Origin of the sequence: Paenibacillus tianmuensis, assembly GCF_900100345.1 — a bacterium.
In the GTDB taxonomy this organism is placed as follows: Bacteria; Bacillota; Bacilli; order Paenibacillales; family NBRC-103111; genus Paenibacillus_G; species Paenibacillus_G tianmuensis.
This window is the reverse complement of sequence record NZ_FMTT01000003.1, coordinates 112821-170491: the sequence shown is the minus strand read 5'-3', so window position 1 is coordinate 170491 and position 57671 is coordinate 112821. Positions and strand designations below refer to the sequence as shown.

Here is a 57671-nt window from a genome sequence, read left to right as displayed (position 1 = left end):
GAACGTGTCGACTGCCGTTTTTCCTTCGTCAAACGGACTTTGATCCAAGATGCTTAGCTTCAACCCCATCGTCCATCCCTCCTGTAATCCGGCTATTAAATTAAGTAAAATCCAATAGGTTTTGTCGGTTTTATTTGGTTAAAAAAAGTCTATCACCGCCCCTGTAGTCCGTCAACCGGGTTCGTAATAGAGGATTTCTATTCTTAAATCGAACAATTCGATTAAGCCTTTCGTTTCCAGTCGATCTCCCGGCTGAGCTCCAGCACCATTTTGCCGAGGGCCGAGCCTTCCCCTTTGAGCGAAACGAGATTGGTGCGCAGGGTGATGCCGGTGAGGGAAGGAATGTCGACCGGCCAGAGCAGCCCTTCCTTCACTTCTTTGCGCACGCACAGCTCCGGCAGGAAGCTGATCCCCATTTCTTTCAGCACCAGCTTCTTGGCCGTCTCCAGGTTGTCGAGGTGCAGCTCGATATTCGGCGGGCGGTCGAGCGTATCGAACAGCCGATGAATTTTCATCCAATCGAGGGCTCCGCATTCGAAAAACACGATCGGCTCGCTTCCGATATCCTCCAGCGCCATGCGGTCCTGGCTCACAAACGGATGACCCCGGTATACGAAGAGGCGGATCGGGTCCTCGTAGAACCGGACGGAGTCCACATGCGGATGCGTAATGTTACGCACAAGCCCGACGTCCACTTCCTTGTTCAGCAGCTTTTCCAAGATGATGTCGCTCGAAGCCGTCACTAATTTTAGCTGGAGATCGGGGTATTTTTGCTTAAAGAGCGGCGCCAGCTCCGGGACCATATAATTGGCTGCCGACACGGTGCAGCCGATCCGAAGCTCGTGAGGCGCGGCGTTCATTTGCTGCAGCTGCTGCTTGCCTTTCTTGTAGGTCTGCAGCACTTGCTGGGCGTAGGGCAAAAACTGCTTGCCCTTGTCCGTCAGCGAGAAATGTCGGCCCTCCCGATTGAAAAGCTTGACGTCCAATTCGCGCTCCAGCGACTGGATTCTGGCGGTAATGGACGGCTGGGACAAGAACAGCGCGTCGGCCGCTTTGTTAAAGCTGTTGAAATGAATGACATAGACGAACGCCTCAAGATTCTCAATATTCACGAGCGCTCCCTCCTCCTTCCAGCTCTTGGCGAACTTGCTAAAAATCAATATATCACAAGTATTCCATTAGGAATAGTGTAATTTATGCGCAGACAAAACGATGATCTGGCACGGCGAGGGCGGCGATACGTACCCGTAATCCGAACGAACTAAGGCCAGCCCGGAGGCTGACCTTCAGTGTTGAGAAAGCAGTTAGACAAAATTAGATAAGCTCAGCCTGCCGCCTTCAGCTTGCCTTGGAGCTTCCCCTTCCTTCCGAAGCCCTGCTGACCCAAGAAAAGCATGGACAGCAAGGACGATTTGGACATGATCCAAGCCACCCCCAACGGAAGCAGCACGCCGGCGAGCGTAAAGACAAACGAGCCGTACTCCAAGCCTAAACCGTACTTTAGCACGATATTGACCGGAATGTGCAGGTACATGATCGAGATGGTCACGGTTCCCAAAAATGCCAGAACGGAAGACACCCGCCAACGCGTAATCCAGTAGCACATTTGAAGCACGATGAGGACGCACGCCAGTGGAACGATGAGATCCAACACCGGCTGGGTGTAAACCTTCATTTTCATATCCATACGGAAAATCCAGATTTGTTCTTTATTAAGAACAATTGCAGCTGCCGAAATCAGCAGCGCCGGAATGAACCAGGTCCCCCGCTCCAGCCATGAAGCCAATTGTGATTTAACAGTATAGCCCAGAAAAAAGAACGCAACCGCCAGAAGCGCCACATCCGCATTCCAAGGGATGTCCTTTTCGGCCAAAGACGTCATGCTGACGAAATGAGCGGTCGTATAGGACACAAGCACCGCCGCTGCTTGTACCTTAACCGGATATCGGGTAAGAAACCCCATCAAAAGATGCACCAGCAGCAAACAGGTGATGAACCAGAAGACGCCGTACCACCCACCTAACACCGTTCCCCCGTAAATGAGATTCCAAATATCGCGGGAAACGGATAACGGATCTCTCAGCTTGGCTGCAACCAGTACGGCAATGCAAATCCCGTAGGCGAAATAGGGAATCATAAACGTTCGAATACGTTTCAGCGCCCACGATATGTACTTGTCCGGCATAACGCTTTTGAACAAAAGCCCGCTGACCAGAAAAAACAACGGCATACGGAACCAACCGAAATAATGGTCGATCACTTCATTCCCCGAATGCCCCAATACGACCAGAATGATACTAACCCCCCTGGCTACGTCAATCCATTTTCTGCGCTCCTGCATGACCGCTCCTCCTCCCAGTTTCGTAACCCAGCTAAAACGATACTAGATTTGGGAAGCGGATAAAATGGGTTCTTTTGTCGAAAACTGTAGGTCTTCCGGATGGAATATAGACAGCCCCCGGCAGCAGTTCCCCAGTCAGACGCAGAAAGCTAATCCTAATGGCTCATTCATTTTATCCTTCATGCAGCCGATAATCCGTTACCCGGAACTGGCGATCATGACGATCCCTGCGACGACGATGACCGATGCGGCGAGCCTTCTTGCCCCCTGCCGTTCTTTGAGTACGATCAGGCCCAGCAGCGTGCCGAAGACGATGCCGATTTCCCGCAGCGGGGCAATATAGGACACTTGAGCGTGCCTCATCGCCAGCAAAAACAACAAATACGAACCGGGAGACAAAAGCGATCCGAGCAGCACGATCTTCCAGCGCCCGCGCACCGCCCGCTTCAATCTTCCGGAGGCCAGAGCGGCCGGGGTCAGACCGAGCACGAATCCGATATTGGAGACGGCAAGCAGCGACAACGGCGACAAATACTGCAAATTTTGCTTGTCAATCAGCGTGTAGCAGGTAATGCAGAGTCCGACCGACAACGCGAAGAGGAGAGGCTTCCGGACCGCAGGCGCGCGTTCCGCTCCCTGCTTCCGTCCGCTCATGACGGCAAAGCCCAAGAGCATGCACCCGATCCCCAGCCACCCCCAGAGCGGAAGCGATTCCCCCAAGAAGAGGACTCCCGTCGCCGGAATGAGCAGCGTGGACGTTCCCCGCATCATCGGGTACACCTGCGACAAGTCTCCCAGCGTGTAGGTATGGGACAGCAGCAGGGCGTAAACGCTTTGCGCCAGCAAGGATGCGATGATGAAAATGTAGGCTTCGGCCGGAATTCCCGTCTGGATAAGCTCAAGAACAAGGTACGGGATGAGCGCGATCGTCGTAGGCATGAAGATCGCCCACAGAAACGCGCTTTTGTCTTCGCTTTGCTTGGCGAACAAATTCCACACCGCATGCGTCATGCCCGATCCGATCACAAGCAGCAATGAAAGTACAATGTTCATGCACCTCCTAAGATTTCAATTTTTCCAACATAATAACACATATACACACATATATACAACAACTTATTATTCTTTGCATAAACGAAGACCGCCGTATCCAAAGCAAAAAGTCCCGGACAAGCTCCGGGACTCCAGACTTACTGCGTATGTTTTGTAGCCGGCGGGACGGTTCCCGCTATTTATAAACGATCTCGATGCCATGCTTGTTATATTTGTCCACGATGGCCGGATCGATGTTCGAATCGGTCACGAACCGTTCGATCTCCGCGCAGCCGCACACTTTGATCAGCGAAACCGCCTCGAACTTGCTGCTGTCGGCCAGCGCGATCGTCCGTTTGGCGTTCTTCAGCATAATTTTCTTCATCTGCACTTCGCCGAGACCATAGTCTGTAACGCCTTCGGTCAGCGTGACGCCGCTCATGCTCATAAAAAACAAATCGGCATGGAACCGGGAAGCGAACTCCTCGGCCAAATCCCCGATCATGCCCTGCTCCTCGTTGCGGATCACGCCCCCGATCAAAATGATCGTGTACCCCGGCATATGAACCAGCTCGTTTGCAATGGGCAGCGAATTTGTAATGACCGTCAACCGTTCGATCTTTTTTTTCAGCGTTTTGACAAATTGGGTATTGGTCGTGCTTACGTCCAGAGCGATGGACTGCCCTTCTGTCACATACCGCGCGGCAATTTCGGACAGCTCGTTTTTCCCGTTCAAATGGACCTTTTCCCGGACCGTCATCGGAATCTCTTCGCGGTAATCCCACTCCTTCAGGATCGCGCCGCCATGGACACGCTTCAAGTACCCCGCCTTCTCCAGATGCTCCAGATCGCGCCGGACCGTTTCGAACGATACGCCGAACAGTTCCATCAGGTCCGACGCTTTGATCGACTTCTCGCGGTTTATTTTTTGAATAATCGCTTGATGTCTTTGCTCTGCGAACAATCCCGCCCCCTCCTCTCCGTGAAATGCCGGACACCGCCGCATTTCCATGCAAGTAGTCTACCACAAATAAAAGCAAACACAAGCATTTGCACAGCGACCGGCGAGCTGCTTACGGACGGGAGCGACTATCTCCGGGCCGCTTGTATGACGGTATCCGCTTCTGGAGACAATACTTCTATCATTTCCGCTTAAAGCAAGAAAACCCTTGATTTCTCAAGGATTTTCCTGTAGAAGCTTATTCGACAGTCGCTTGCATACTACCGGCAAGCCGTCCCTGTCTTAGCGGATAACGCGACGAGCGGTAACGAAAGTTTTGTCCCATGCGCTGCCTTTAAAGTTGGAAATGGTAACGCCGACGCCGACCCGATACGTATGGAGCAGCTTGCCGTTCCCAATATAAATGCTCACATGGTTGATTTTTCCATCTCGATTCGTGTCCGAGAATACCAGATCGCCCGGCTTCAGTTGACTCTTGGCAACCTTAGTGCCAACCGTAGCTTGTTGTCTGGAGGAACGGGGAAGATTGATTCCGTTCTTCTTGAACACATATTGAGTAAATGAAGAGCAATCAAATACATTCGTTCTTCCCGCAGGCGCCCCGAACTTATAGGGGACTCCTAAATAACGCTTCCCAGTAGCTATGATTTTATCTGCAACCGATGCTTTAGATACGGTAGCCGCTTGAGCCGATTGCGGCGCTGCAAGCATATTTCCTGTGACGGCGACCGACAGGCTCATCGTTATTCCAAGTATAGCTTTCGCGATCCGGCTTTTCTTCGTGTTTATCATGACTTCCTCCTTGGTTTGGCGAATTGGGTAAGTACCTCAAAACCACCATAACACAAATAAAAAGTACATGATTTTCCAGCAAATCTTTTTTTCCGCGCCCCGCCTGCTGTAAGAAGCTATTATTAGAAATCAATGAGAAAATTTTTAACTTTAACTAGTTGACAAGAAAAAGCCGCACTCCAAGAGCACGACTTCCTGCGTTCACTGCATTAATAAAGTTCAATCCATAAAATCTTTCAGCCGCTTGCTGCGGCTCGGATGTCTGAGCTTCCGCAGCGCCTTGGCTTCGATCTGCCGAATGCGCTCCCGGGTCACACCGAATACCTTGCCCACTTCTTCCAGCGTTCGCGTTCGCCCGTCATCAAGACCGAAACGAAGACGCAGCACGTTCTCCTCACGCTCCGTAAGCGTGTCGAGCACATCTTCAAGCTGCTCCTTCAACAGCTCGTAAGCTGCCGCGTCCGCCGGCGCAAGCGCCTCCTGGTCTTCGATAAAGTCGCCCAAGTTCGAATCGTTTTCCTCGCCAATCGGCGTTTCGAGCGACACAGGCTCCTGTGCGATCTTCATAATTTCCCGCACCTTATCGGGCGTCAAGTCCATTTCCTTCGCGATTTCTTCCGGGGAAGCTTCCCGGCCAAGCTCCTGCAGCAGCTGTCTGGACACGCGTACGAGCTTGTTGATCGTTTCCACCATATGTACCGGTATCCGGATCGTTCTCGCCTGATCGGCAATCGCACGCGTAATTGCCTGACGAATCCACCATGTGGCATACGTACTGAATTTGAAGCCCTTGGTATGGTCGAACTTTTCTACCGCTTTGATTAAACCCATATTGCCTTCCTGTATCAAATCAAGGAACAGCATGCCTCGGCCGACATAGCGTCTCGCGATACTGACCACCAGACGGAGGTTCGCCTCGGCCAGTCTGCGCTTCGCTTCTTCGTCCCCCTGCTGAATCCGTTCCGCCAGCTCGATTTCATCTTCCCCCGAAAGCAGCGGCACCCGTCCGATCTCCTTCAGATACATACGCACCGGGTCATTGATCTTGATCCCCGGCGGGAGCGACAGATCGTCATGCAGCAAGTCGTGTTCCTCATGATCCGGTCCGAACACAGGCTCCCCGTCCGATTCGCCGCCCACCTCGATGCCAAGCTCGCTAAGCTGCTCGACGAACTCGGTGATTTGTTCCGGATCGGGATCGAATGGAGCGAGTTTCTCCGTAATTTCTTTGTAAGCGAGCGAAGCTTGCTCTTTGCCCTGCGCGATGAGTTGCTGTTTCACCCGATCAATCGTAAGCTCTGTCTCCGCTTCCTTATGCTGATCGTTCGCCATATGCTGCCCCCTCTTCTCCGAACCCACTCTTTATTAATTCTTGACAAAGCCGTAAAGATATGATAGTATAAAAATGGATATTAGTGATAAATATCACATTGCTTCGACCGCTACCCGTCATTTTAACACAAAAACGATTAACATTCAACTGTTTCTATAAAACCGGTATCCGCCTTGGCGGACGCCGGTTTTTTTGCTTCTGCCGCCAAGATGAGCAAGGCCTGTCCGGGCTAAACGATTTCCCAACGAACGCCAATTCATCAAGCCGCCTTATGTCCGGCTGCGATTTTGCCGGATTCCCGATAAGGTGGCACTTTGGGTCTGGAGCCGAAAAGCATCCATGAGCTTTTCACATACTTTTGCGCCAACCCGACAATGCCCCACGAGAATAGAAGCGTGACGGCATAGCCTGATGCGATGTGCAAATAATAGGTAACAGGCGCATAGTTTACCGGGAGACGGAAATAGTAGAAGAGAACGGCGGCATGGATGATGTATACGCCAAAAGAAGCGACGCCAAGATGAATGATCGTATTGATAATTTTCGTATTCAAGGTACGGTACAAAAAATAAGATAGTTGCAGCAGGATCAATGGCGATGTGAACGTATGGAAAAACCAGTAGCACTCGTATAGCAAAGAATTGGCACTGAAATCATTCACTCGGGTCTGGTACCATAAATTCACATCCCCGAAGCTGGAAGCGATCCATACGGTCCAGAGTGGAATCCAGAGCAGTGCTTTGGCAGAGAACAGCTTGCTCCACGTCACGATAATCCAGTCTTTGAACACAGGATAGTAAATCCCACAGAAGGCTCCCATAAAGTAATACGAAATATAGCTGATGGCAAGCTGGCCTTTATCTTCGTAATGTAGGCTGAAATGGTTGTAAAGGACGAAGGACCACTGCAGAACAAAGCCGATCCAGATCAAATGCTTGGTTAGCCGAGGCTTGCGCTGCAGAACCCACAGAAGAACCGGGAACAAAGTGTATAGCTGCGCGCTGATAAATACAAAATACAGATGGTAAAACGCTTTGCCGTAAAGAGCCATCGTAATAAAGTCGGCGAAGGAAGCGTGCTCGTAAAATTGTTCCCACGTTTCTCCGAACGAGTAATAAATTTGGATGACATAATACAAAGCCGAGAAAATAAGATAAGGCGTCAAAATGTATAAGAACCGTCGTTGATAAAATCGTGCGATTAATTTCCCGTTTAAAGGCCGATCGAAATAGCTGTAAAAAAGCACAAGGGCGCTAAGAAAAATAAAAGTTGGTGTACCAAACTTGTTAAAGACGTTCAAAAAATTAAAGTAAAAAAACATACGAGAGCTTTTATCTACTATTTCTCCGATTGGAATCGATGTGACATGAACAAAAATGACGCCAAGAATGGCTAATGCCCTAACGATATAAATGATGTTCAACTGTTCTTTTTTGTTTTGCTCCGCTACCCCATGGACCATTCCTCCTCTTCAACTTGCTTACAAGAACCAAGTATGGGAGGTTAATATGAAATAATTATGACCCTGGCCTTAATATTAGCTGAAAATGAAATGGCAAAAGATTGTAAGGTTACGACCCGAATAAGGATAGGAAAAAACCGTCTGGAAATTTCCAGACGGTTTTGCTTTGCCAACCGAAATCATCTATCCAAGAAGACCGGAATCCCGCACTTGAGCATAAAAATTCCCGAACTCCTCGATATTGAGCTGCTGGGCAGCATCGGACAATGCCGTGGACGGGTCCGGATGCACTTCGACCATGACTCCGTCGGCACCGGCGGCTAAAGCCGCTTTAGCGCATGGGACAAGAATGTCTTTGCGTCCTGTCGAGTGCGTGACGTCGACAAGCACCGGCAGATGGCTTTCTTGCTTCAGAATCGGCACGGCGGAAATATCGAGCGTATTGCGGGTCGCCTTTTCGTACGTGCGAATACCGCGTTCGATGAGCATGACCTGCGTGTTGCCGCGGGCCAATATATACTCGGCCGCATGAAGGAATTCGTCGATCGTCGCCGCAAGACCGCGCTTCAACAGAATCGGCTTACGCACCTCGCCCGCCGCTTTCAACAGCTCGAAGTTTTGCATATTGCGGGCGCCGATCTGAATGACATCGATATACTCGCATGCCAATTCCACATGAGCGGGATCTACGATCTCGCTGATCGTTTTCAGACCGAATTCATCGCCGACTTCCTTCAAAATTTTTAGCCCCTCGATGCCCAGCCCCTGAAAATCGTAAGGGGAAGTTCTCGGCTTAAACGCTCCTCCGCGGAGCACGGTAATCCCCGCCTGCTTCAGCGCCGCGGCTACCGTCCGCGTCTGATCATAGCTTTCTACCGAGCAGGGTCCTGCAATCAGAACGGGACTTCCTCCGCCGACCTTCACATCGTCTCCCAACGTAACGACGGTATCTTCCTTTTGCTTCTTCCGGCTGACCAGAAGCTGCTTTTTGTGATCGGTTACCTGAAGATCCAGCGAAGCCTGGAAAATTTGCTTGAACAGGTGACGAATCGTATCGTCGGTGAAAGGCCCTTTATTGCTGGCCACCAGCTCCGTCAGCATCTGCTTCTCCCGTACAGGGTCGAATTTCGGAATGCCCTGCTTCTCCTTGATGTTCCCAATTTCCTGGGCAATCTTGGCGCGTTCCGACAACAGCTCCAGAAGCTGGCGGTTCGTTTCGTCCAATTTTTGGCGTAAAGGTTCTAAACTTGGTTGGTTCATTTTTCATCCGCTCCTTGAATTGTTTTTTGTTGGAACATAAAAAAGACCCTCCGTCGCAAGGGACGAGGAGCCGTGGTACCACCCTTATTAGAAGCGCGCTCCCTTCGCAAAACGAACCGGAGTGCTCTTCTCACTTTCCATCCTTTAACGCAGGACCTTACGGGTAACCCTACCAAGAAGCCTTATCGATTCAGGCCGCTCATCAGGCACCAGCTCCGGAGTGAACTTCAGCGCAGTGCTTCTTCGGGTGCTCTCAGTCGCCGGCACACCGTCCCTGGTAAGAAGCATTCTTCGCTTACTCTCTCCTTCATTGCTTGTCAGAATTTAGTTGATTTAATTAAGATGCATTTTATAACGAAACAAGCATGAAATACAAGCGCATGATTTAAAGCAGCTTTGCTTTATAGCAGCAAAGCGTTTTAATTTATCCAAGGCGGATTGATTAACAGAGCCGTCACAGCTTCAACTGTGCGGCTCCGTTTTCATGGATATAGCTTTCGAGAGCGGCCCTCATCTTCGCATGTACGAGAGCGATAATTTGTGCAATATCTTGCTTCGTCGCGTGATCGATATGGATTCCCATAATCACGGCGGCACGATGGCGCAGCTTCGATGCTGCGTTTTCGGCCAGTTCCTTGACCAGCTCCCCTTCCCGGTGCCCGGGTACCGATATCGTCTCCGATCGGACTCCTCCTTCGTGCCAGTAAGCGCAAGCAACCGCGCCCACATGCGCTTCTCCCCCGGTTATCAGAAACACATAGTCGTCCCCCGCCCGATACGAATCGATTCGAATTCCGTAGTCGTTACCGTTATTTTCCACTGCTATGTCCCCCCTCGGATACGTTTACCCTACTCCGTTTCATCTCGGGAAGCTATGAGCCGGATCACGAAGGATTGCTATCCGTTCAGGAACAGGGCAGATTATTGTAATATCATTGTATCTCATCCATTAATATGGTATTTTGTTTCATAAAGGGGGCTATGTACTAACGACGGCTCTTACGAATCGCTTGCAGCAAAGCCATATTTCTTATCATATGGATAAATTAGGTAACGTCTTTGTCCTGGAATCCCATCTGGAAAAAGCCGTAATCTGCTGTTCATAGCATGTTTTAGTTGATTAAACAGACCTTAACAATGGTTGTCGGAACTAAGACTTTTACCCGTAACCAGCTTAACAATTTCCAAATAATAGGCGGTATGTCGCCTTGCCTTGGTAGGGAGGGGTTTGGTGCGATTGAAAAAACGTTATTACATCAGTCTTGCTGCGCTTTTGGTTCTCGCGGGACTTATCTTCTACAAGTATTACTATGTGAATCCTTACGCAGATCATAACATCGTACAAAAGGATCTCTTAAATTCTTTTTACAGTGCTTTCAGAACGAAAGATTACGGGTCGATAGCGGATCTTATGTCAAATCACAATCCACAAATGGTGATTAGCGTAAGGCATTGGTACGGCGAGGTAACCAGCTTTCAGATAAAAGAAATTCGGAGAACTTCTGCTACGGAGAAAAAAGCAGTGGTATCTGTGACAAGCCGTCGGAATAACGAACAGCATGTCAACACTGATTACCTAATACTCACAAAAGGTATAGACGGTTGGAAAATTAGCTCATATGAGTCCGACCTTGATTACAAATTACCTGGTTAGCATCCAAACAAAAACAAAAGAAACCGTGGCTCAACCTCAAAATCAGTGCTTGACTGCTAGCCCAACATCCGATGGCGGTTACAATCGATGAGAATGCCAGCTTTATAGCGACTGCGATTTCGTGTGAAGTAATGGCGGCGCTGAAAAGCTTTTATACGATTGTGTCGACCTTCTACCGTTGCGTTTGTCCAGCGGCAATGATGGTAGTTCACGATCTCCTCTTTCCAATTGCGCATCGTCTTGAGGGCGCTTCGAACCGCGGCGTGGTCGATTCGATCACCTTGCTCACACCAACGTTCAAATCCCAGTCTGGCAATGGCCAAGTCCGGCGAGCAGTCATACCAGGTCGTGAATGCTTCTTTCCACTCCCACACGCTTCGAAGCAGAGGAGAGTAGTTCTGCAGCGTTTCCAACCGTTTTTTACTTTCTTCGCCTAGCGACTCGGCTGGTGGGTTCAACAAGCGATGATTGGCTTTCAGATGCGCCTTAGCCCGTGATGACAGGGTGTGTTGGACCGTTTTACGAACTTCCTGTACACTTTCAATCACATAACCGTGAACGTGAAAACGGTCCGCGATGCGAATTGCATTCGGAAAACACTCGCTGATCCAAGTATGGTAAGCTCGGGCCAAATCCAAGACCACGGCTTTCGGGTTAAGCAAAAGGAAATCGGGGTGCTTTTGGGCATACGACCGTAGTTCTTCCAGCTTTCGACCCGGCAGCAGGTCCAGCATCGTCTCGCCTTTGAGGTTGTGAATACCGGTGTTATACGCATGACCTTTCTTGATTGCAAAGTCATCGACACCTAAAACCAGATCAGTCGTTTCTTTGGCTTCTTCCCACACTTGCTCACAGATCCGCTCGTACTCAACCGGAACCACCTCGTTATGAATGCGTTGCACGGTGCTGACTGGCGCTTGCTGCATGCGGGCGCTATGCACTGCTGTAGAACCGAATGTTTGTTCGGCGGTATGGGACCGGAAAAGTCTGCTGTAGCGCTGCTTCGGTCCGACAAATTCGTACATCCATACAAACCCAGCTTTGCAGCGCGTACATAACAGGCGAGTGGACGGTACGTGCAAATAGGTTTTCTTCTCAAACACGGACAGATGCCGGACGGTCCGCATGTTATTGCTTCCCTTGCGAATGACAGCTTGATCCGATCCGCAGCAGGGGCAGCATTGTTTGTCGCCCAGTGGTACAGCTTCTATGTGAAGTTCATCGGCATTGATGGATAGAATTTGGTTTATCTTTAGCTCTGGCAAGTTGAGCATTTCATTGATATACTGGGTTTGCATCTGTTTATTCCTTTTTGTTGTTTGGTCGGACTTACAACATTACAGGATTAGCAGATGTTTTTCCATTTTTTAGCCTCAGCTTAATTCGTCAAGAACTGATTTCGGTTTTGAGCCGAAACCGTTCCTTTGTAAAATGGAAGAGTGACCAACCATTATAAAAGGAGACGGTTTCTTTGTACATTCAATATAGCGTGGATCAACTTTGATTCCCACAAATCACCTCGTTCGCATGGTAGCTCCTTGGTTTCTTCCGAATGTCATCTTATTTTGTTGCTGAGGGTGTGCCAATGTTACTTTTGAAACACCCTCCAGCAACTCTCGTTTACAGAAAAACAAAATAAATAACAGCCGCGAGCACCAGGCGGTAGATCGCAAACGGCGCGAGCTTGATGCGGTTGATCAGCTTCAGGAAGAAACGGATCGACAGAAGCGCGAAGACGAAGGCGCTGATAAATCCGACTACGAAAAACGGAATGGCGTCGGCCGTGATCGAGTCCCAGCTCTTCAAAAGCGACAGGAAGCTTGCCCCGGCCATAATCGGCACCGCCATAATGAAGGTGAAATCCGCAGCCGCGCGATGGCTCATCCCAAGCAGGACCCCGCCGGAGATGGTCGATCCGGAGCGGGAAAAGCCCGGCCACAGCGCCAAGCATTGAAACAATCCCATGAAAAACGCCTGCTTGTATGTAATCTGGTCGGCCGTCTCCGTCTTCGGGCGGCGGGGCCGGAACCAATCGGCCGCGAGCATGAGCACAGCTCCGAGCACCAGACCAACGATGACTGTCTTGGTAGAGAACAAATATTCATCGATTTTTTTATTGAACAGTACCCCGAGAATGCCGGCGGGAACTAAACCGACGAAAACCTGCAGTAGATTCAAGCGCGGGCCGGAAGGCGTTTGCCCCGGCAATTTTTTAAGTCCGAGCAAATTCATGAACCGGTCCCACATCAGAACGACGACGGCCAGAATCGAACCCAATTGGATCACGACCTTGAACGTATTCGCTACGCTCGGGGAAAAGATGTTCTTGGACTGGAACAAGAAATCGTCAACGATAATCATGTGACCGGTCGAAGAAACCGGCGCGAACTCGGTAAGGCCCTCCACGAGTCCCAGAATAAATGCAACAAACAATTCCCACAAATTCAACAGCTCCACACTCCTATTTTCTCGTCTGTGTTTCTATATCAATGAATATCTACCTTCTTGAAGTAGATAATCGTTGCCGCAAGTCCGATGATCGAGGCTGCTATAATCGCGGCGTAAGAAAAAGCCGGTGGATATTCGGGAACGAAAGCTTCGTTTGCGATCACGTACGAGGCGGACCAAGGAAATAAAGCCTTGTATTCCGATTCGGAAAGCACCACGTTGGCCATCGTGACCGAAGCCGTAAAGATGATGGTGGGAACGAAATTTTTGAACAAAAAGGTGATCAACATCGTCGGCATGCACAGGAGAAACAGAAGCACGCCTCCCACGACGAATTGTTTCAAGGATTGGAGCACCAGAGTCGCAATCAAGCCTTCAAACTGTCCGATAAGCCCCAGGATCAGCGTCAACGACCACATGATGAGCGTCAGCACCATAATCCACAGGAACAGCAAAATCAGCTTGCTTACGATCAGACTAACTCGGGATACCGGGATGGTCAACAAGTTTTTCAAGGTGTCTTCCGCATATTCCCGATGAAACAGATACGCCGTAATGACTCCGTAGAGCAGAGTTCCCACGAGCAGAATCACGTACATATTCGTGTTCGTAAAAGCAACGTCGAACTCAATCGGAGTCCCGGGCTTCTTGCTTTTCATATTCAGCAAAGCGAGAAAGATCATGACAGGGGCCGACACGGCTCCGAGCACGCTGACCATAAACATCTTGGCCCGCTTCAGTTTGATCAGTTCCGTATAGAGCAAGTTAACCAATCGTCCCGCCCCCTATCAATTTTATAAAGTAATCTTCCAATCTGTCTACACTCATTGTCATTTTTGTGACTTCTATCCCATGCTCCACCAGCATCCGGTTGAGCTTGCCCTGCTCGCCGATATGACTGTATACCCGGATCACCCGTTCGCCATGAACCTCATAATCCGTAATGCCGAAGTGCTTCTCCAGCAGCATCGCCGCTTTATTGTCGTCGGAAACTTGAAACTCAAGGTATTTGCGGTTCCGCTTGCGAAGCTCTTCGAAGGATATCTCCTCCAGCAGCTTCCCTTGATGCACGACCCCGATCTGATCGGCCAACTGCTCGACTTCGGACAAAATATGGCTGGAAACGAGAATCGTTATTTTCCGTTCCTCGGCGAGAGACTTGATCAGTCTGCGGATTTCCTTAATCCCCACCGGGTCCAGACCATTGGTAGGCTCGTCCAAAATTAACAGCTCGGGATGGTGGAGAATGGCTCTGGCGATTCCAAGCCGCTGCTTCATCCCCAAGGAATAGCTGCCGACCAGCTTTTTCGTTTCCTGGTGCAGACCGACGATTTCCAAAGCTTCGTCCATAGTGTTTCTTTTATGCACGCCCATCAGCTTGGCGTTGATCAGCAAATTCTCGCGGGCCGTCAAATTCTCGTAAAATCCGGAAAACTCGACAATCGACCCGATTCTTCTTAATATCTCTTTCTGGTGCTTGAACAAAGTTTCACCGAAAATCTCGATTTCTCCATGCGTCGGCTTGATTAAACCGAGCAGCATGCGGATGGTAGTCGTTTTGCCCGCGCCGTTCTGGCCGAGAAAACCGTAAATCTGCCCTTGACGCACATTCATGTCAAGGTTATCCACCGCTTTTTGCGTCCCGTATATCTTGGTTAACTGCGTCGTTTTGATAACCGCACTCAAATCGTGATCCCTCCTGCTTTCATCAGATCGTAATTTCATGATAAGCAGGCGATTTTAAATGCCTCTTAACCAGTTCTTAATTGTTTCTTAATCTCGGCTCGCAGCGCCTCGCTTCGGGATCGAGAAGCCGAAGGTCGTTTTCACGCCGGGCTCGCTTTCGGCCCACAAGGTTCCCGAATGCTTCTCGGCGAGCACCTTCGCGATGGCCAGACCTAACCCGCTCCCTTGAGCGGAAGGATTCCTGGCCCGGTCCGTGCGGTACATTCGTTCGAACACGCGGGGCAAATCGTCCGGCGAAATCCCGCTCCCCCGATCCCACACCAGCAGCCGGTACTTGCCTGTGGCTTCCATCAGCTCGATGCCCAATACTTTACCGTCTTTTCCATGCTCGACGGCATTTTTGATCAGATTGCTGACGATCCGAAGCAGGCTTACCCGATCGGCCTCAATGAAGCAGGCTTCTTCCGGAATGTTGACTTTTAACTCGATTGCATATTTTTTCAGCTCGGGCAAGAATCCGATCACCGATTCCCGGACAATTTCTGCAAAATCCAGCGTTTCCGGCTTCAATAGTATTTCGTCCGCATCCAGCTTGGCCAGCTCGAAGATTTCGTCGATCAGCTCTTTCAAGGCGACGGCCTTCCCGGACAAAATATCCAGATACCGCTCCTTCTCCTCGGTGGAAGCCGCGATGTCATCCTTCAACGCATCCGCATAGCCGATGATCGACGTGAGAGGAGTCCGAATATCGTGGGAGATGTTGGACAGCAGACTTTTTCTCGCGGCCTCCGAGCGGATCGTGCGGACGTGAACCTTAGCCAACTGCTCGATCAATTCGTTGATCGAAAAGATCGCCTCGTCCAAGTGACGGTCGTCATTGGCAAGCAGGCGGGTATTCGTATTCCCTTGCGTGGTGCGCCTCAGCGCAGCTACCATAGCCTTCAGCCTCGCCATGAAACGATACCGGACGAACAGATGGATGACCGTCACGGCAAACAGCCCAGCGAATAAAGCCCCTCGGACGATGCCTTGGGGCTGGTAATTCCAATCCAGGATGAACAGCGCGGACAAGACGATGAACTGCACAATCAGGAGAAAGGCGCCTTTGTCATGCTTCATCTTTGTCACCTGCAAATTTGTACCCGATTCCCCATACGGTCTGAATCCATTTCGGATCGGACGGGTCCTCCTCGATTTTCATCCGGAGCTTGCGGATATGGACCATCACGGTATTGTCGTCTTCCAAATAATCGCTGTCCCATACTTGCCGGAACAGCTGCGTCTTCGTAAATACCTGCTCGGGGTGCGAAGCCAAAAACTTCAGCAGCTCGAACTCTTTGCCCGTTAGAGTGATCTCTTCCCCAGCTCTTGTGACCGTATACTTTTGCAAATGAATCGTCATGTTCTTGAAGCTCAGCACCGTCTCCCGCTGTGAGCCGCTTTCGCTGCCTAAGACCAGGAAACGCCGCAGATGAGCTTTAATCCGGGCAACCAGCTCATGGATGCTGAAAGGCTTCGTAATATAGTCGTCCGCCCCGATGCTCAGCCCCAATACTTTATCGATTTCCTGATCCTTGGCCGTGAGCATGAGAATCGGGACATTCGTCTTCATGCGAAGTCTCCGGCATACCTCGATGCCGTCGACCTTGGGCATCATCAAATCGAGCAAGATCAGGTTATAGCGGTGCGCTTCGAACAGTCGGAGAGCTTCTTCCCCGTCTGCCGCCGCATCAATCCGATAAGTTTCTCTTTCCAAATACGTTTTCACCAGCTCGCGAATTTCCCGATCGTCATCGGCAATCAGAATTTGAATATCGTGCTGCATCGTTCCACCTGCTTTTTTCTCTGAAGCAATTGCTTATCGTTTAAAGGCGCCAATGATTATTCATTCCTTTGCCTGAAAATCTCACGGCCATTCATGGGTAGAAAATACGTCGCCTTTGAGTATACCATTTCTCATGATCCAATGGCTATCGCCCGCCAAAAGCTGCGTTCTTCCTTTAAAACAAAAAAAGCTTGATTTCTCAAGCTTTATCATTCAAACGGAGGTACTTCGATAAGTAACTCCGACTCGTCATGCACAAACGAGCGCTCCCGCCGCTGTTGCTAGGTCATGCAGGTTTTTTTACGCGCCGATTTCGTCAGACCTGCGGCAGTCAAGCGGCGGACAACCTCGCTTTTATCCGCTCAGCGCGTTCCTCAAAAAGGCTGCGGTGTAAGATCCGTTCGCTTGCGCGACATGCTCCGGCGTGCCCTGCGCGACAAGATAACCGCCCGCCTCTCCCCCGTCCGGTCCCAGATCGACGATCCAATCCGCCTCGCGGATCAGGTCGAGATGATGCTCGATAACAATGACCGTATTTCCTGCATCTACCAGTTTATTCAGCAAGATCAGAAGCTGTCGCACATCGGAAGGATGCAGTCCCGTCGTCGGCTCGTCCAGCAGGTACAGGGTATGCCCTTTTGTTTTTTTGCTTAATTCCTTGGCCAGCTTGAGGCGCTGGGCCTCACCTCCGGACAGCGTAGTCGCCGGTTGGCCCAGCTGCAAATAACCGAGCCCCACTTCGCACAGCAGCGCCAGCTTTTCTGCCAGCTCGCGATGCCCGCCGAAGAAATGCAAGCTTTCCTGCACCGTCATATCCAGAAGCTCGGAGATGTTCTTGCCCTCGTATGTGACGCTCAAAATGTCGTCCTTAAACCGTCTTCCGCCGCAGTCCGGGCACACGGCCTCCACATCCGGCAAAAAATGCATATCCAGCAGCAGCACGCCCAGCCCCTGGCATTTCTCGCATCTCCCCCCGGGAACGTTGAACGAAAAATGCTTCGACGACAGCTTTCTCCGTTTGGCCTCCGGCAGCCCGGAGAACAGATTGCGGATCAGCGTAAATACGTCGGTATAGGTGGCGATGTTGGAGCGCTGGATACGTCCGATGGGCGCTTGATCGACCGTAATCCATTTGTCGATATGCCCGAACCCGTCGATGCTTCCGCATTCCAAACCGCTTTCCACGCGCCCCTGAACATACTGTCGGCCGGCCGGGTCGATCAGATCGAATAACAACGTCGATTTTCCGGAACCAGAGACGCCGGTAATGGCAATTAGCGTGCCTAAAGGAAGCTCGACCGTGATGTTTTTCAAGTTTCGCGTATACGCGTCCCGGACGGTCAAGAAAGCTCCGTTACCGGGTCTTCGCCCGGAGGATAAGGGCCGTTCATGAACGTTTTTCAGGAATTGTCCCGTCACCGAGCCCGGATTCGACATTAACGCTTCCAGCGTTCCGGTGCCGACGACCATTCCCCCTTGACGGCCTGCACCCGGCCCCATATCAATGATATAATCGGCTGCTTCCATCACATCGACGTCATGCTCAATCACAAGCACGGTATTTCCCAAGTCACGCAGCTGTTGCAACACGCCGATGAGCGAAGCCGTATTCCTCGGATGCAGCCCTGCCGTGGGCTCGTCCAGGACGTACAAGACCCCGGTAAGACCCGAGCCTAACAGCGAGGCCAGCCGGAGACGCTGCGCTTCGCCGCCGGACAGCGTATTGGCCTGCCTGTCGAGCGACAGATACCCCAAACCGACCTTTGCAACCCGCCTCATGCGCTCCGCGATATCGTGGATGATCGGGTCCAGCACCTGTTGTCCCGCTTCGGAGAGGGCAGGCCGCATCTCTTCCAGCCACGCCATCAAGCGGTGAAGCGGCCATGACGAAATTTCGGCAATCGATTGTCCGCTTATCGTGACCAGGCGGCTCTCGCTTCTCAGGCGCGTTCCTTCGCAAGCGGGACAAGGGCGGCGGGTGAAATAGCTCGCCAGCTTCCTCGACTGTGCGGTATCTCCGGGCTGCTCCCGGTGCCGCCGGTTCAGATAGGTCAGTGCACCCTCGAACCGGCCTTTTCCGACCGACTTGGGCGCCTTGATTCCGGGAAAACGTCCGGCAAACGGCTCGCTCTCGACGCCGTGAAGCAGCAAATCCCGCTGAACCGGACTGTAGTCCTTCATAGGAGCGTCCGGGTCAAACGTGAACCCGTAATGCTTCGCCGCAGTCTGAAGCACGTCCGAATAATAGTCGATGAACATTCCGTCCCAAAAGGTGACGCAGCCGCCGCGAAAACTCCGTTCTTCATCGAAAACCAAGCCTGTCTCCAAGCTTGTAACGATTCCCATCCCGGCGCACGCTTCACAGGCGCCTTCCGGCTTGTTGAAGGAGAAGTGGGCCATTTTCAGCTTGGGGACCGCGCACCGGCATTGGGGGCAGCGGTCCGTTCCCGAACCATGGTTCTCCTCCAGTAGCCTCGCTCCGGGGACCGCTTCTTCCCCGGCCGGTTCGAATGAGGGTCTTATCGTGGCGCCGCATGACGGACAAGGGCGCTCCCCGAGCCGGGCGTACAAAACCCGTAAATACGTATAAATCTCCGTTATCGTCCCCAGTGTGGACCTTGGGTTCCGGTTGGCGATCTGCTGGCCGACCCCAATCGACGGGGAAAGACCGGTGATCGATTCCACCTTCGGCTTGTCGATCGCATCCGTGACCATGCCCATCGATTCCATGTATTGCCTCTGGCATTCCTTCTGCAAAATGTCCATCGCCAGCGTCGATTTTCCCGAGCCGGACAATCCGGTCAAGACGACGAGCTTGTTCTTCGGAATACTCAGCGAGACGTGCTTCAGATTATTTTCATAGGCGCCTTGAATGACAATGGTTCCTTCCATCCTGTATCCTCCTCGTTCCAATCTACCTTGGGTACCGCACCTTCCTAGATCAAGTATACGTGCCGTACATGACATCTATTGTCATATTGAACCAAAGGCCTGTACTTATACTGCAATTGAAATGGGAGGTTTGGAAGATACTATTCCTGTTCCAAGACGCCGGCCGTTTCCTGCGATGCCATTTGCTTCTGCGCGGAGGCAACCGGATTCCGGTTATGCTCGAATTCGTTTATTTCGCTAAATGATTCCATGCCGCTTTCTTTCGTCTGCTTTTCTTTGTCGGAGGCTTTGAATTCCGCCATCGGGTTCCCTCGCTTGTCGGTCGTTTTGTTTTCAACATGTATAGAATATCCAGTCCGGCCGGAATCGTATGCACGGCCTCCCGCGCTTCACGCCCCAAGCTCCAGCTTGACGCCATATTCCTTGAGCCAGCAGTTCACCTTCACCAAATAATCCAGAATCGCGCGAGCCTCCGTTTCGCTCCCTACAGCGCTCTTGCCTTCCCATGTCCACCAGATGCGGTCGAAGGCTTTCACCGAGCTCCAACAAGAAAGCGATATTTGGGTGCGTCTGCGAAACATTCTTCGCTATTTAAGCGCGGAGGTGCATCAGGACCCTTTCGTTTCCACCTTGTTTGAGGAGTACAAGGAATTTCGGCTCGCGGAGATTGAAAGGTGCTTCGCCCAATCGGAAGAAGCCGCCGTTCAATTGATCGGCAGCTTGATCCGGGAAGGGCAGCGGCAAGGGTACTATGCCCAGGTTCCGCTGCCGCTTACCGCGTTTATGTTGGTCAAAATGATATTTTCCTACGAGCTTGATTATCCGAAGACGGAGCAAAGCGATCAGGACTTGAAGCAGCTCCTTCGTCATATGCTGCGCAAACGGACCGACGATTGAACCGAAGCGGCAGCCTCATATTGGTGAAGCTGCCGCTCGACCGGAACCGCCAGCCTATCGAGTTCTAATCCAGCACAGTGCTTTCCCCCGCGGGAGCATTGGTTGGCTTTACGCGGACCAGGTAATAAAGCACGGCTACCGCAAAAATGACGACAACGACGCCCCAGAGGGGAACACTCATGCCGAACAGCGGAAGCGAGGTCGTCATGAGGCTGTAGCGGATCACGCAATAAAGGAACAGCAGCCCCAGAATCAGCGCGATGGCCGGAATGACAGGAAAGGCCACTTTAAAAGGCCGCTCCATATTCGGTTCCTTCACGCGCAGAATGAACAAGGAAATCATGCTAAGACAATACATAACGACGGCGCCGAAAACCGCAAGCAGGATCAAGGCGTTGGCAAAAGCCGCCGAGCCGGCGCAGATCACGCCGATCACGCCCGGTACGATGAGCCCCCATACCGGTACGCTTTTGGAATTGAGCCGGGCCAGGAACTTCGGGAAGTAACCGGCGCGAGCCAGCGCGTACGTCTGCCGGGAATAGCCGATAATAATGCCGTGCAGGCTGGCAATCAGGCCGAACAATCCGATAATCGCCACACTCATGGCAAGCAGGCTGCCTTCGCCGTAAACGCTTCCAAGGGCCTGAGGAAGCGGATAATCTGCCGGTTTTCCGATACCTCCTCCAAGACCGGCTGTCACGAACAACGTCAACAGCGTAGCTGTAGTCAGCGTTAAAATACCGGAGATAAAGCCGCGCGGAATGTCCCGCTTCGGATTCTTGACTTCTTCAGCCGCCATCGCGCCGCCTTCGATCGCGAGGAAGAACCAGATCGCAAACGGGATGGCTGCCATGACGCCGCCGCCTCCACCGATAAACGAATTCGCGTTCACCAAATTCTCCATCTTCACATGTGGCAGTCCCGCTGCGTAAAAAATCGCAAGTCCGATCAGCGCGGCGATCGTCGCGCCCAGCTCGATCAACGCGGCTCCTTTCATGCCCACCAGGTTAATCAAAATAAAAAATACGAACACGCCGATGGTCACATAGACCGGTTGAACCGCCGGAATCAGGAAGTGAACGTACGCCCCCGTCGAAACCGCAATGGCCGGCGGCGCAAACACAAACTCCAACAGACACGCAATTCCGGCAATAAAGCCGCCGAACGGCCCCATCGCCCTTGCCGCATAAGCCGAAGGCCCGCCGGCGTTAGGAATGGACGTGGACAGCTCGGAATAGCTGAATATAAAACAGGTAAAAAATACGATGACGAGCAGCGAAGCGATCGCAAGGCCCATAATTCCGCCTTGCTCAAACCCGTAGTTCCACCCGAAATATTGACCGGAGATGACCATCCCGACCGCGATTGCCCAAAGATGAATCGGCTTTAACGTTTTTTTCAATTCATGATTTTCCATCATCAATTCTCCCTTCAGGGCTAATTATCCTTCGGAATATTCATTTTGATTGCGCTTACAAATTGTTTCGGCGTCATTTTAAACTGCAAGTTCGTAAGCTGATACGTTAACAAGGTTTCTTCGACGTCGTTGAATGCGGAGGTAAGTCCCAATCGAAGAGTGGTCGATGGGCTGCAGCCTGCCGAAAAGCTTACGAATGCGGCCGCTAAAATCAAAGTGACCATTTTGGGTATTTTGGCGCTGTCCGGTGGTCTTGCCGTTCTCTTTGGTTCGACCAGCCTCATGCTTATCTCCCGCCCTCCTATTTTTGATCCCAATCTTTCCGGAAACAAAAAAATGCCTTGGAACAGAAGCGTAATTGTACACTTCTGCAGCCATGGCACCGTTGCCCTGTTTATCCACTTGTATAAAATGATATTAAAACCAACCGCATGAATTTGCAACCTAAATTTTTTAGAAAATTTCGCCGCTTACATTTTTTACTGTATCCCGGACGACGATTCGATGCGGAAGATACGTTCTGAGTGTGGGCGGACCCGCTCCATCCAGCACTTCCTGAAGCGTTCGGACGGCCTTGTAGCCGATCTCGTAAATCGGCTGGGCGACGGTCGTCAACCGCGGCAGCGACATATTGGCGATTCTCGTGTTGTCCAGCCCAAGGACGGACACCTCATCGGGCACCCGGATGCCACTTCGATAGAGAAAATAAATCGCCCCCAGCGCCATCTCGTCACTTGCCGCGAATACGGCGGTCAGCTCCGAATTTTTGTTCCACAGTCTCTCCATTGCCGCATAGCCGTCGTCATAACGGTAGTTCCCGAACTCCACATACCGGGCGGAATCGAACTCAAGCTCGTTTGTTCTCATCGCTCGCATGAAGCCCTGCAGACGGGACATGCCGGCGATCGGGTCCAGGTGCGGCCCGCTAATCATGGCGATCCGCCGGTGCCCGCAATCGATCAAATATTGCCCCGCATCGAAGCCCGCCTGCTCGTCGTCGATTTTGACGGAAGGAATGGCGTACTCCAAGCTTTGCGTGGAAGCCAACACGACCGGTAAACCGAGTTGATAGAAGATGTCGTAGTAATCGGGATAGACCGGCTCGCTGGTGAACACGAAGCCGTCGATTTGCTTTTCCTTCATGCTCCGAAGCGCCGAGATCATCCGCTGCTTGTCCTTATCGGTGTTGCAAATGATAATGTTATGCCCGAATTCCTGCGCCGCATCCTCCATGCCTCGGAACATTTCGGCATAATAATAATTGGAAATATCAGGTATCAGAATACCCAATGTTTTCGTCTTTTTATGGATCAGGCCTCTTGCCAGAGCATTGGGGTGATATTTCAATTGGTCGATCGCGCGGAGAACCCGCTCCCTTTTTTCCTTCGAGACTTTGTCCGGCGCATTCAACACCCGCGAAATGGTGCTGATGGACACCCCCGCCAGTTTTGCAACATCTTTTATCGTAGCCATGATATTGTTTATCTCCCGATTCAGGGGAATAGATTTGAAAAGGTTTTCATTTCTGTTTCATTGTAAATGATTTGCCATCCTTCGTCAAATCACCCGAAAGACACTCAACAATAAACCCCCGGTTCCACCTTCACAGCGGCTCCGGAGGTTTATTCGGCGACTGTCTGTTTATCGAACTCGAACTTGCGGCAATATGGCTTCCAAGGAAAGCTCGGCCGTGCTTTCATACACCAGATCGGCATGGGCGAACAGCTCCTTCGCGCCAATCGCTACCGCGAACATACCCGCTCCTTTAATCGCCTCTACTCCCGCCGCCGCGTCTTCCACGCCAATGCAAGCGCCGGGCTCCACTTCCAGCAGATGAGCGGCTTTCAAAAAGATTTCGGGGTCCGGCTTGCCGCGCAGCACCGTCTTGGCATCGACAATCGCGTGAAACTTGTCCTTGAGGCCGAGCGACTCCAGAACCGCAAACGCGTTTTTGCTGGCCGACGCCAGTCCAATCTTGAGCCCTTGGGCTTGAATTTCGGCAATAAATTCGTTAATGCCCGGTAATACGTCCGCAGGACTAATATTTTGAATCAAGGTCAAATAATGCTCGTTCTTTTTGTCCGCCAGCGCGTTTTTTTGTTCCTCGGTAAAATCGTGCGCTTTGCCGCCGAGAACGAGAATTTTTTCCAGCGATTCCATCCGGGAGATCCCTTTCAGCTCCTCGTTGAATTCGCGCGTAAACGGGATTGACAACTCCTCAGCCAGCGCCTTCCACGCCTCGTAATGGTATTCGGCCGTGTCCGTAATGACGCCGTCCAGATCGAAAATGACCGCTTGCACTGGTGTGTTCATGTCTGCTTCCCCTTTCAAATGCCAGGCTTAGGCCGGTCGGTTAGTTTGCTTTCAAGGCTTGTTCCAACAGCCGATTGTGCTGCAGCGTTACTTCGTCCCCGTACAGCTTGAGCGTCAGCACTTCGCCTGCTTCGAGCGTAAGCCGGACGCTCTGACGGTCGATATCCACGGCGAGCTTGCGTCCGCGGTATTGAAGACGGAACGAATACCGGTCCCACTGCCCCGGAATCGCCGGCGCCAGCGACAGCCCGCTCTCTTTCATGCGGAGACCGGCAAACCCGTAAACGATCGACATCCAGGTGCCGCCCATGTTCGCCATATGCAGGCCGTCTTTGGTATTGCCGTGTGTGTTGTCGAGATCCAGACGGGCCGTTTCGATAAAATAATCGTAAGCTTTGGCATCGTACCCCAGCTTGGAGGCCATAATGCTGAAGATGCAGGAAGACAGCGACGAATCGTGGGTCGTGATCTTTTCGTAATAGGTATAAGAGTTGCGGATCGTCTCCAGCTCCTGTTCGTCCTCCAACAGGAAGTGAGCGAGCACCGTATCCGCTTGCTTGCACACCTGGTAACGGTAGAGCGTCAACGGATGATAGTGCAGCAGCAGCGGGTAGTTCTCTTCCGGCGTATTTTCAAAATCCCAAACCGCTTTTTGTAAGAATGTATCGTCCTGTGGGTTAATATTCAGTGTCGGATCGTACGGCAGATACATACATTCCGCCGCTTTTTGCCATGCTTCCGCTTCCTGCTTCGTCATATTCAGCCGCGCGCACAACCGGTCTAAAACCTCTGGAGCAATGTCAGCCAGCAACCGGTAAGCCTTGGCCGCCCACTTCAGATTATGCTTGGCCATCACGTTGGTATAGTAATTGTTATTGACAACGCACGTATATTCGTCGGGGCCGGTCACGTTGTCGATCCGGAATTCGCCGTTTAGATAGTGGCCCATATCCAGCCAGAGACGCGCCGTTTCAAACAGCAATTCGGCGCCGTACGTTTTCATGAATTCGTCGTCCTGCGTGCCGAGATAATACTGAATGTAGCTGTAGGCGATATCCCCGCTAATATGATACTGCGCCGTGCCCGACGGGAAGAACGACGAGCACTCCGTACCGGAAATCGTGCGCCAAGGAAACAAGGCTCCTTGCTTATGCCCCATTTCTTTCGCCCGGGCCTGCGCCTGATCCAAGGTCGAATAACGGTAAATCAGCAGCTGGCGGGCAATCTCCGGCTTCGTCATCAGAAAGACCGGGAACATGTAAATTTCCGTATCCCAGAAGTAATGGCCTTCGTAGCCCTCCCCGGACAAGCCCTTGGCCGAAATATTGCTGTGTTCGTCCCGGCCGACCGATTGGAGCAAATGATAGAGGTTAAAGCGGATGCCTTCCTGCAAACGGCTATCTCCTTCGATATGGATATCGGCGTTTGCCCAAAAGTCATCCAAGTACGCTTGTTGGGTGTCCAACACGTCTTCAAATGTCAGCCCGCCGAGCTGTTCATGAATGCTGATGGCCTGTTCGACAAGATTCCCCTGGTGGCGCAAAGTATCCGTATACACGTTCCATTTCGTCACCTGAACCGGTTCGGTCAAATTAAACGTCAGCACGGTTTCGCCGTTAGCGCTCTTGACTTCGACTGCGCCGGATACCGTATGACTGCTGACGCAAGCGGTTTTCAAGCCGGACGCCAGCGTGCGGTCCACGGCGTAGACATAGCCTTGCTTTTCCCCGGCTTCTTCCACTTGCAGACGTTTGGAATGACCGGAGGCGACCCGGGGATCGTTCGGATCGGCAAAGTTGGACACGTCTCCGTTGACGGTCGACACTACTTTGACCCGCCCGGTGAAATTGACCGGTTCGATCCGCAGGTCGACAGCGAACAATTCTCTGACAGTCATGGAAACGACGCGCCGGAAGTGGAGCTTTACTTCTTTGCCGCCCGGAGAGCGCCAGTGCACAGTTCTTTCGGTGTAGCCGCGGTCAAGGTGCAGACGCCGCTCGTAGGCCACCGCTTCCCCGGCAAATAAAGAAAACTCTTCCTCGTCGTCGCCCAAATAGATCTTGATCGTTTGCGCGTCGATAATATTGAGCAGCTTTTGCTGGGTCCCTGGGAACGCGTAAAGCTTTTCTCCGTAAGGGATGTCGATCACATCATGAAACGCGTTCTGGTACATGCCCCGGATCGAGACCATCTCCGGACGGTACCCTTCTTCAAAGTTGCCGCGAACGCCAAGATACCCGTTGCCTAAAGAAAATAAGCTTTCCAAATTCAGCAAAGCTTTGGGGGTCAGTTCATTGTTCGTCAATGTCCATGTCACCGCTTATCACTCCCGGACGTAAATTAATTTGAAAAGCTTTTCAAAATCGATCAAAGCATAAATTCCAGCATATCGAACCACTCCACTCTATTATTAATGTGATCGTGGTCGTTGTAAAGTGGTTTTTTTGCTTCTATGAGAAGCCGTAGGTTTTTCCCGCATTAGCGGCGAAATATATGAAAAGCTTTTCAAATCACATCCTATATTATCCAGAACGCTAAAACCCGCCAATTTGAAATTGACGGGTTATTCCGGATAATTGTCATCACATCGCTTGAATGAGATTCCTGCATATGGTAGGATATTTATGCAGTCTGCTTATTCAAGCGATTGCGGGATAGGAAGTAGCGATGGTCTTCTCAGGACGCGCTGCTTCCTTCTTTATTTTTGGAGATCGTCATACACCTTCTTAATCCCTTTACGAATAACATCCGAACGGGTCGTATTCAGCTTCTCGGTGCAAGCATCAAGCATACTCAAAATAGCTTGATCGGCACGTACTCGAATCAATTCGCTTTTGGGATTTTCAGATGGAGGACGCCCTATCTTTTTAGACGACATCGCTTCACCCCACTTTTTGTGTCCATAACAAGTATATGAATGTAGCAACAAAAAGTCAATGCGATTTTCCACCGCTCACTTCTTTTTTCTCGGCAGGTATAGGTATAGGACACACTCTCTAAAGAATGCGTCCCCTCTACACAAATGGATTGCCGCTTAATACCACACCTCGTAAAAAACAGAATACCGGGTTAATATAGCTAGATGTCTAAAATCATATTTTTGCGTTTAATTAATTCTCGATTTTCCCATAGAAGCATGCGCAAATTCGACTTAGATCCTTGAATGACAAAATGCGGAATTTGTCTTTGCTTTGCAATTTCAACACAGCTCCAGGTAGCTCGGTGCGATGTGGCCGTCAGTAAAAAAAATAAGGCATCGGCTTTGCTTAAATCCGCGTGAATTCGCTCCGGGGCATCGCCGCTATCATGTATGAGTATTGCGCCGGTCTCAGCTACAACCCCCTCGAACCATTTCCGCAGACCGCCGACAATAACAATTTTACAGCTTTCTAAGAAAGGATCAGGCTTTGTCTTCTTAACTTGCCCCCTTAGTAAAGATGGCTTTTGCGTTTTTATTTCTTGCTCGGCTGCAGACTGTTTTGTTTTTCGGTATAAGCGAGATAATCGGGCAAAATGCCCTTCGTTAGCAATATTGAATAGACATGGATCTCCGTCGTTCGGCCGTTGGATTTCAATATCTCGTTGATGCAATGGGTATCGGTTTTGAGAATCGTTCATGTCTACACAGTACCAAGTAAAATGATCTCCGAGCTCGATATATCCAACAAATTGACGGACCGGAGCATAGGTATCATCTCCTTGAAGCAATAGCTCGATATCATATAGTGTCGTTCCGTTTTGTTGCTTGCCTGGCGAACATTTTACTTCGGCTTCATGCTCAAGCCCGTGTTGATGGACGATCGATTCCGTCACGTTAAACGTTTTTCCGTCCTCCAGCACGACGTAACCGCCATGATCGCGACGATAGAACGTACCGACACAAGATTGCCCGCTCACCTCTGGTACGCTTGGATCTGATTCAAACGAATGGTCGCTTAGCTGTACATGATCATTAGATTGCGCTTGCCCATTTCCATGCTGAAACTGCTCCAAAAAATCAATCAAGTCAAAAATTTTCCTTATTTGAGCTCGAAGAGCAGGCGCGTTCTCCGGATTTCCGTGCCGAAGCTCCTGAAAAAGTTTGTCTGACTCCGGTAACAAGGAATTTGAAAGAAGCACGATCAGATCGTACGTGTTAGTCTGTCCCTTCATCTCATGCCGCTGTTTCCATTTTTCCAATTCATGTTCCACTTTTACCACATTGGCTTTCATTTTCTCGACTTTCAATTCAGCTTCTTTCACCAGATCTTGCAGTTCGTTTTTTTCCTTATTCAGACGACACAGCCGACCTTCCAGCTGATCCCGAAAGGCTTCCGCTTCCGCTTTTTGCTTCGCCGCTTGTTCTTTCACAATCGTTAATTGCGCCGCGAATTGCTTCTTTTCGCTTTCTATTTTTTCCAACTTTTTTGTTTGAATTCCAAGCTCCTTGCGCAGCTGCTCTACTTCCTTTTCCCTTGTCTGGCGTAAGGCAAGCTCGTTCCTCAGCTTTTGCTCAATAACCGTAAGCTTTTCGTCGCTTGAACGGGCATCTGGTGGGCTCTTCGCTTCCTGAGCCTTTCCTTTTAATCCTTCTTCAAACTCTCTTATGGCCTCTTCCCAAGATGTTCTTCCTGTCGCGCGGCCGGGATGAAACCGGAGAGCCCAATAAACATGCCATTGCCCAAATTTTAAGATGTTATCCTCTTTCGCAGCCAGAAATGTTTCCAGGGTGCCAGGAGATTCGTTTTTCAACACATCTAACACTGTAAATATGATAACCCAATAAAGTCGTTCTCGATCGGAGATGAGATACTGTTTTTGTAGTTGGAGGAGTAATTTATGAAAAAGAGCATCGGGAAATTTTTTGTACTTGGAGAAAACGATGGGGAAATGTAAGAAATGGGCTATCGCTCGTTTTTGTTGAACGGATAGTTCACTAATTAAATACCTGAACTTATCGCTGGGGAAAGAAAGACTTATCTCTTCTTGTATAGCTTGCATAAAATTCGGCTTTTGTTCCTCATCTCCCTCAGCTAAGGAGCTAATTTGACGGACTTCGGCCTTCTCGCTCATAAATACCCTCCTATTTAATGAATATTTCTCCATTATTTAGGATTCGATACTCGCTTTCTATTTCCTCCGAATTTATAAAAAAAATTTATGTTCCAGTTAAAATTTCCTGCATGCCCGAATCCCCCGCAAAGTGCCCGGATTCACCTTCCTTGATTCAACCTGGCTCTGCGGGGCGGTGCAGCGACAGGAAGTGGATTCACCACTCGTGTCTCTAATGATCTATCCCTGCCTTGGCGGCTTGTTATATCCTTTGTCCCCATAGGGCTTCAATTTCTCCAGCCACGGTTTTTCCATCATTTTGAGCTCCCACTTCATATCCGTCACATCGTCCGTTTTCTTTTCCTCCAGCACTTCATAGGTGAAGGCTTCGGCCCCGAGCTCCTTCCAATCCTTTTGCAGCTCTAAATTGGCGAATCTCCCCATATCCAGCTGCATCTTGATGGTCATCCATTTGTTTTTCAGATTCGAAAAACTGTCCACGTAGATTTTACCGTTGCCTTTGTTTGTAATTTGGATGACACCCATGTAAGTCTTAATCTGCTTAAATTCCTCCAGCAGCTCCTTGCGCTTGCTCTTATCCATGTTTTTTCTCTCCCTTTACAACTGGCTGATCATAAAAATCATAAGTACCGGGCGATCATTCGAACCAGCTTGGCCGCTTCCAATCTGCCAAAAGCCGTCTTAATACCCCATATCCTTCAAAATTCCGGATAACGTGCGCAGCCGTTCCCCAATCAGCTCGTCGTCATCGCTCAAAGCCTGATTGAACAGCTTGATATCTTCATTGATTCTTTCGTTGTCCGTACAGATGGCCACGGTCATGGCATCCCCTTGCAGACCGACCCGGTCGATGACCGGCTCCTGCGGATCATACAAATGCTCATATCGGTAAGCTTCGCGAAAATGAGCCATCGTCCGGCAAATCAGAATGGACAAATCAAGAACACGGTGAAGAGGCATCTCCTCCGATTGCCGGGACCATTTCTCTCCCGTGTATCGCCATACCTTGGCCGAAATATCGATTTTCCCCCTGTCATTCCATTGAGCCAATCCCAAGGAAAGACCTTTGGCATCCGTATTGCGGGCGAACCGGCCGTCAACCTGCTCATAATTTTCGGAAACGACAACGGGCTTATGCTTTAACGTAGTCGGTATTTTCATGTGATGTCCCTCTTTTCATTTACTAAATTACTTATTTACTAATTTACTAAATTACTAAATCGCAACTTCATTTTATCCTGCGCCTGGTTGAATGTCAATCCGTTGGTTGACCTGCTGCCCCAAAAAGAAAAAGAGCCGTATCGGCTTCCCTTATTATGGGGAACCCCGGCTCACTGTACTATTCCGAAAATTAGAAAACGGAGTCCGCAAACCTGCGTGACTCCGTTTTTGTTGTTGCGTGAATGCCCGGATTGCGGACAACCCCCACTCACGACAAGGACCCGACCTCCAGGCGGTCTTCGATTAGGGAGCACAGTGCCTCCTCGGTTTCCAAACCGGCCCAATACGGCTTAAGTTCCTGGTTGATGATGGACAACTCCCCTGCGCTGATCGCGAGATCCGTAAAATACCGAAAGCCGGGAATCGTTTCACGAAATAGCGAAAATCTCGACGGAAGATACCGTTTTTCTTCCCCTACCCACTCGGCGGCCGATTTTCTGGCTGGAAGACTGTACGTGTTCTGCCGAACGAAAAGCTGGGCATGGTAACCGGTCAAAAATTCCACCAGCTTTGCGGCGGCAGCCTTGACGTGCGACTGGCGATTAATCGCAAGCCCAATGTTCAACAGCATCGTCATCGGTGTGCCCCTATGCGGTACGGGCGCAATGTCAAAGGATACCCGCTCGCCCAGCAAATAATTCAAATAAAAATAACTGGTCATGGTCATCGACGCTTTCCCCTTGGCCAGAAGCAGCTCCGATTCGCCGGTCCTAACTCCTTCCGATAAAGAGGGAATACTATGCTTCATCTCTCCGCAGTAGCGGAGCGCGTCCATCATCGGCGTACCGGCAAGCTTAAGGCGGCCGCCTTCATAACGTTCGAACTTCCCTCCGGTTTGCAGCAGCAGAAGAGGCCAGCGGTTCGACGAATACAAGTCGCAGTGAAAGCCGAACCGTTCGCCCGGAATCGCGAGCCGCGACGAATATTCGATCAGATCGTTCCACTGCCAGCTGCTGTCCGGCTCGGATAAATTGGCCTCTCGAAAATGCTCCCGGTTATAGCAAAGAATGAGCGGAGAAAAAATAAACGGCTGCACGAGCTGGCGGCCGTTCACTTGAAACGCGTCCGACAGGAAGGAATACAACTCCGGATTGCGTTCCATCGGTTCCAGCAATCCTTCGGCCCCGTTCTCCACACATTCCTGAAAATTCATAAAGTTCATCATGACCACATCGAGGATGCCGCCGGACAAGTACTCACTGATATAGTTGGTGCCGGATGTAGGCACGGCTTGTACCCGAATATGCGGGTTTTCCTTCTGAAAGATGGACAGCAACTGATGAATACCCGCTTCTCCGGTGACGGAGCTGTGAAAACCCAGCTTCACGGTGACGAAGGCTCCGTTCTGAGGACCAACAACCTTAGTTCCGACGCGCGGTATTTTTTCGATCAGCCCCTCTGAAACTAGAACTTCCAGCCCTTTTCGCACCGATTGATTGCTCAACTGGAATTGCGCGGCGAAAGATTTTTCCGAGGGCAAATAGTCTCCTACCGGCCGCTTCCCTGTCAATATGTCTTCCCGCAGTGTACTGACGAGTTCACTCAGCCGCTCGCGGGACGTTTTGTGACTTGTCCTTTCTTCCATTCTAAGACCTCATTTCCATCCGATACACAGTAAAAAACAGAACATAGGGAGTAATCCTATATCCGCTCTACTAGTTGTTATTATAGCAATGTTCCACTATTCCATGTCAACGTACGAAGGATTCACGGCATAACGATTACCGCTATACCGTGAATCCCGTCAAGATTAAGCCATCAAAAAGTTACCGGCGCTGTGTTTCACCGTATCGTTTTCCGCCGGCAGCGCTGTCCGGTTGACCTTCTCTTCCAAGCACGATGTCATGAAGAAGTACCCTCCGCTACCGAAAGCGCCGCCCGCCGCTTCATACTTGCCGCCCGCGAAATGAGAGCCGACGGCCTTCAGTTTGTTCGTTCCGCCTTGGATGTGGAAATGTGCCGTGTTCGCGTCCGCAGCGGCGCTCCTGTAGTTTCCAAAGCTCCACGTGATGACGTTCGCCGGATCGACGCTCTTCAGGAACGCCTTCTCGCCGTTCGTTCCGCCGAATACGGCGCCGCCGTCGATCGTGATCGACTGGTCGGGTTTATTCTTCGCATTGTTGACATCGCCAATCTTGTCCCATGCGCCGGTGAACAATAAGCAGCAATCTACAAGCCCGCCCCCCTGCATGACGATTTCACGCGAGCCGATCTTGACCGTGCCTCCGGCCTGAGGCAAACCCTTGAACCACGTATTGATGAGCGTCAGCTTATCGATACTCCCCAGGTTGACGTCCTCGACGTTGTAAAACTCGCTGTTGAGAATCGTCAATTCCCCATTACACGGCGTGTAGCCGACTTGGGTCGTTCCCGTGCGGATCGGACGGGCGACTTCATATCCCTTCAGCATACCGAAGGAACAGCTGTCGATCATATTTTTCCTTTTGCCCCGGGAGGAGCCCTTCGAAATCGTTATCATCTCTTGCGCTGTGCAGCCTCTCATCTGCAGGCCATCCATGTTGACCCAGAACGAGCCTGAATTCGCCATTTTCACACCGGGCTTCGTATACGTTACGACCGCATGGCAATCTTCAAGCGTCAGGTCGGTGATCCGCTTGTGCGCGACGATCCGCGAAGCGATATGCTTCTTGACGGTCACCCGCTTGGCGCTGTCGCCCCAAGTCGAGCCGCTGTTCGCGAACGATAACAAACCGGAGTTGCCGATATACGTCAGATCGTGCTCGAATTGACCGTGCGTGACGAACGGGCCGTACTCGTCGCCGTCTCCATGGCAGTTCTCGACCATGCAGTAGGCTGCGCACGTAAAGTCGTTCAAGTGACGGGCATTGCTCGTATTGCAATCCTTGACGTGACCGTACAGCACGTTGATCTGCTGCGTCAAGTAGCCGGTGCCGCCCCAGTCGCGTTCTTCCGGGTTCATCAGCTGGCAGCGTTCCGTTACATAATGAGTGTTGTATCTCCGCATGACGACCGGCCAGAACACTTTGGTCGCCTTGATGCCCGATGCATCGCATTCGACCGCGAATTCGTACGCAACCGGATTCGATCCGATCTGGTCCCAGGTCGGGAACGGTCTGGAGCTTGTGCCGTTAGGCGGCACCGGTATGCCGGTAAAGCTCATATTCCGCACGCGGCAGCGAAAAACCGGGTTCATCTTTCGGTAGGTCAACTGACGCCCCTTCGCAAGCGGCCAGCCGAGCTTATAATTGAACCGGACATGGGTGGCGTCAAGAATTTCCGTTACCTGGATCAGGTAATCGAGCTCACGCTGCGCGCTCCCGCCCGGATTGTTCTTGATCTGAGCATGCCACCAGCTGTTCACCACAAAGATGGACGAATCGGCAACCTCGAAAATATCCGAGTACTCCGGCAGCTCTTCGGTCAGCGTCACCGTGTGGACCATGTCGGTTTTGATCCCCTGGAAAAACATAACGGCGCCGAACGGATTGTCTACCGTGTTCAGCTCGATGCCCTCGGTCGTTACGGTATGTCCCTGAAAATCAATCTCGATATCGCTGCGGTGAAATACATGGCGCTTCACGAAGTTCAGATCCGAGTACGCTTCGACACGGCGGATCGACAGATCGTTGACCAACGCATCCAGCGCCCCGTCCGCATTCGTCTTCGCATCGAAAATGCCGAACCAGCGAAAATCCCCTACCCCGTCATGCACGACTTCAAAGCAGCCTTGGCCTTTTACCGGCTTGTGTACCGTGCCGCCGTTATCGGCTTTGGCGCTGCCGGCCATATAGCGAACAAGCTTGCCTCCCCCGTCGCCGCTCATGAAGTAGCCGCCAACGAACACATGCAGACCGTCCTTGAGCTGGCCGGGCGGGAGGGACGTCAGTTCCTCCACGCTGGCGACCCACATCACTTGACGCTCCCCCTTGCCGCTGGATTGCAGACTTTCTGCCGAGGCAAACCGCGAACCGCCGAAGGCGCTGCCGGCCAATATCGCCCCTCCGATTCCTAAGGTTTTCAGTACTTTTCGTCTGCTGATCGCTTCGTTCGCCTTACCGTTCATGCCGATCGTTCCATTCTCCTCGCTGGTTGCGTTCGGTGCATTCAGCTTTCCCGTCTTGTTGTCTGAGAAGAACATCGTTCAACAGCTCCTTTTCGCTGGGTATCAGTTTTCCGATTTGAACTTGATCGTCTTGCCCTTTGCTGCAGAAGCAAGCTCGGCATAGTTGTCGAAAATCGCTTTACCGCCGAATTTCGTCAATATTTCTTGGCGGTATTGCGGCCAGTTGGAAGCATCCTTTTCTTTAAACACGATTTGAACATGCTGCTCGTTCATACGCTTGCGCATGGCGCTCAGGTCCATGCCTTCCTTGACCGTGAGAGCGGTGCCGACGGACGGAAGCAATTTGTACGAGTTGATTTTCTCAACGATTTTTTTGTCGCGCTCGGTGACTTTCGGGTCGACGACGTCAAGTCCGAACACTTCCGGCTTACGAGGCGTGAACCAGCCGTATACTTCAATAAAGTTGTTGTTGTCCGTAATGTCCTTTTGATAAGCGTCCTGAATGATTTCGATCTTGTTGGCGTTGCGCTTGTAGTGCACCCCTTCTTTACCGTAGCGCGTCAGGAGAAAGCCTTCTTCGCCGGCGAGCCAGTTGAGAATTTCGGCCGAGCGCTGCACTTTCTCATCGGAAGATTTGGAGCTGATCAGGAACGGATTGTTCGGAATCGTTTCGACCCATGTGCCGGTTTTTTCCCAAGGATGGAACGGCTGCCAGTTGGCGGTCGTTTGACCCGCTTGCTTCGATTTCATTTGGAGGCCGGCAGGATTGTTGTCGAAGGCGAGATCCCGGCCTTGACCGACCACGATACCGGCTTTGCCCTGCGCCGCTTTGTCAAAATGCTGACCGTATTTATTCAAGAACCAGTCCGGATCGACGACTTTCAGATCCAGCAGCTTCTTGATATCGCCAAGCACGTTTTGCATGCGGATGTCGCTGCGGACATCAACGAACTGGTCGCCTTCTACGTACGTGTCGCCGACCAGCCCGTTTTTTAGGTATTCCGGGAAGTCCATCGGAACGCTGGTGCCGCTGCCCGCCGCTGTAAAACCGTAAGTATCGTTCTTGCCGTTGCCGTCCGGATCTTTGAATGTGAACGCTTTCATAACGTCGACCAGCTCATCGTAGTTCGTCGGCATGCTCATGCCCAGCTTATCGAGCCAATCTTTCCGAATATAGAACGTCCGGTAGTAGTTCGTTTCGTACGGAACGGGAGCGCGCTTGAACGCGCCTTGTACCTGGTACGATTTCAGATTGGCCTCGTTCACCCAATACTTGAAGTAGTTCGGCATTTTATCCGGTGAAACGATGCCAGTCAAATCGCGTGCGACGCCGTCGCGGATATAGTTGTTGGACGATATGCCTTCCGCAAAGAAAACGTCTGGAATGTCGCCGGATGCGATCATGGTATTCAGCTTGTTCGTGTAATCTTGACCGATCGGCGAATAGACCATTTTCAGATTAACGTTGAACTTTTCTTCGATCGCCTTTTTCACGAAATCTTTGTCGGCCGAAGGAAGCTGGGTGCTCGCGTCCGCGATGACCATCCATTTCAGGTCCAACTTACCCGTGCTTCCCGACGAAGCAGTCTCTTCTTTTGCGCCCGTACATGCGGCAAGCACAAGCGAAGAAGTCAATAGTACGGCAGTCATTTTAGATAACGTTTTCAAAGTAAACCCTCCCTATTTTTTCCGGATCTTATCCTTTCACAGCACCCAGCAGCATGCCTTTGACGAAATATTTTTGCAGGAACGGGTACACGATCAGAACCGGCACAATTGCCACCACGACGGTCGCCATCTTGATCGTTTCCGGCGGCATCGCGTTCAGCGCCGATTGAGGAACGGCAAGCTCCTGGCTGACGGCCGGCGATACGATCATGTTGCGAAGCACGACCTGCAGCGGATAAAGACTGCGGTCATTCAGATACATGACCCCTCCGAAATACGCGTTCCAGTGATTCACGCCATAAAACAGTCCGAGCGTCGCCATAATCGGCAGCGAGAGCGGCAGCACGATCCGGATCAGCGTACCAATGTCACTACAGCCGTCCACCTTCGCCGCCTCCTCGATTTCGTACGGCAGCCCTTCGAAGAAGGTTTTCATGATTAATACATTAAACGATGATACGAGACCCGGTATGATAAGGGCCCAAAGCGTATCCATCAGCCCGGTCGCTTTGACCGTCAAATAGGTGGGGATCAGGCCGCCGGAGAACAGCATGGTGAACACGACACCCAACAGGACGACGTTCCGCCCCGGCAAAAACTTCTTGGACAACGGATACGCCAGCATGGTCGTCACCGCCAAATTGCACACCGTGCCGACGACCGTGATGAAGACCGTCACTTGAAGCGCTTTCGGAACGGTGTTGCTGGAAAAAATCGTTTTGAAAGCTTCGAACGTGACGGTTTTCGGAAAAATGACAAAGCCGCCGTTCTTGAGCACTTCTGTATAGGGCGTGATTGACATGACGAATACAAAGATGATGGGAAACAACGTTGCCAAACAGAATACGGTAAGCACCGCGAAAATCACGGCGTCTACGATACGGTCTGACTTGGTTTTCTTGAGCGCGAATGGCATGATGAGGCCTCCTTTACCAGATACCGGAACCACCGACTTTTTTGGCCAATTTGTTGGCCCCGATCACAAGCGCCAGACCGATCACCGATTTGAACACGCCCATAGCCGCCGGCACGCTAAATTCCATTTGTTCGATCCCGCGACGGAAGATCCATGTGTCGAGAATGTCGCCGACATCATACACGCGGGCGTTCAGAAAAATATAGACCTGCTCGAAGCCGGCATCCATAATATGACCGATCCGCAGGATCAGCAGCAAAATGAACACTTCGCGAATGCCCGGCAGCGTAATGTGCCACAACTGGCGCCAACGGCCCGCGCCGTCGACGACGGCCGCTTCGTACAGCTCGTGGTTGATCGAGGACAGCGCGGCCAAATAGATGATGGCGCCAAAACCGGTGCTTTTCCAAATATCCGTCGACACCAGCAGCGAACGGAAATATTCCGAGTTAGCAAGCACATCCAGCTCGCCCCAGCCCAAATCGCGGAAAAACGTCGTCACCAACCCCGCGCCGGGCGCAAAAAACGAAAACACAAGGCCGTACACGATAATCCATGACAAGAAGTGAGGGCCGTACGTGATCGTCTGTACGATGCGCTTAAACCAGTTGACGCGAATCTCGTTCAGCATAAGAGCCAGCAGCACATCTGGAACCATGTTGAACAAAATGCGGTACACGCTGATCAGGATCGTATTTCGCAGCAGGGAAGGAAATTCCGGCGACGTAAAGATCGTCCGGAAATTGTCGAAGCCAACCCACTCGCTTCCCCACATCCCTTTCATCAGGTTGTACTTCTTAAACGCGACCACAAGCCCGAACATCGGGACATAATGATAAACGAGGTAATAGACGATTCCCGGAACCATAAGCAAATACAGCCATTTGTAGCGGAGAAAAGTTTTCCAGAAACTAGAATTACTCCGTTTTTTTACGATAGGCTCGCTGGAAATCGTGGTAGCATCCGCTCGCATATGCCATCGCCTCCTTTACCCTTTATCCAATGAATCCGTTGCTTGAGCGGAGCCGGGTCCGTCATAGCGAACGACAATTCCCATCGATTCCTGCGGATTTTCCAAGCAGCTCCGGTACATCGCGGGCAATTCGTCAAGCGCGCATTCGTGGGTGATGAGCGATTGCATGTCAATCCGCTTCTCAGCTATCAAGCGTAAAAACTCGCCCATATTTCGACCTTCCGTCCAACGCACGTAGCCGATCGGATAGTCGACCCCTTGCTGCTCGTAAGTTTCCTCATAGCGGCCTGGGCCGCCTGCGCGTGAGATATGTATGCTTGCTTCTTTCATAAACAGCAGATCCCGATCGAATTCCGTTCCCGTATCCCCGACAATCACGACGCGACCACGGTCGCGAAGCCAGCTAATCGCATCATCCACCATACTGTTCTTCCGGCTGCTCGCACAAAGCATGACAGCATCCGCGCCATTGCAGGACGGGTCGGATTTAACGGCCCTTTGCAGCTCTTCTTGAGAGCGGCAGGCGATCGCTCCGATCGCTTCGAGCATGCGGCACCGCTCCTCCATCAGCTCAAGACCGATCACCCTGTAGCACGCGGCATGCGCGATTTGGGCGATCGCCTGCCCTAAAATGCCTAACCCCACAACAATTATCGTTTCCCCGAATCTCAGCTCGGCTTGGCGCAGGGCATGAACCGCAATCGCGCCGATACCGACAAACGCCGCCTCCTGCTGCGTGACGCCTTCCGGCACCGGCACTACCAGATGCTTCGGCACGAGCAGAAACTCCCGGTGGGCCGGCACCCCGTAACACGCAACCCGTTGCCCGGGAACGACGTGGGTCACTCCCTCCCCCACTTCCACGACAACGCCGCTAGCGCTATAACCTAAATTCGCATCCTCGTTACTTCGTATCATCAACAGTTCGGTCCCTACGCTCACGACGGAATAATCGGTTCTCACTTTGACGAATTGAGGAAGCGCTTCCGGGTTTGGAAGCTCCAATACTTGCGCTGTCCCGTTTATACCTTTTACCGCTCTCACAACACCGGCCCCTTCCTGTGGTTTAATTCTGATTAAATCTTTTCATTTATTACTTCAAAATTATTCCACTAATTTGTTTCTAGTTTGTTTTCTTCATTATAAATAGCAAATTCTAATATTGTCAATCATTTTTGTAATCGCTTACGCTTTCTTCTCAAGAAAGCCTGTCTTCCGAAAGACAGGCTCCCGTAATGATTAGGATAGGATCATGATTCCCACCTCGTGTTTCACTACATCGCTTTCCATCGGAAGAGAGGAGCGGTTCACGCCTTCCTCGATGCAGGCCGTCATGAGCAAATACGAGCCGCTGCCAAACGATCCGGCCGCAACTTCATACCGGCCGCCCGAAAACCGGGAGCCGACCGCTCTTAATTTGTTGCAGCCGCCTTGGATGCTAAAGTGGGCCGTCTCGGCATCCGGCGCCGAGCTCTTGCAATCGCCGAAGACCCATGTCACGATTCCTTCTGTATTGCTGCTCTTCAAAAACGCCTTTCCCGCATTCGTTCCACGGAACGACGTGCCGCTGTCTACCGTAATGGACTGGTCCGGCGTACCCGTCACGGCAGGATCAAATACGCCCGTCAGCTCCATGCCGCTATTCACGGAGCCGCCGCCCTGAACGATGACCTCGGCACACCCGACACGAACCGGGCTTGCTTCCGGAGAAGCGCCTATAAACCATGTGTTTATCAACACAAGACGGTTTATGCTTCCGATCACGTTATTGTCCACGTTGTGAACTTTGCAATTTTGCATGACAAAATCCGATATGACCGGACGAAAGCCTGCATGGGGGACGCCGGGACGCCGGGCTATTTCGGCATCCTTGGTCATCCCAAAGGAGCAGCCGTCCGCGAGATTGCCCCGCTTCGAGCGGGATGAGCTCTGCGAGAGCGTAAGCATCGTGTCGGCGGTGCAGCCCCTCATTTGCAAGCCGTCCGCGTTAGCCCAAATCGTGCCGGAATCGACCAGCCCTTCTTTCCAGACCGCATGAACATCCTCCAGCGTCAAATCGGTAATTCGCTTATGCGCAACCACTCGCGAGCCGACGTGTTTTTTGACCGTAATCCGTTTGGCGCTATCTCCCCACGTCGTACCGCTGTTGGCAAAAGAAAGCAGCCCCGAGTTGCCGATATACGTGAGATCATGCTCATATTGGCCATGGGTAACGAACGAACCGTGCTCGTCGCCATCGCCATGGCAGTTCTCCACCATGCAGTAAGCGGCGCATGTGAAATCGTTCAAGTGACGCGCGTTGCTCGTATGGCAATCGCGGACATGTCCGTACAGAACGTTTAGCTGCTGCGTCAGGTAACCGGTGCCGCCCCAGATCACTTCCTCAGGGTTGATTAACCTGCAGCGCTCCGTTACGTAGTGGGTACAGTATCGCCGTTCAATGACGGGCCAAAACACCTTCGCCGCCTTGACATCGGCGACGTTGCACTCGACGGCGAATTCGTAGGCAATCGGATGGGAGCCGAGCCTATCCCAGTGATCGAATGGCTGCTCGGTGGTAGATCCATTCTCCGGCACCGGTACGCCGATAAAGTTCATATTGCGCACATGGCTGCGGAAGACAGGATTCATCTTCGTATAAGTGATCTCCCTCCCCGGAGCCAGCGCCCATCCGAGCTTGTAGTTCACTCGAACATGGGTACGGTCAATAATTTCGGTGATCTGAAGCAAATAATCCAACTCGCGCTGCGCACGGCCTTCCGGATTATTGTTCACCCTGGCGATCCACCAATCCCCTACCTCGAAGGCCGACGATTCGAACACCTCCAGCACATCGGTCTGCTCCGGGAGCTCCGCAGATAGCGTAACGGTTTGCGTTACGCCGGTGGCCTTTCCTTGGAAAAAAATAACCGCCCCAAACGGATTGCTTTTCGTATTTAACTCGATGCCCTCGGTAGTGACGGTATGTCCGTAAAAATTAAGCTCGATATGGCTGCGGTCGTAGGTATGACGCCGGATAAAGTTAAGATCCGTATGCGCCTCGATCCGGTGAATCGAAGAATCGTTCACCATCGCGTCCAACGCGTCATCCGCATGTTGGACCGGGCCGAATATACCGAACCACCGAAAATCTCCCTCTCCGTTATGTACAGTTTCCCAGCGGCCGCTGCCGCCGAGACCAGGATCATGAACCGTCCCGCCGTTGTCGTCTTTGGCGCTGCAAGCGATCCAGCGGACAAGCTTGCCGCCCCCGTCCCCCTCTTGATGGTATCCGCTTACATAAACAAGTTGTCCGTCATCCTTAGAAGAGGGTCTATACGCAAGCAGCTCTTCCAGGTTTGATAGTTGGATCATCGCATTGCCCTCCGATTGCTCATCTGGTTTTATACTGATTTAAAATCATGGAATAATACCCAAGGTTTCACGTTAGCTAGTTTGTTTCAGGTTTATTTTCTATGTCCATCATTCATGAATTTCTAATCGTTGTCAATCATTTTTTTAAACGAGCATTTTGCTGCATAAAAAAGGACTTCACCCCGACTTGGAGAAGTTTTCAAGCGATCAAGCCCGAAAACAACCAAGGAAGTGAAGTCTCTTGTCTATTCTTCCGTTTTTTCTAAAACAATTTTCGCTATTTTATGAGCATACTCGTCAGGATCAAATTCGTCACAGTTACTGAGTACTGCAACAGACAAACGATCTTCCGGGAACCGCATGAAGTATGACCTATAACCCGCCCAGCCTCCTGAATGTCTCAAGCATCGACAACCAAAATCTTCTGTATGCTCCAGTCCAAAAGCATAATCTTCATTGTCTATAATCGTCTCTCCTGTTGGAGAAATTTTGGGACCTGTTTCGCTCATTCTTTGAACAAGCTCTTTTCCGCCAACGGTACCTGTAGTCAAATTTTCTCCCCATTTTACCAAGTCTTCAACCGTTGTATGAACTGCCCCATCCCCTGTATGTTCCCAAGGGCTTTCATAGATTTCATATGCACCTTGCTCATTCTTCAAATAGCCGCTAGCAATGGACATCGTAGTTGGATAGCAATCGACAATTGTTGTGTCGTTCATATGTAAAGGTTCAAAAATACGCTCCTTCGCAAACTCACGGTGAGACTTGCCGCTTGCTTTCTCTATGACTTGCGATAATAAAAAATAGCCTGTATTGCTATACTCAAATTTTGTTCCGACCGGAAAACTTGCTGCTTGATGGTTAATAAGGTGTTCCAGCGATTCTTCCGCAGTTAATTTATCCGTATCTTTAATATTCGCCGCTTCAGCCAATTCCATATAATCAACTAATCCACTAGTGTGATGAATGAGATGTCTCAACGTTACAGGCTCAGCATATGCCCCTAAGGAAGGCACAAACTTTAAAATGGAATCATCCAGACTCAATTTTCCTTCTTGCTCTAAGAGTAAAATGGAAAATGCCGTGAATTGTTTGGAGACTGAAGCAATATTAAAAATTGTTGTGGTGGTGATCGGCAGGCTTTCCTCTATTGAAGCCAAGCCAACTGCGCCTTTATAAGTTACTCCGCTATCGAAACTGGCAATATACGCACAACCGGGACCTTTTGGTGAAAGCTTGTTAAATAATTGTTTAATCGACGTGTGTGTCTTTTCATTATACGTAGTATTCATTAAAATCCACCCCTTGGCTAATTATAACCCAAAAGGGTAATACTTTTCCACTTTCGATAGACTATCGGATTGAGTTGGATAAGCAGTTCAGTTTCTCGCTGGGATGTAACGTTTTACAAAAATTGTTGCCAGCAATCCCAACAGCAAGCAGCCCGCCAAGCTGGAAAAAGTAAGGACATAATTGCCGGTCCCGAGCAACTGAACGACTAGGATAGGTCCGATGGTAGCGCCTAAATTCACAACAACCGTATAGATGGAAATCGCTGCACCTCTTGCAGCTCCCCCAAGTTCACCGACCAGTGAAACCAACGAAGGGATAGCAACCGCAATTCCGGATACAAACACTACGCTTATGACAATCATAAACACCATGTTTGCGCCAAATCCTAAGAGGATCAATGAGGCAGCAGATAAGATTATTGCGCTTCTGAGTACCGGTATCACGCTAAATTTCTTAACCAGAGTACTCGCAAATAAAGACAATGCCATTCCTATGGCCCCTACGGATCGCACATATAATATCTGTTCATTCGAGAACCCGAAAAGAGGGCTGCTTAAAAATTTCCCCAATGCCGTGTACATGCCTACAAAGGAAAGCAGCATGACTAGTGCGATAGCAAATGCAAACCATAGTGACTTTTGTCCTAGTGTCTTTCCTATTAGTTTAAATGTTTCCCCAATACGAACCCCATTCGCCGGGAGGTTGGGTATAAAAAATATCATGAGAAGTGTTAATATAACATAGATCGCCGCCAAAATAAGGAATACATATTGCCAGCCTAGCTGAGAACTTATAAAGCTGCTGAACACCTGTCCGACAATTCCTGCCATAAGAAAACCTGCGCTCATACAGCTAAGGGCGAATACTCTTTTATTTTGCGGGAACAATTCCATCACATAGGGAAGCACTATGGGAGAGAAGGTAGCCGCAGTCAAGCCTTGTATTCCTCTTAATACAATAATGGAGTACAAATTACTTTGAAACCCTAAAATAATAGTAACAATTGTTAACGCAACTAATCCCCCAAGCATGACTTTTTTTCGGCCAATACGATCTGATAATGGCCCAAACACTAAGCAGCCAATAGCGAAACTAAGCGTAAACAAACTGCTCGTCCATACAGCCTGCCCTTCAGGAACCGAAAACTCCTTTGAAAAGACGGAGATTAAGGGGATCGTGGCATAGAAGCTGGACATAATGGTTAATCCCGAAAAAAACAAGATCAACGTTATCAAAGAATAACGAGGTTCTCTTACAGATAACTCCTTCATATTATCACTCCACTCCACAATAATGATCTTATCTAATCCATTCAATAAGTGTACTCTCTTATAAAAAGATATTAAAGAGTGTTTATATCCTTTAAATATTCAAAAAAATATGAAGTGTGAGCTCAACACATTTTCGGGAATCAAGGATATTATGAGTCTATAATATCCCCGAAAACACGAATATGTCAAGTTATATTTTTCACAAGGACTGCACCTTATCGCATGATCTTTCTTGTCATTCCAACAGTAAATTTCTTGAATCCAAAGGACTCGTAGTAGGATTCCAAGCTTTCTGTACACATAAGCTGGGGAATGACGCGATTGCGCTCACAATGGTCAATCATTCGATTCACCATTTCTTTGCCAATCCCTTTGGACTGATAACTCGGCAGTACGCACAGTCCACATATAATCCCAGTAATCACTCCATCTGAAATAATACGTCCCATCCCCACCAATTTTTGATCGTCAAAAGCATAAATTGCATACCAACTTTGATTGCACATTTTTTTTAACTCATCAACGGATAAGTTAAGTGAATTCCATCCTAATGATTCATAAAGGGAAAGTAATTGCGCAAAATCTGTAGGGGGTTCTATTGTAAAATGAATCGTGTTCATGCTTTTGCCTCCAATACATGTGTGGATTATTCATGTGCTTTCCATTGGCATTCCGTTATCTTCATCTCGCTAAAAACAGATTTAAATGAGGAATTTTCAGGACTACATGCATAGATTCCCAGTTGAATTTCCCCTTTACCTTCAAACAAATGAAAAATGCGCATTTGTTTATATTCGATGCCATCATACGAATTCTCGATGCAGAAATCACTCTCACGACGGCTAATTCTGTAAAACATACTTTTAAAATTAGAATCAATATCTGTAGTCGCCCAATCTGAAAATCCATGGTTTGTAACAACGCTTCCTAATCGTTGATACTCTTCATTTTCATACTCAATTGAAGCCTTGAACCAATTATCACTATTCTGGTAAATAATGACACCGCATTGATCAAAACGATGTTTGCTATCAAACTCTGTTCTGACTACAAAAGAAAAGTATGGTTCATTGATCTTGAATAACAAGGCTGGCGCATTATCGTTTCTAAAACCGTAGTATGTACGCTGCCAGAAGTCCGTGCCAGGGTCAGTTGTAATAACAACCTCATCTTCCTGAATAGAATACCTCACGGGTTCATTTATCCAAAATAAATTGTTCGCATCGTATCTCATTAGACGTCCCTCCTGAACTTTTCCCAGCTATTCATTCATGCTTTTTCTATATTTATTCTTATCTTCATCCGTGATCTCCCTCAGTACACGACAAGGATTTCCAACAGCGACTACACCTGAGGGAATATTTTTTGTGACAACACTCCCCCCGCCAATAACGGTATTGTCGCCTATCGTTACCCCCGGCATAACAGAAACATTTCCCCCGATCCATACATTGTTTCCGACTTTTATCGGATAGGCATATTCCAGCCCCATATTACGCTGTTCCACATCCAGTGGATGACCTGCTGTATAGAAGCCACAGTTAGGAGCAATGAACACATTATCTCCAAAGGTAACCTTTTCTCCGTCTAATATCACCAGATTATGATTAGAGTAAAAATTCTCACCTATTTCAATGTTATACCCATAATCACAATAAAAAGAGGGTTCAATCAAAAAGTTATTCCCCGTTTTGCCAAATAACTTTTTTATTATATCTTTTCTTTCTTCCGCTCTTGAGGGGGGAAGTTGGTTATACTGAAAACATATCTCCTTAGCGTATTCTCGTTCTTTAATGAGTGACTCGTTACCGTTCGCATCATAAAGCAACCCGAGCTTCATTTTTTCTTTCTCACTCATATTCATCATTGTATTTTATACCTCCCGCTTTTGAGCTTTTTGAATAAATGAGATAAGCTGACGCCCTTATTCAAATGGCGTCAGCCTGCTTCAAGCATTAGATTTTAGCGAATAGACCAATGCCATTGGAGAGCTTCTTTTTCTATTTTTTTGACAAAATCATCTTTACCGTCGCCATAGCTATCAATGTCGGTTGGATATTTGTCAGCTAATTTACTTTTTATTTCTCCGTATTCCTTACATATTCCCGGATTCAGGCGAAGATAATCTCTGAACGACAGGTGCCTTTCGATTTCTTGAATATTGTCATACTGGAAAGCATGAATTTGATGCGTGCGGTGATCTCCGCCCTTACGGAAATATCTTCTTCCTTTGATTCCAAATTCGCCCATAACTTCGTAACCAAGATTTTCAAATTGGGCAGAGTAAGTATCTAATTCATTGATGTCGTTGACAACAAGCAGAATGTCGATAATAGGTTTTGCTTTTAAATTGGGAACGGAAGTACTTCCAATATGAAAGCTGTTCACCAATTCGTCTTGAAGAATTTCCTTTATTGCGTGCTCTTCTTTGAGGTACTCGTTTTTCCAATTCGGATCATATTCTACGACTGTGATATACAATTCTTTGACCTCCCGCCAGCACAACTATTGCTAAATTTTATATCAAAAATGGCTTTAATACAAACCTTAATAAGTTCAAAAAATATTTGCTACGAATGAGAGGTCAGCGGAAATCTAAAATGCTTCCCTTCATCCAGGAATAACGGTCGAACAAACAACACATCATCCGTCTCTGTTATCAAGGTGGACTGGATGTTCTCATTGTCACTGTCAGGTACAAAGTAAAAATGAACAAACTCCGTCTTTTCAGAAATCATATGGCTGACAACTGTCTCTAAATTGACTTTCCTTTTACTTACGATATCATAAACATGCAACGTATTCTCTTTTTGTTCAAATAGAAGTATCGCATCCTCATCATGGTCATAGTAGATGGCATCACGAAAAACAACAATCAAGTAAACCATCAACAAATTCTCATTATTCTTTACGCCAAATGTTGACGATACAGGTATTCTTTCAACTGCAAACTCCTTCATCAGCTCGAAGTCCACCGGATTGTCGACATCCAGCTTGCGCAGAGCCGGTTTTACCACTTGCTTCTTCAAATCCGAAACCGCCAGAGTGAAGCTGCTTTCATGTACCTTCTCAAAGCCAAATTTCGGATAAAAATCCAACACCGTTTCATTCGCAAATAAATAGATAAAATCATATTCCTTTTCATATTTCTCCATGATATGGTTCATCAGCTTAGCCGACAACCCTTGATGCCGATAATCGGGATGGGTCATGACCGTCCCCACTTGGATGGCCTTATATTCTTTGCCATTTGACGTAAGAAGCATCTTATTGATCGAAGCATTTGCAATAATCGTATCCCCGTCTACGAATGAATAACAAATATAATCGTCATTCCAACAACCCTTATCATACCATTCTTTAAAATCCAGCCCAAATGTCTGCTTTGCGAGTTCATTAAAGCTCTCTTTATATACTTCGTTCTGCTTGTAGTCACTAATTAGTCGAACCTCTCTCATCGTAAACTCCTCATTTTTCTTAACGATTCGATATCCCCGCTTACGATCGCCTCGATATTTTGATTGATGATTTCAATATCATTATCCCACCAACGGATTTCCAACAACTCCTCAATGATCTCCGGTGAATAACGTTTTCGTATTTCCTTTGCAGGATTTCCGCCAACGATCGTGTACGGCTTCACATCCTTTACGACAACCGACTCGGCGCCTATGATGGCTCCATCACCAATACGTACACCCGGCATAATGGTTGCACGTCTGCCTATCCAGACGTCGTTGCCAACAACCGTATCCCCTTTAAGCGGCAATTGTTCCAATGTAGGGGTATAAGCTTCCCAGCCGTTACCGAAAATGTTGAACGGGTAAGTTGAGCCATCCATTCTATGATTACCGCCCCCCATAATAAATCTTGTTTCGGGAGCGATCGAACAGAACTTTCCAATCACCAGTTTCGTACCCAAGACTTCATAATGGTATAGCACTTGATCCTCAAACGATTCTCCATGTAATGCATCATAGTATGAATAATCCCCAACGATGATGTTGGATTTTGTAATCGTATTGTTGATGAACTGTACATTTTTATTCCCGGGTATTGGGTATTTCTCTCTTGGATTTGGTCCTAGCATAAGTGATCCTTCCTTCTTCTTTGTTTATGATGCTTTAACTCGTCAGTCTTCCTTCATCAAGTCTGTATACAGTGCCTCCAAACTGTTCTATGAACCGCCGGTCGTGGGAAACGGCGATCACGGGTCCGGGAAATTGCCGAAGCGCTTGTTCAAATTGTTCAATTAATTCGGGACTCAAATGATTTGTTGGCTCGTCGATAACGAGTAAATTTGTCTTAGACGAGATCAGTCTGGCAAGTTCAAGCTTACGGAATTGTCCCGGACTCAATGCAGAGAGGGGCTTGTTTATCTCCTCCGGCCTGAACAAATGCGACGCCAGCAGCTCGGCGATCAAATCCTCCTCATACCCCGTTCTGTCGAAGCGGTATGCTTCAATTACAGTCTTCGCCGCGCCGAAGGCGGAGGAACGGTGTCCCGTGTTCATGTCTTGTTCCAAATAGCCGACCTTGACTCCTTCAGCAAGGTGAATGGCCCCCGTATCAGGCCGCATCCGTCCGGCAAGGATGTGCAATAGTGTCGATTTGCCTGAAGCGTTCGGTCCCGTTATCAGCACACGTGAGCCAGCCTCCACCGACAACTCGATACTCCTAAGCACCGGATTCCGACCGTCATAAGATTTGCTGATTCCAGACACATGCATGGCGGTCTTCCCTTGCAGAACTTCCGGACAAAAATCGAGATGAAACACAAGCGGCTTGGGAGGCGCCGGGATCTGACTGTCCTGCAGCCGCTCTAATTTCGTCTCGGCATTGCGGACTTTTTTCGAAATCGCATTTTGAACGCGTCCGCGGAAGTAGTGCTTGGCGAACTTGTCGTTATCCGTTGGCGGACGGTTGTGGTTCACCTGACGGCCGCTTTCACTCATTCGCTCCTGAAGCTGTTTCATTTCCTCCTGCTGACGATGATAATCGTCTTCCCACTTCAGCAGTTGCTTTCGCTTTTTTGCTTTGTAGTTGTCATAATTCCCAGGGTATTCCGAACATTTATGCGTATAATCATCGACTTCAATGATTAGATTAACGGTTCGATTTAGAAAATGCCTGTCGTGAGATGACATCAGAAGCGTGCCCGGATAGTTGCTCAGGTAGCTCTCCAACCAGTTCAAAGCTTGTGCATCCAGATGATTGGTCGGTTCATCCAGCAGCAGCAGGTCAGGTGTTTCAATCAACAGAGCAGCAAGACCCACTCTGGTTTGCTGTCCGCCCGAAAGCGTAGAAAGATACCTTCCCTCATCCAGAGAGCCAATCCCGAGCCCTTCCATCACAAGCTGTATCCGGTATTCGATATTGTAACCGCCACGCTGCTCAAAACGGCTCAATACCGTGCCATATTCGGCCAATGCAGCGGACAATTCTTTCCCCTCGGCGGTCGCCATTATTGCAGACAGCTTGTTCAGACGCCGCTGCAGAGCATGCAGTTCCTTCTGGGCATTATAAATATATTGACGGATCGATAAGGATTCATCCGTTTTCAACGATTGTGGCAAATAGCCGATCGTGATACCGTTCATGAGAGAAATTTCCCCCTCATCCGGTTCCTCCAAATTCATAATGAATTTCAAGATGGTTGATTTACCGGCCCCATTCGTGCCAACAAGCGCGGCCCGGTTGCCGGAATGAACTGCAAAAGTTGCCTGATCCAAAATTTGATGGTTACCATAGCTTTTACTAACATTTTGTAACAACAGGATCGTCATAAGGTCTACCTCCTCGTCTAAATGAACGATGGATACAGTAATCCCTTACGAAAAAAGGCCGCGAATGCAGACGCACTCGCAGCCGGATAGACTATAAAAGCCACAGCATAGTATAAATATGCCTAAGTAAACTTGGACTTTACCAATCAAGTAAAGTTTACGCTCGTTGTGGTTTCCAGTCTTCGTCTCCAACATGAGTTATCTGAGCAATTAGGATGGACACACCATACCTAATGCGGCTACCGTATTCGTAGCGCCTGCATTCCGTATCCTTTTGTTAGGGATTAGGAAGCGATCAGATAGTACATGTTAGAACTGGATACCACCTTTCCTTGAGTTATTAATTAATATACTGGATTTATCCACGTTTGGCAACTATGAACACTATTTTCGGGTGACTTCTCATGAAGGAAAGAACTATTCAACCAGCTTCATAAACCTGCTTGCAGCAGTAGAAAGCGGCATGTTCCGCATAATCATAATCCCCACGTGAGTTGGCGGCAGCTCCACGTCTAATTGAACCTCGAAGAGAGAGCCCTCTTCCAGCTCCTTCGCAACAAATTCTCTGGTCACGTAGGAGATCCCGAGACCTTTCCGCGCAAACTCGATGAGAAGATCCACGCTTCCGACCTCGATTTCAGGTTTGAGTGGATAGCCGTAGCTTTGAAATAACTCCGTAATGGCCATTCGTGCCCGGCTATTACGCGAGAATAGGATAACGGGGTACTGGAGCAGCATATCGAGCGATAGCACCGCGTCCTTAAGCTCGGCATAACGTCCCCCCGCCACAAAGCAATCCTGCAGCTGGATACTCTCCCTCACCTCAAGCAAAGAATCGGCGATAGGCATACGAACGACGCCCAAATCAATTCTACCTTCTTTTAAATACGCAATAATTTCCGGGGTCGTTCCATGATTCAGGTGAAGTTTGATGCCGGGATATTGCTGATGAAAGTCTTCCAAGTATGGAAGCAAATAATGCTTGAACAGCGAATCGCTTCCGCCGATCCGCAGCTCGCCGCTGTCCAAATTTTTTAGCGCCGCCATTTTTTCTTCAGCCAAAGAAATTAAAATCTGAGACTGTTCGATATAAGAATACAGGATGGCTCCCTCTTGTGTCAGCGACACTCCTTTAGAATTCCGGTAAAACAAAGTGATGCCAAAACTGTCTTCCAGTTGTTTGATAGCGTAGCTGACGCTCGGCTGGGTGAGGTATAGGACCCTCGCAGCCTGAGTCAAGCTGCCTGTCTTCGCAGCCCAATAAAACACCTTATATAGTTCGTAATTGTTGTTCATAGACATGGTCTATAGCTCCTGTGAAATATATTTATTACTTGTATAGGTCATAATCGTATTATAGTGGAACTACGAAAGAGAAACCATATCTTCCGGATTGGAAAATTCATATTTCGGCAATTGCCAATACGGATGACAAGAGAACCCTAAGAGGAAGGAGTAAGAAAAATGGAACCAACCACTTTTGTCTTGTTTGGAGCAACTGGGGATTTAGCCAAAAGAAAAATATACCCTGCCTTGTATAATTTATTTATCGATCAGAAACTGCCCCCAACGTTCGCTTTGGTCGGTCTTGGTCGAAGAGAACTGACGGATGAATCCTTTCAGGCAAATGTGGAGCAAGCTCTCCGTCATTTTTCCAGACGTGAAGCAACCAATTCTGCATTAAACAAAGATTTCTTACGTTCCTTCCGGTACAGTGTTTTGGATATAGGCCGTAAAGAAGATTATGTGAAATTGTTGAAGCGGATTGAACAACGGGAAAAAGAGCTTTGCATTTCACCGAATCGCCTATTTTATTTATCTGTCGGTCCTGAATTTTTCGAAACGATCGCGGCGGGCATTGAGGAAAGCGGGCTCGGTTCCACGAGCGGCTGGAAGCGACTGGTGATCGAGAAGCCATTCGGTCATGATTTGCATTCTGCAAGGAGCTTGAACCGGAAGCTCAGTAAAGCTTTTGCGGAACATGAAATTTTCCGAATCGATCATTATCTCGGAAAGCCGATGGTGCAGAAGCTGGAGATTTTGCAGCAAAATCCGGCTCTTCATGCGTTGTGGACCAATCATTACATTGCTAACGTGCAGATTACGGCCAACGAAACCGTCGGCGTAGAAGAAAGAGCAGGTTATTACGATCATGTAGGCGCGATAAGAGATATGTTCCAAAACCATATGCTGCAATTGCTTATGATGCTGACGAGTCACCTTCCGAACAACAGCAACTCTGAAATGGTGCGCTTCAAGAAGAAAATGGTAATGGAATCCCTGGAGCCGCTTCAAAAAAAGGAGGTGAGCGCAAGCGTAATCCGCGGGCAGTACAACGCAGGAACCGTTCAAGGAAAGCCAGTAATCGGCTATCGGTCTGAATCAGGGGTCTCTTCTACCTCAATGAACGATACCTTTATCGCCGCAAGATTGAAGATTGATAATTTCTTTTGGAGAGGTGTTCCTTTTTATATCCGAACAGGAAAACGTATGAAGGAGAAATCAACACGGATCGTGATTGAGTTCAAGGAACCGTTAAAAATGTCCTCCCAGGCAAATGACGATAAGAAAGTACCCAATCTTCTGGTATTTGAAATCAGTCCTAACGAAGGCATTACATTGCAATTAAATACGAGGGACCCTCAGCATAAAGGGGAATTCAAGCCCCTTCAAATCGACTTCCATGAGAGCCGAGACGATGTTCCCGAGGCTTACGAAAACTTGATTTACGACGCATGGCATGGAGATCCCACATTCTTTGCACATTGGGACGAGGTCGAATTGTCGTGGCAATGGGTTGAGCCCATCTTGGAAGCATTCGAAGAGAATCTTGTTCCCCTTCATCTGTATGAAGCGGGCACCTACGGACCTGCCGAGTCCGATGCATTATTGGCAGAGGACGGCTATCATTGGTGGTTCGACGCCAAGCCTGAACAAAAAAACGAAATCAAAGAAGGAGAAGAACAATATGTCTGTAACTCAACCTATTGATCAATTAGCTATCGATACAATCCGGACACTGTCTATCGACGCCATCAACTCCGCGAATTCCGGTCATCCCGGGCTGCCGATGGGTGCTGCGCCGATGGCGTACACCCTTTGGTCCAAACTGTTAAATCATAATCCCGGTCATGCAAAATGGTTTAACCGCGACCGCTTCGTTCTGTCCGCAGGTCACGGTTCGGCCCTGCTGTACAGCCTCCTGCATTTGTCAGGATATCAGGTTTCGCTTGAGGATTTAAAACAGTTTCGCAAGCTGAACAGCAAAACACCGGGACATCCTGAATATGGACATACGGATGGCGTAGACGCAACAACAGGACCTCTGGGACAAGGAATTGCGATGGCCGTCGGGATGGCGATGGCCGAAGCTCATCTGGCCGCGAAATTCAATCAAGATGATTTCCCGGTTATCGACCATTACACGTATGCGCTTGTCGGAGACGGCTGCTTGATGGAGGGCATCTCTTACGAGGCGATGTCCATGGCAGGACATATGAAGCTTGGCAAATTGATTGTATTGTATGATTCCAACGACATCTCGTTGGACGGAGCGCTTAACCTTTCTTTCAGTGAAAATATACAGAAAAGAGCGGAATCAGCCGACTGGCACTATATACGGGTTGAGGACGGTAACGATATTTCGCAAATTGCCGAAGCGATCGAAGCAGCCAAGTACAACGATTCGCAGCCGACTCTTATTGAAGTTCGGACGGTTATCGGATACGGAAGCAAGTTAGCAGGAACGAACAAAGTACACGGCAATCCGCTCGGTAAAGAAGAGGCAAAGGCCACCAAGGAAGCTTATGGTTGGAAGTATGAGGAAGAGTTTACTGTTCCGGAAGAAGTGAGAACTCTTTTCGAGCAGCTTAAACATAAAGGCGAGACCAAAGAAGAAGAATGGAACCAATTAGTCGCTTCCTATCAAGCGCAGCATCCTTTGCAAGGCAAGGAGCTTGAGCAAGTCATCAACGGTTCCGTTTCGTTCGATGCCGCAGATATCCTTACGTTCGATGCTTCTAAAACTATTTCTACGCGCGTAGCAAGCGGTGAAGCCATTAATCATTACGTAAAAACCGTTTCTTCGATTTTTGGAGGAAGCGCGGATTTATCGCATTCTACGATGACGGATATTAAAGGGGAGCAAAAATTCGCTTTCGAATCCTACGCGGGACGGAATATTTACTTTGGTGTCCGCGAGCATGCCATGGGTGCAGCTGGCAATGGAATGGCCCTGCATGGAGGCGTAAAACCATTCGTAAGCACGTTCTTCGTATTCAGCGATTATTTGCGCCCGGCCATTCGTTTAGCCGCTCTGCAAAAGCTTCCAGTGATTTATGTATTTACCCATGATTCTATTGCCGTCGGAGAAGATGGACCTACGCATGAGCCTGTTGAGCAACTGGCTGCGCTGCGCACCATCCCGGGACTTACGGTCATTCGTCCAACCGATGCCAACGAAACAGCAAGTGCATGGGCGTATGCCTTGCAGCAAAATGAAGGGCCGGTAGCGCTGATACTCAGCAGACAGAACCTGCCCGTATATGAAGCAACCAAAGCCAATGTTCAAGGGGTGGCCAAAGGAGCATATGTTCTGGCGGAAACAAACCATCAACCGGATGTCATTCTGATCGGAACCGGGTCCGAGGTTGCTCTGGCCATGAGTGCCAAAGCAGAGCTGGAGCGGGAAAACATTTCCGTACGCGTGGTCGCCATGCCGAGCAGAGAACTGTTTGATCGTCAGCCCGAAAACTACAAGCAGAGTGTTCTTCCAGATTCCGTTTCGAAGCGGGTTTCCATTGAAGCCGGAATTTCGTTAGGCTGGGAGCGTTACACGGGACAAGGCGGAAAAGTGTTGTCGATCGATACGTTCGGCGCTTCAGGTCCCGGTACGGAGGTCATGGAATACTTTGGTTTCTCCACGAATCATGTAGTTCGTCTGACGAAAGAATTACTGAAGTAAAATGAACAAACGGAGGTAGTTAGCCATGAAATTTTTTATCGACACCGCAAATCTGGATGACATCAAAAAAGCGTATAAAATCGGCATCTTAGCCGGCGTTACGACAAATCCGTCTTTGGTCGCCAAGGAAGGAGTTAAATTCGAAGATCGAATTGCCGAGATTTTGCGGGAAGTGCCTGAGGTTGAATCCGTTTCTGCCGAAGTAACGCCAGATGCGGTTACAGCCGAAGACATGATTGCGCAAGCGAACGAACTGATCAAAATCAATAATAATGACAAAAACATCACCATCAAGCTTCCCATGACGCTGGCAGGTTTGGAAGCATGCCGTTACCTGAGTAAAAAAGGCGTGAAAACAAATGTAACGCTGATCTTCACGGTTAACCAAGCCCTGTTGGCCGCTCGCGCGGGCGCTACCTATGTCTCTCCGTTCCTCGGCCGATTGGATGATATTTCGGAAGATGGCGTGCAGCTCGTTTCGAAAGTCGCTGAATTGTTCCGTATTCATAACCTGGACGCCCAAATCATCGCCGCATCCGTCCGCCACCCGGATCACGTGACTCGCGTAGCGATGGCAGGCGCACATATTGCAACGATTCCCTTTGCCGTCATCGAACAAATTTCAAAACATCCTTTAACGGATCAAGGCATGGACAAATTCGCGGCCGATTGGACAAAAACAGCTCAGCTTTAAGTCATTGGCAAAAGGACGGCAGTGAAAAAGGAGGTTTGTTGCAATGAAAAAACAGCAAATTGGCGTGGTCGGTTTGGCTGTCATGGGTAAAAACCTGGCCTTAAATATCGAAAGCAAAGGGTTCTCGGTTGCGGTATACAATCGATCGCCCGAGAAAACAAATGAGCTTCTGGCGGAAACGCAAGGGAAAAATTTCGTTGGCACGTACAGCGTCGAAGAATTCGTCCAATCGCTCGAGACGCCGCGAAAAATATTAATCATGGTTAAAGCGGGACAACCGACAGACGATACCATTCATCAGCTTGTGCCCTACCTAAGTCAAGGGGATATTCTCATTGACGGCGGAAATGCTTATTTCCATGATACTCAAAGAAGAAATAAAGAATTGCAAGCCAAAGGATTCCGCTTTATCGGCGCCGGGGTTTCAGGCGGTGAAGAAGGGGCACTGAAGGGTCCTGCGATTATGCCGGGCGGGCAAAAGGACGCGTATGAGCAGGTAGCGCCCATCTTGACAGCCATTTCGGCCAAAGTGAACGGTGACCCTTGCTCGACTTATATCGGAGAAGACGGCGCCGGCCATTATGTCAAAATGGTCCACAACGGCATCGAATACGGCGATATGCAGCTCATCGGCGAATCGTATCATCTGCTCAAGGATATATTGAACTTAAATACGAACCAGCTGCATGACATCTTCTCCGAATGGAACAATGGAGAGCTCGATAGTTACTTGATCGAAATCACGGCCGATATTTTTTCGAAGACGGACCCGGATACAGGTAAACCAATGGTGGACGTCATCCTTGATTCGGCAGGCCAGAAAGGAACCGGTAAATGGACAAGCCAAAGTTCGTTGGACTTGGGCGTTCCATTGTCCATCATTACCGAATCCGTATTCGCACGGTATATCTCGGCCATGAAGGAAGAGCGTATGGTCGCAAGCAAGCGGCTGAATGGTCCTGTGGCCTCAACCTATGACGGCGATCCTCAGGAATTCATCGAAGACGTTCGCAGAGCTTTGTATGCGAGCAAGATCGCATCGTATGCGCAAGGCTTTGCGCAAATGAAAGCTGCTTCTGACGCGTACAATTGGAATTTGAACTATGGTGACATCGCGATGATATTCCGTGGAGGTTGTATTATCCGTGCGAGGTTTTTACAAAATATTAAGGATGCTTACGACCAGAATCCAGAGCTGAAAAACCTGTTATTGGACGAATACTTCGGCGGGGTTATTGCAAACTACCAGGAAGCTTGGAGAAAGGTCGTCTCTATTGCCGTCACCAGAGGGATTCCAGTTCCTGCTTTTGCTTCTGCTTTAGCGTATTATGACAGCTATCGAACAGAGAGGCTGCCGGCTAATTTGCTGCAAGCGCAGAGGGATTATTTTGGGGCGCATACGTTCGAGCGAATCGATCAAAAGGGAAGCTTTCACTTTCAATGGATGGAACATACCGAATAACATTATAGTTCAATCCCAGTAACGAAATTTCCAACAAAATGGGCACTCTTTCGGATAAAAGAGTGCTTTTTCTTTTTTCTTTGAGGATCAGACAACCATAAATCTCTTTTAGTATGCGTTAATTTTTCTATAATTTATTCTAAAATAGTAAAATTTTTCTTTTACGGCATCACTGAAGAGAATCCCGCACAAATGATCGGGCAAATTCATGAATCGATATTCGCTGCTGCCCCAGTTCATGAAATCCGTCACAAATCGGGTCAGCGTTACGCTGGCAGTAGACAACTCGGCACCGATAAGCAGCATAAATTCCTTGGAGGCAACGCCCATTAATGCATGCCGACAGTACCTTTCAAAGCCAAGCATCCGTGCAATGCGCGTTCGGTCCCACGGTAATTCCAGGCCCGACATTGCGCCCGAGCCTAACGGGCATTCATCAATGCTCACCCAGGTCAATTTGACATATAAGTGGTTTGCCGGACTGTAAGACTCTTAGACAAAAATACAGCCCGCCCTCTAGCGAAGGACGAGCTGCACAGGGGTACTTATACCGAGCTCACATCGTTTCAAGATCCAGCAGATAATTTTTATACCGATCCAGATAACTTATGCGTTGCTCATTTGATATATATTCGGGTTGGTAGACGACAAAAGGATTCA

Annotated in this window: 52 protein-coding genes (1 of these 52 only partly in view); 7 read left to right on the top strand and 45 right to left on the bottom strand. The window is 49.5% G+C overall.

All coding sequences use genetic code 11. The features are described from left to right. The 10 genes from BLO51_RS03535 to lpdD form a co-directional block, all read right to left on the bottom strand. Nucleotides 1–69, bottom strand: the start of a protein-coding gene (locus BLO51_RS03535) for an LLM class flavin-dependent oxidoreductase (RefSeq protein ID WP_090666908.1). It extends 945 nt beyond the left edge of the window; 69 of the gene's 1014 nt are visible here — the first part of the coding sequence; it begins with the start codon at nt 67–69; its stop codon lies off the left edge, out of view. Between the two features lie 152 nt (nt 70–221). Beyond that, nucleotides 222–1112: a LysR family transcriptional regulator gene (locus BLO51_RS03530; protein WP_090666906.1), complete on the bottom strand. Its 891-nt coding sequence runs from the start codon at nt 1110–1112 to the stop codon at nt 222–224. Between the two features lie 212 nt (nt 1113–1324). Continuing rightward, entirely contained in the window at nt 1325–2341 is a 1017-nt protein-coding gene (locus tag BLO51_RS03525) for an acyltransferase family protein (protein WP_090666905.1), read from the bottom strand. 198 nt (nt 2342–2539) lie between these two features. Next, complete coding sequence (locus tag BLO51_RS03520) at nt 2540–3394, bottom strand: DMT family transporter (RefSeq protein WP_090666902.1); 855 nt, start codon at nt 3392–3394, stop codon at nt 2540–2542. A gap of 175 nt (nt 3395–3569) precedes the next feature. Continuing rightward, nucleotides 3570–4337 carry a DeoR/GlpR family DNA-binding transcription regulator gene (locus BLO51_RS03515; protein WP_090666900.1) on the bottom strand — a complete coding sequence of 256 codons (768 nt, stop codon included), beginning with the start codon at nt 4335–4337 and terminating at the stop codon, nt 3570–3572. A 279-nt stretch (nt 4338–4616) separates the two neighbouring features. After that, nucleotides 4617–5126 carry a C40 family peptidase gene (locus tag BLO51_RS03510; protein ID WP_090666898.1) on the bottom strand — a complete coding sequence of 170 codons (510 nt, stop codon included), beginning with the start codon at nt 5124–5126 and terminating at the stop codon, nt 4617–4619. A gap of 219 nt (nt 5127–5345) precedes the next feature. Continuing rightward, entirely contained in the window at nt 5346–6458 is a 1113-nt protein-coding gene (gene rpoD, locus BLO51_RS03505; RefSeq protein ID WP_090666896.1) for an RNA polymerase sigma factor RpoD, read from the bottom strand. Nucleotides 6459–6718: 260 nt separating this feature from the next. Beyond that, the gene (locus BLO51_RS03500; RefSeq protein ID WP_090666894.1) at nt 6719–7921 is read right to left on the bottom strand and encodes an acyltransferase; all 1203 of its coding nucleotides are present in this window, start codon (nt 7919–7921) and stop codon (nt 6719–6721) included. A 183-nt stretch (nt 7922–8104) separates the two neighbouring features. Further along, nucleotides 8105–9181 (bottom strand): bifunctional 3-deoxy-7-phosphoheptulonate synthase/chorismate mutase, encoded by a 1077-nt coding sequence (locus tag BLO51_RS03495; protein ID WP_090666892.1) that lies wholly within the window; start codon nt 9179–9181, stop codon nt 8105–8107. A 454-nt stretch (nt 9182–9635) separates the two neighbouring features. Next, on the bottom strand, nt 9636–10001 hold the full coding sequence (lpdD, locus tag BLO51_RS03490; RefSeq protein ID WP_090666890.1) for a prenylated flavin chaperone LpdD: 366 nt from the start codon (nt 9999–10001) through the stop codon (nt 9636–9638). A gap of 417 nt (nt 10002–10418) precedes the next feature. On the opposite strand from lpdD, the gene BLO51_RS03485 reads away from it, so the two are divergent. Beyond that, nucleotides 10419–10835 (top strand): hypothetical protein, encoded by a 417-nt coding sequence (locus tag BLO51_RS03485; RefSeq protein WP_090666887.1) that lies wholly within the window; start codon nt 10419–10421, stop codon nt 10833–10835. 56 nt (nt 10836–10891) lie between these two features. Here BLO51_RS03485 and BLO51_RS03480 read toward each other — a convergent pair whose 3' ends face one another. The 9 genes from BLO51_RS03480 to BLO51_RS29040 all read right to left on the bottom strand — a co-directional run bounded on the left by BLO51_RS03480 (nt 10892) and on the right by BLO51_RS29040 (nt 20222). Continuing rightward, complete coding sequence (locus BLO51_RS03480) at nt 10892–12133, bottom strand: ISL3 family transposase (RefSeq protein ID WP_090666885.1); 1242 nt, start codon at nt 12131–12133, stop codon at nt 10892–10894. Between the two features lie 322 nt (nt 12134–12455). Next, entirely contained in the window at nt 12456–13283 is an 828-nt protein-coding gene (locus BLO51_RS03475) for an undecaprenyl-diphosphate phosphatase (protein WP_090666883.1), read from the bottom strand. Between the two features lie 38 nt (nt 13284–13321). Then, nucleotides 13322–14056, bottom strand: a complete 735-nt coding sequence (locus BLO51_RS03470) for an ABC transporter permease (RefSeq protein WP_090666881.1) — start codon at nt 14054–14056, stop codon at nt 13322–13324. Further along, complete coding sequence (locus BLO51_RS03465; RefSeq protein ID WP_090666879.1) at nt 14049–14969, bottom strand: ABC transporter ATP-binding protein; 921 nt, start codon at nt 14967–14969, stop codon at nt 14049–14051. Before BLO51_RS03465 ends, BLO51_RS03470 begins: the two co-directional genes overlap by 8 nt. 87 nt (nt 14970–15056) lie before the next feature. Then, nucleotides 15057–16088 carry a sensor histidine kinase gene (locus tag BLO51_RS03460; protein WP_090666877.1) on the bottom strand — a complete coding sequence of 344 codons (1032 nt, stop codon included), beginning with the start codon at nt 16086–16088 and terminating at the stop codon, nt 15057–15059. Then, a complete protein-coding gene (locus BLO51_RS03455) occupies nt 16078–16794 on the bottom strand; it encodes a response regulator transcription factor (RefSeq protein WP_090666875.1) in 717 nt (238 codons plus the stop codon). Before BLO51_RS03455 ends, BLO51_RS03460 begins: the two co-directional genes overlap by 11 nt. 354 nt (nt 16795–17148) lie before the next feature. Then, complete coding sequence (uvrA, locus tag BLO51_RS03450; protein ID WP_090666873.1) at nt 17149–19686, bottom strand: excinuclease ABC subunit UvrA; 2538 nt, start codon at nt 19684–19686, stop codon at nt 17149–17151. A gap of 140 nt (nt 19687–19826) precedes the next feature. Continuing rightward, entirely contained in the window at nt 19827–19988 is a 162-nt protein-coding gene (locus tag BLO51_RS29045; protein WP_167670097.1) for a hypothetical protein, read from the bottom strand. Between the two features lie 87 nt (nt 19989–20075). After that, on the bottom strand, nt 20076–20222 hold the full coding sequence (locus tag BLO51_RS29040; protein WP_167670088.1) for a hypothetical protein: 147 nt from the start codon (nt 20220–20222) through the stop codon (nt 20076–20078). A gap of 28 nt (nt 20223–20250) precedes the next feature. Here BLO51_RS29040 and BLO51_RS03445 point away from each other — a divergent pair, with 28 nt between their 5' ends. Next, complete coding sequence (locus tag BLO51_RS03445) at nt 20251–20583, top strand: TetR family transcriptional regulator (RefSeq protein ID WP_245719509.1); 333 nt, start codon at nt 20251–20253, stop codon at nt 20581–20583. Between the two features lie 64 nt (nt 20584–20647). Here the strand turns inward: BLO51_RS03445 and eat are convergent, their stop codons facing one another. Then, nucleotides 20648–22000: an ethanolamine permease gene (gene eat / locus BLO51_RS03440; RefSeq protein WP_090666869.1), complete on the bottom strand. Its 1353-nt coding sequence runs from the start codon at nt 21998–22000 to the stop codon at nt 20648–20650. Between the two features lie 159 nt (nt 22001–22159). Between eat and BLO51_RS29660 the strand changes: the two genes are divergently transcribed. Then, complete coding sequence (locus BLO51_RS29660; RefSeq protein WP_217266679.1) at nt 22160–22435, top strand: hypothetical protein; 276 nt, start codon at nt 22160–22162, stop codon at nt 22433–22435. 18 nt (nt 22436–22453) lie between these two features. On the opposite strand, the gene BLO51_RS03430 is transcribed toward BLO51_RS29660, so the two are convergent. The 24 genes from BLO51_RS03430 to BLO51_RS03315 all read right to left on the bottom strand — a co-directional run bounded on the left by BLO51_RS03430 (nt 22454) and on the right by BLO51_RS03315 (nt 51188). Then, on the bottom strand, nt 22454–23473 hold the full coding sequence (locus BLO51_RS03430; RefSeq protein WP_174551188.1) for a LacI family DNA-binding transcriptional regulator: 1020 nt from the start codon (nt 23471–23473) through the stop codon (nt 22454–22456). Between the two features lie 168 nt (nt 23474–23641). Beyond that, complete coding sequence (pgmB, locus tag BLO51_RS03425) at nt 23642–24313, bottom strand: beta-phosphoglucomutase (protein ID WP_090666863.1); 672 nt, start codon at nt 24311–24313, stop codon at nt 23642–23644. A gap of 40 nt (nt 24314–24353) precedes the next feature. Further along, nucleotides 24354–26630: a glycoside hydrolase family 65 protein gene (locus BLO51_RS03420; RefSeq protein ID WP_090666861.1), complete on the bottom strand. Its 2277-nt coding sequence runs from the start codon at nt 26628–26630 to the stop codon at nt 24354–24356. A gap of 381 nt (nt 26631–27011) precedes the next feature. Continuing rightward, nucleotides 27012–27263 carry a CopG family transcriptional regulator gene (locus tag BLO51_RS03415; RefSeq protein WP_245719508.1) on the bottom strand — a complete coding sequence of 84 codons (252 nt, stop codon included), beginning with the start codon at nt 27261–27263 and terminating at the stop codon, nt 27012–27014. A gap of 128 nt (nt 27264–27391) precedes the next feature. Next, nucleotides 27392–29365 carry a DUF2325 domain-containing protein gene (locus tag BLO51_RS03410; protein ID WP_090666855.1) on the bottom strand — a complete coding sequence of 658 codons (1974 nt, stop codon included), beginning with the start codon at nt 29363–29365 and terminating at the stop codon, nt 27392–27394. A 219-nt stretch (nt 29366–29584) separates the two neighbouring features. After that, nucleotides 29585–29947 (bottom strand): GIY-YIG nuclease family protein, encoded by a 363-nt coding sequence (locus BLO51_RS03405; protein ID WP_090666852.1) that lies wholly within the window; start codon nt 29945–29947, stop codon nt 29585–29587. Nucleotides 29948–30046: 99 nt separating this feature from the next. Beyond that, the gene (locus BLO51_RS03400) at nt 30047–30526 is read right to left on the bottom strand and encodes a DUF6530 family protein (RefSeq protein WP_090666850.1); all 480 of its coding nucleotides are present in this window, start codon (nt 30524–30526) and stop codon (nt 30047–30049) included. A gap of 268 nt (nt 30527–30794) precedes the next feature. Then, nucleotides 30795–32171 (bottom strand): extracellular solute-binding protein, encoded by a 1377-nt coding sequence (locus BLO51_RS03395; RefSeq protein ID WP_090666848.1) that lies wholly within the window; start codon nt 32169–32171, stop codon nt 30795–30797. 165 nt (nt 32172–32336) lie between these two features. After that, entirely contained in the window at nt 32337–34706 is a 2370-nt protein-coding gene (locus BLO51_RS03390) for a hypothetical protein (RefSeq protein ID WP_090666846.1), read from the bottom strand. Between the two features lie 27 nt (nt 34707–34733). Continuing rightward, nucleotides 34734–36299 (bottom strand): extracellular solute-binding protein, encoded by a 1566-nt coding sequence (locus tag BLO51_RS03385; protein ID WP_090666844.1) that lies wholly within the window; start codon nt 36297–36299, stop codon nt 34734–34736. Between the two features lie 28 nt (nt 36300–36327). After that, nucleotides 36328–37215, bottom strand: coding sequence for a carbohydrate ABC transporter permease (locus BLO51_RS03380; RefSeq protein WP_090666843.1), 888 nt, complete (start codon nt 37213–37215; stop codon nt 36328–36330). A gap of 13 nt (nt 37216–37228) precedes the next feature. Then, complete coding sequence (locus tag BLO51_RS03375) at nt 37229–38188, bottom strand: ABC transporter permease (protein ID WP_090666842.1); 960 nt, start codon at nt 38186–38188, stop codon at nt 37229–37231. A 15-nt stretch (nt 38189–38203) separates the two neighbouring features. Further along, entirely contained in the window at nt 38204–39232 is a 1029-nt protein-coding gene (locus BLO51_RS03370) for a zinc-dependent alcohol dehydrogenase (protein ID WP_090666840.1), read from the bottom strand. Nucleotides 39233–39427: 195 nt separating this feature from the next. Next, complete coding sequence (locus BLO51_RS03365; protein WP_090666838.1) at nt 39428–41542, bottom strand: hypothetical protein; 2115 nt, start codon at nt 41540–41542, stop codon at nt 39428–39430. 245 nt (nt 41543–41787) lie between these two features. After that, nucleotides 41788–42834, bottom strand: coding sequence for a serine hydrolase domain-containing protein (locus BLO51_RS03360; RefSeq protein WP_090666836.1), 1047 nt, complete (start codon nt 42832–42834; stop codon nt 41788–41790). Between the two features lie 87 nt (nt 42835–42921). After that, complete coding sequence (locus tag BLO51_RS03355; RefSeq protein ID WP_245719507.1) at nt 42922–44151, bottom strand: MFS transporter; 1230 nt, start codon at nt 44149–44151, stop codon at nt 42922–42924. A 170-nt stretch (nt 44152–44321) separates the two neighbouring features. Further along, a complete protein-coding gene (locus tag BLO51_RS03350; RefSeq protein WP_090666834.1) occupies nt 44322–44726 on the bottom strand; it encodes a GNAT family N-acetyltransferase in 405 nt (134 codons plus the stop codon). A 26-nt stretch (nt 44727–44752) separates the two neighbouring features. After that, the gene (locus BLO51_RS03345) at nt 44753–45340 is read right to left on the bottom strand and encodes a DUF1349 domain-containing protein (RefSeq protein ID WP_090666832.1); all 588 of its coding nucleotides are present in this window, start codon (nt 45338–45340) and stop codon (nt 44753–44755) included. Nucleotides 45341–45367: 27 nt separating this feature from the next. After that, on the bottom strand, nt 45368–45964 hold the full coding sequence (locus BLO51_RS03340) for a sugar O-acetyltransferase (protein ID WP_090667010.1): 597 nt from the start codon (nt 45962–45964) through the stop codon (nt 45368–45370). A gap of 104 nt (nt 45965–46068) precedes the next feature. Next, on the bottom strand, nt 46069–46587 hold the full coding sequence (locus BLO51_RS03335) for a GrpB family protein (protein ID WP_090666829.1): 519 nt from the start codon (nt 46585–46587) through the stop codon (nt 46069–46071). Between the two features lie 89 nt (nt 46588–46676). After that, complete coding sequence (locus BLO51_RS03330) at nt 46677–47564, bottom strand: GNAT family N-acetyltransferase (protein ID WP_090666827.1); 888 nt, start codon at nt 47562–47564, stop codon at nt 46677–46679. After that, nucleotides 47561–48196: a streptogramin A O-acetyltransferase Vat(I) gene (gene vat(I), locus BLO51_RS03325; protein WP_090666825.1), complete on the bottom strand. Its 636-nt coding sequence runs from the start codon at nt 48194–48196 to the stop codon at nt 47561–47563. The genes BLO51_RS03330 and vat(I) overlap by 4 nt, the downstream gene beginning before the upstream one ends. Nucleotides 48197–48230: 34 nt before the next feature. Beyond that, complete coding sequence (abc-f, locus tag BLO51_RS03320) at nt 48231–49892, bottom strand: ribosomal protection-like ABC-F family protein (protein WP_090666823.1); 1662 nt, start codon at nt 49890–49892, stop codon at nt 48231–48233. Nucleotides 49893–50309: 417 nt separating this feature from the next. After that, the gene (locus BLO51_RS03315) at nt 50310–51188 is read right to left on the bottom strand and encodes a LysR family transcriptional regulator (protein ID WP_090667008.1); all 879 of its coding nucleotides are present in this window, start codon (nt 51186–51188) and stop codon (nt 50310–50312) included. A 168-nt stretch (nt 51189–51356) separates the two neighbouring features. On the opposite strand from BLO51_RS03315, the gene zwf reads away from it, so the two are divergent. From zwf to gndA, 4 genes are read left to right on the top strand one after another with little or no spacing between them, the layout of a single operon-like run. Continuing rightward, nucleotides 51357–52883, top strand: coding sequence for a glucose-6-phosphate dehydrogenase (gene zwf, locus BLO51_RS03310; RefSeq protein WP_090666821.1), 1527 nt, complete (start codon nt 51357–51359; stop codon nt 52881–52883). Then, on the top strand, nt 52861–54855 hold the full coding sequence (gene tkt, locus BLO51_RS03305; protein ID WP_090666819.1) for a transketolase: 1995 nt from the start codon (nt 52861–52863) through the stop codon (nt 54853–54855). Before zwf ends, tkt begins: the two co-directional genes overlap by 23 nt. A gap of 25 nt (nt 54856–54880) precedes the next feature. Beyond that, complete coding sequence (gene fsa, locus BLO51_RS03300) at nt 54881–55549, top strand: fructose-6-phosphate aldolase (protein ID WP_090666817.1); 669 nt, start codon at nt 54881–54883, stop codon at nt 55547–55549. Between the two features lie 43 nt (nt 55550–55592). Next, nucleotides 55593–57011 (top strand): NADP-dependent phosphogluconate dehydrogenase, encoded by a 1419-nt coding sequence (gndA, locus tag BLO51_RS03295; protein ID WP_090666815.1) that lies wholly within the window; start codon nt 55593–55595, stop codon nt 57009–57011. A gap of 108 nt (nt 57012–57119) precedes the next feature. On the opposite strand, the gene BLO51_RS03290 is transcribed toward gndA, so the two are convergent. Then, nucleotides 57120–57458 carry a hypothetical protein gene (locus tag BLO51_RS03290; protein ID WP_174551187.1) on the bottom strand — a complete coding sequence of 113 codons (339 nt, stop codon included), beginning with the start codon at nt 57456–57458 and terminating at the stop codon, nt 57120–57122. Between the last annotated feature and the right edge of the window lie 213 nt (nt 57459–57671).

Excerpts from the sequence above, each read along its gene's own strand:
- BLO51_RS03360 (WP_090666836.1), bottom strand. The coding sequence starts at position 42,834 with ATGAATACTACGTATAATGAAAAGACACACACGTCGATTAAACAATTA.
- BLO51_RS03500 (WP_090666894.1), bottom strand. The coding sequence starts at position 7,921 with ATGGTCCATGGGGTAGCGGAGCAAAACAAAAAAGAACAGTTGAACATC.
- BLO51_RS03520 (WP_090666902.1), bottom strand. The coding sequence starts at position 3,394 with ATGAACATTGTACTTTCATTGCTGCTTGTGATCGGATCGGGCATGACG.
- BLO51_RS03525 (WP_090666905.1), bottom strand. The coding sequence starts at position 2,341 with ATGCAGGAGCGCAGAAAATGGATTGACGTAGCCAGGGGGGTTAGTATC.
- BLO51_RS03400 (WP_090666850.1), bottom strand. The coding sequence starts at position 30,526 with ATGAAAATACCGACTACGTTAAAGCATAAGCCCGTTGTCGTTTCCGAA.
- abc-f (WP_090666823.1), bottom strand. The coding sequence starts at position 49,892 with ATGACGATCCTGTTGTTACAAAATGTTAGTAAAAGCTATGGTAACCAT.
- BLO51_RS03350 (WP_090666834.1), bottom strand. The coding sequence starts at position 44,726 with ATGAACACGATTCATTTTACAATAGAACCCCCTACAGATTTTGCGCAA.
- BLO51_RS03365 (WP_090666838.1), bottom strand. The coding sequence starts at position 41,542 with ATGATCCAACTATCAAACCTGGAAGAGCTGCTTGCGTATAGACCCTCT.
- BLO51_RS03390 (WP_090666846.1), bottom strand. The coding sequence starts at position 34,706 with ATGTTCTTCTCAGACAACAAGACGGGAAAGCTGAATGCACCGAACGCA.
- BLO51_RS03395 (WP_090666848.1), bottom strand. The coding sequence starts at position 32,171 with ATGGAAGAAAGGACAAGTCACAAAACGTCCCGCGAGCGGCTGAGTGAA.
- BLO51_RS03375 (WP_090666842.1), bottom strand. The coding sequence starts at position 38,188 with ATGCGAGCGGATGCTACCACGATTTCCAGCGAGCCTATCGTAAAAAAA.
- BLO51_RS03345 (WP_090666832.1), bottom strand. The coding sequence starts at position 45,340 with ATGAGATACGATGCGAACAATTTATTTTGGATAAATGAACCCGTGAGG.
- uvrA (WP_090666873.1), bottom strand. The coding sequence starts at position 19,686 with ATGGAAGGAACCATTGTCATTCAAGGCGCCTATGAAAATAATCTGAAG.
- BLO51_RS03455 (WP_090666875.1), bottom strand. The coding sequence starts at position 16,794 with ATGCAGCACGATATTCAAATTCTGATTGCCGATGACGATCGGGAAATT.
- BLO51_RS03510 (WP_090666898.1), bottom strand. The coding sequence starts at position 5,126 with ATGATAAACACGAAGAAAAGCCGGATCGCGAAAGCTATACTTGGAATA.
- BLO51_RS03460 (WP_090666877.1), bottom strand. The coding sequence starts at position 16,088 with ATGAAGCATGACAAAGGCGCCTTTCTCCTGATTGTGCAGTTCATCGTC.
- gndA (WP_090666815.1), top strand. The coding sequence starts at position 55,593 with ATGAAAAAACAGCAAATTGGCGTGGTCGGTTTGGCTGTCATGGGTAAA.
- fsa (WP_090666817.1), top strand. The coding sequence starts at position 54,881 with ATGAAATTTTTTATCGACACCGCAAATCTGGATGACATCAAAAAAGCG.
- pgmB (WP_090666863.1), bottom strand. The coding sequence starts at position 24,313 with ATGAACACACCAGTGCAAGCGGTCATTTTCGATCTGGACGGCGTCATT.
- eat (WP_090666869.1), bottom strand. The coding sequence starts at position 22,000 with ATGGAAAATCATGAATTGAAAAAAACGTTAAAGCCGATTCATCTTTGG.
- BLO51_RS03405 (WP_090666852.1), bottom strand. The coding sequence starts at position 29,947 with ATGGATAAGAGCAAGCGCAAGGAGCTGCTGGAGGAATTTAAGCAGATT.
- BLO51_RS03410 (WP_090666855.1), bottom strand. The coding sequence starts at position 29,365 with ATGAGCGAGAAGGCCGAAGTCCGTCAAATTAGCTCCTTAGCTGAGGGA.
- BLO51_RS03380 (WP_090666843.1), bottom strand. The coding sequence starts at position 37,215 with ATGCCATTCGCGCTCAAGAAAACCAAGTCAGACCGTATCGTAGACGCC.
- BLO51_RS03330 (WP_090666827.1), bottom strand. The coding sequence starts at position 47,564 with ATGAGAGAGGTTCGACTAATTAGTGACTACAAGCAGAACGAAGTATAT.
- BLO51_RS03340 (WP_090667010.1), bottom strand. The coding sequence starts at position 45,964 with ATGAGTGAGAAAGAAAAAATGAAGCTCGGGTTGCTTTATGATGCGAAC.
- BLO51_RS03430 (WP_174551188.1), bottom strand. The coding sequence starts at position 23,473 with ATGGCTACGATAAAAGATGTTGCAAAACTGGCGGGGGTGTCCATCAGC.
- tkt (WP_090666819.1), top strand. The coding sequence starts at position 52,861 with ATGTCTGTAACTCAACCTATTGATCAATTAGCTATCGATACAATCCGG.
- BLO51_RS03480 (WP_090666885.1), bottom strand. The coding sequence starts at position 12,133 with ATGCAAACCCAGTATATCAATGAAATGCTCAACTTGCCAGAGCTAAAG.
- BLO51_RS03495 (WP_090666892.1), bottom strand. The coding sequence starts at position 9,181 with ATGAACCAACCAAGTTTAGAACCTTTACGCCAAAAATTGGACGAAACG.
- rpoD (WP_090666896.1), bottom strand. The coding sequence starts at position 6,458 with ATGGCGAACGATCAGCATAAGGAAGCGGAGACAGAGCTTACGATTGAT.
- BLO51_RS29045 (WP_167670097.1), bottom strand. The coding sequence starts at position 19,988 with ATGGCGGAATTCAAAGCCTCCGACAAAGAAAAGCAGACGAAAGAAAGC.
- zwf (WP_090666821.1), top strand. The coding sequence starts at position 51,357 with ATGGAACCAACCACTTTTGTCTTGTTTGGAGCAACTGGGGATTTAGCC.
- BLO51_RS03315 (WP_090667008.1), bottom strand. The coding sequence starts at position 51,188 with ATGAACAACAATTACGAACTATATAAGGTGTTTTATTGGGCTGCGAAG.